The organism is Pseudomonas rhodesiae (assembly GCF_007858255.1).
GTDB classification, from domain to species: domain Bacteria; phylum Pseudomonadota; class Gammaproteobacteria; order Pseudomonadales; family Pseudomonadaceae; genus Aquipseudomonas; species Aquipseudomonas rhodesiae.
In genome coordinates this window covers 1-55,549 of the sequence record NZ_VFEU01000027.1, presented here as the reverse complement: position 1 = coordinate 55,549, position 55,549 = coordinate 1, and the positions used below count along the sequence as shown (strand labels likewise).

Genomic DNA, 55,549 nt, shown 5'->3' with positions numbered 1-55,549 from the left:
AAACCAAGCCTATGGTGTTCATGATTTTAGGTCTGACAGGAACTATATGGCTGGGGCTCTCGGTTCATCACGCGCTGATCAAATGCAGCACAACAGCCACCGAGGGTACTTAGGAAACCCGAGGCGACTTGTGATTAGGTTTCGTAGCCCAGTGCATTGTGTTGCCACCGGCAGCTATTGGCCCAGAGTGTGTAAAAACGCTTCGCCAAAATTGAAGTGTGCACGTCTACGTTAAATCTGAAATTTATCAGCACGTCTGCAGGCGTGAATTTCGCATAGAAACGCGATTTCCAGTCTGGTTTGGAGTACCTGGCACGCTCAAAAACGATTTTTTACACAGCCTCGGCCGATTGCTGCCTGTCGTGGTCGGCTGAAAACGACAAACAAGTGAAATGCAGGAGCTCTCTTGGAGGTTTTGTCGCTAGGTTTGCAGCTTGATTGTGAATTAGACCGGCCGGTATCTCGATCTCGGTTTGACGTAAATTTCAGATATTTACTTATTTCCAAAACCTCACTGGATGATTACAGCGTGACAGTTTTTGTCCGCATTAGTGATCGCGAGGTTTAAAGTATCTCGAGCGGGCTCAGCCGTCTGCTTCGAATGGCGCTGACATACGCTGCGTTTATCATGTTCAAAACCAAATGCTGCTGTACTGGACATCGAGGGCGTCCGGGCGGAAGGGCTCTCAACACTGGCACCTGGAGATTCTGGATCAGATGCCATTCCTGCACGCCGAAATGCTAATATCGTGACCATTTAAGGTTGCTAGAGCACCACAAGGAGGAAGGCATGTCATGGATAATTAAACTGGAGGGAGCACCGGATGGTTTTGATAAGCATATCAATATATCGTCTTCGAAACATGGCTGGAACGATTTCGGGTATAACTATCATGCGTCAATTTATTTTACCTATAAAAGTAAACAGATCTTTCTCAGTGGTTATGTAATCCCCCTAGATTTAAAAGATCAAAAACCTTTTGCCTTTCTTTCCAGCGCGCCCAATGGCGAGATGTCATATTTTATAAGTTTATTGGCTAGCCCCAATGATTATAAACGACTAGCCGATCAGCTGTCCGTTGATGCTGTGGCCTTCCTGCTGAAAGCTCTACACGAAGTCTCTTATGATCGCTGCGTGGGTGCTAATAATTATGAACATATTATACAGACAGAACCATTCAGGCTCGGCGTTCTCCGTTATCAGGATGCTTATTTGGCATTGATCAACGGTGCTGCTGGTGCATATATACAAGCGCCGATGGGTGACGCCAAGGTGCCATTTAAATTCACCACTATGCTTCCGGGCACAGAAAACTTTGTGGCTCTTGATGTCGCTTTCCGTGATCACAAGTTCTTTGATGATAGAATTCATTGTCTAATAGGTGTGAATGGCACAGGTAAAACAAACCTGCTAGCCCGCCTTGCTATTGAGGCTGCTTCAGTTTCAAATAATGCGCAAGATGGACCGCCTACGATTTTACTGTCGGGTCAAGGAGTGGTCGAGAGGTTTGAAGACTCCACACTGAGTACTCCCGAAGGTTTTAGATTCAATCGGGTGGTATCCTACTACTCAGATCCTTCCTCCTCCTTGCCTCGATTCAGCAAGCTTGGGTGTTTTGAATATCATGCATTTAATACCACCGCTAAGAAAGAAAGCAGCGAGTTTCATCAGAATCTTTCCTATTTATTAGTAACCTTGTTGAGGTTAACGGATGATGCTTTTGCTCGGGAGAAGAGCAAAATATTCAACGATGTACTCTCTGGCTTCATGCCAATGCATTTGCTTGCCATACCGGTTACAGCGGACTGCCCTAGTGGCTCCTGCGTGAAAGATAAAGCTGGCAATAACTGGAGCTTTGTTAATCAGATGATGGGGGAGCAGCGCTCTTTGGATATTTTAGGAACTATCGATACCACACGAGAGCCCAGCTTTTTAACTACTGATTTAAGTCGAGTTATTGACATGAGCAGTGGTCAGCGCAGCATGTTTCACTTTGCCTTGCATTTTCTCAATTTGGCAGGGGATGGTACATTGCTGATCATTGATGAACCCGAAACTTACCTGCATCCTAATCTGGTAAGTGATTATATGATGCTCCTCTATAATATCTTGGAGCGTACATCGTCAATAGCCATAATCGCCACGCATTCTGCATACGTGGTGCGCGAAGTCCCAACCCATTGTGTGCACATTTTGGAACGGAAGGGGAAAAAAGCGTCCATAAGCAGGCCGTATCTTCAGACGTTGGGCGCAAACGTAGCGGAGATTTCGTTAGCAGTTTTTGGTGATAGTACTGTGGATGCTTATCATAGAAAGGTTAGTGAATCTATTGCTAAGGCGAATATACCTTTTGAGCAAATTGTTGAAGTTTATCGAGATATTTTCAATATCGACATGCTCATGGAAATCAAGGATCGTATATCTAATCCGGGGGAGTATGATTAAAAATGCGACCTTTTGATCATGTCCATGGTATTGATGATCTTAAAAGCTTGAGTGCCTTAACCACGGGCTACAGCTTTTTACATGGAACCTATAATGCAATAGAAAAGGCTTACGACGGCTATCTCAAAAAATTTGGGACTCCTCAGTTGGTAGCTGTTGGTCTAACTGGTGACCAACGTAACTGTATGCATAAGGCGTATGAGGGTGGCGCTAAAAAGTATGGCCTAAACTGGATACCGAAACTTAGAGAGTTAATGTTGGGGTCGTGCCCTATGTGCGGTAATTCAGCCATAGGAACGGTCGAGCACTATCTTCCCAAAACGTACTTTCCAGAATTTACGGTATTTAGTTGGAATCTGGTTCCCTCTTGTAATACCTGTAACCAGAAGCGGGGAAGTAAACACGTCAACGGAGTTGCGCACCATCTTCTGCACCCTATATTTGATAAGTCGATACTGGGGAGGTTAAAGCTAGTAACTCGTTTTAAAAGTTCGAGTACGGTTACGCAGTACGAGCTTGGTTTTAATGATGTTGCTTTCAGTGCTGATGACCGGGGGCGTATCATGGCGCACATAGAGATGTGCGTTGACCGACGTGCATTCAACCTGAGTACGAATGTTCAAATTAGCAAAATCACAGCCCGTCTTGCCAAGAAAGATATTTCCCTATGGAAGTCAGTCATTCAAGATGAGTTAATTATTATGGATGATGCTAATGTGGGCTATGGCTGGGAGGCTTCATGTCTCCGAGGGCTTCTCGATGTCGATGTAATGCAGCTACGTTGTATCTTAGTATCCAAATTGTTGCAGTGATTTAACTTGGTTGATAGATATTAAATACAAGAGTTGTACCGCAGCTGGCCTAGGCAGATCCGCCCCGCAGCATTTTACGGTCAGTTGCGTTTTGTAGATGACAGTCCTTACACACGGCTTGTAGCGTCGCGCTTTGATGTGCCTGTAGCGTGTAGGCGAGAGCGGAGTTGTCTAAAGGTAATGTGAAAGGTTGGTCGCTCCACCAATCGAAACCACGAAATGCGTTGCGAAACTCAGAAGTCGTCATAAGCTGCGTCGCCTGACGGGCTATCGATTGGAATTCGGGGCTCACGTGATCCACTTCGGTAGAAGGAAGAACTCCACAACGCTCACAGATCGGAAATGCAAGCCTTCGAGCGGATAAAAAGGGCGCTGATGCCAGGCGCAGTGCAGATTGAATCCAGTCGTTTTGATCCCTTGGATCTAAGCACTGAGACCAAGACACCTTATGCCATCTACTTGCATTGAACAGGCCATAAAAATCATAGCCGCCACCAGGTCGATACACCATGCGGAATTGACTCGGCCGCAGATCGTGGACGGAGCAGTAGTAGTGTTTTTCGGCGATAAGGTCTGAGATCAAGTCGTCTTGAAAGACCTCGTCAAACTCCCGTTCTTTCAGTCGCAACCGGATACAGGCTCGCAACTGAGCCTTGTTCATCCCTGCAAAAAAAGCTGCGCCTCGCGGCATGCTCTAGTCTCCCTAAATGGCCTACTGTAGCCGTCAAGCCACTCTGACGTACTTGTGCCAGCTTAGTAAAGACTGTTTCCGATTACGATCTCGATATGTCGGGCGGTAAGCGTGCGGTCAGCAATGTGTCGAAGTGATCGGGGTAGTTACGCAGTTAGTCGCGGAGGTATACATTCCTAGCTGGTGAACTTGTCACATTTGTTTCGGTTCGCCAAGTCGGCGGGTACTTCGCTCCCGCCCCCAATCCCAACCCATTGCGGCAGGTCAACATGGACGATCATTTTACCTTCGCTCGATTTTGGCGCTGTGCTTTGCAAGTCAACCCCTTCAGTTACCAAGGCGCCTTCCGTGGCTCTGATCACGGCTTTGACGAGGCGCAATACAACGAGGCTTTGCTTGAAAAGTGCTTGGCACATGACGTTAAGGTGGTCGGGATCGCTGACCATGGCAGTGTCGCCAGTGTGGATAGCTTGAGAAAGGTGCTTGAGCCAAAAGGGATCGTTGTGTTTCCGGGGTTCGAGATTGCTGCAAATGACAAAACCCACTACGTATGCCTGTTCTCTGAAGATACGGGTACACAACAGCTCGAACGTTACCTCGGCAATCTCGACCTCCTGGATCCTGCGAATGGTGTTCGACCGTCTCGCTTAAGCTCGGAACATTTGATCGACAAGGTAGATCAGCTCGGGGGCTTTATTTACGCGGCGCATTGCACTCAGGACAGCGGTTTGCTGAAAAACCGTCTCAACCACGTGTGGACGCTCCCAAAGCTGCGGGCGGCACAGATACCGGGGGCTTTGGAGGATCTTGCAGGGATCGAAAGCGATTTCTACCGTCGAGTACTTAAAAATAACGATAATGCCTACAAGCGCGAACGGCAGGTCGCCTTGATCAATGCCAAGGACGTCGCCAAGCCAGCAGATCTGGAACAGTCAGGGGCGACATGCCTGATTAAGATGACGCGTCCCACCTTCGCCGCCTTCAAAGTGGCCTTTCTCGACCCCGCCTCCAGGATTCGGCTGAATTCTAAAGTTGCTAAGAATCCAATCGGCAGGGTCCTTAGTATGGCGGTCACAGGTGGCTATCTGGACGGCTTAAAGGTGAATTTTTCCGACCATCTAAACACTGTTATTGGTGGAAGGGGCACCGGGAAATCCACCCTCTTGGAATGCCTTCGCTTCGCTTTTAACCTACCGCCGAAAGGCAAGCAGGCTCAAAAACTGCATCAAGAAATCATCAAAGAGAATATAGGGCGGGCGGCAGGCAGAGTGGAGTTGGTTGTGGTGTCATCGGCCCAGAATGGCAAGCAATATACCGTGTCTCGCCGGCACGGAGAGCTGCCAGTGGTTCGTGACGTTAACGGTGACGTATCGACTATGATGCCCCGAGAGCTTTTGCCTGGCTTAGATATATATGGGCAAAATGAAATCTATGAACTGGCCCAGGATGAAGCTAGTCGATTGCAATTGCTAGACCGATTTCTTCCCCAAGACCGCAATTATGAGCAAAACAGACTCGACGCGCAGAAACGCTTGAAGGAGAACCAGCTGAAGTTTGTGGAATCCCTGTCTGAACTGGACGACGTCTCGTCCGAACTCAACCGGCTCCCGAATCTAGAGGAGCAGTTACACGATTATGAGACATTGGGCGTTGCTGAAAAGTTGGCCACAACGTCTTTGCTTGCCAGGGAGCGAGTGCTGGTCGGTACTGCAAAGGATAGTTTGCAAAGCTTCGAAAACGCGCTTGCTGACCTTCGACGAGCTATTCCGGATCTCTGCTTTATAAATGATGAGGCGATTGAGGGCGTTCCCGATCGGGATGCGCTGGTCGCAATGCGAGGAGTTTTGGAGTCCCTCAAGGTGGATTTCGAAACCAATGTAACCGAAATGGAAGTGTTTATTGCTGGCAGCCAAGCGCAGTTTACGATTGAACACGATGCTTGGCTGCTCGCGGTACAGGAACATGATAGGGACCTGGAGAAAGAGCTTCGTAAGCTCCCAGACACGGCGGGTAAGTCGGGGCAGGAAATTGGTGCCGCGTATCAAATACTGCAGGGGGATATCGAGCGCATAAGGCCACTAGGGGCAAAGCTTCCTGGGCATCAAAAACAACGCGAGAGACTGGAACAGGAACGACGGAACATCCTGGCGGAGCTTTCAGATCTGAGAAGTCTCCGGGTTGATGCTTTACAAAAGGCAGCCAAGAGACTGACGCGAAAGCTTGATGGGAAGCTGAGAATTGAGGTTGTGCCTGAAGCTGACCGTTCACCGCTGGTGGCATACCTGTTGGGTTGCAAGTTGGAAGGGATTGCTGAAAAGCGATTGGCGTGGATCGAAGAGCAAGAGACGATCAGTCCATCCTTGCTGGTTGCATCGATCCGGGAAGGTAGCGTGATGCTGCAATTGGAATGGGGTTTGACGCCTTTGGTCGCTGATGCATTGGCCAAGCTCCAGCCGTCTCAAATAATGGAGCTTGAGGCGTTGGAGTTGGAGCATCGCGTGGACATCTCGCTAAACGTAGCCCATGGAAATGCGGAGCCATTGTTCCGTCCTTTGAATAAACTTTCGACTGGTCAACAGTGCACGGCTATCCTGCACATGCTGCTTCTGGACAACATCGATCCGCTATTTATGGATCAGCCGGAAGACAACCTTGATAACGCGTTCATTGCCGAAAGAATTGTGACTGAGTTAAGGGACGCCAAAACTAACCGGCAATTTCTCTTTGCGACGCACAACGCGAACATCCCGGTGTTCGGCGACGCAGAGTGGATCGGAGTGTTCAGCACAGAGGAGAACCGTGGGTGTCTTGAGTTTGAGGCACAGGGCTCCATCGACGTAGCCCTGATTCGAGACCAGGTGGCGAGGATCTTGGAAGGAGGCCGGGAAGCCTTCATCCAGCGCATGGAGAAATATGAGTTTTGAATGCTCGCTTACAGCAGGGCACCAAGAAGTTCTCCGAATACCGTGTGCATGGAGATTCGGCTGGTCGCTAAACAACTGCCGTGAAGGGCCGCTTCTGGCTGGGTTCGGCCTGGCACAAAGTGGCGGCTTTGGGCATCCTAGAGCCGTTTACTTTTCGGCATTTTGTTAAAATTTGAGTGCCCTGAATGGCAAAAAATTTACGTAATTTATTACATTATTTGACTGGTGGGTGGAGCGTGCATGTAACCCAATGAAAGCAATTCATTTTTTTGGCTTTTTCTTTTGGGATCCAAGATCAAGGTGTTTGGAACCGTTCTAATGGAGAATCCGCCCGTAAGGGCGGATTTGCGATGGTATGAGTCAACTGCCTCGTCCTGAAAATCGGGGCTTGTGAAAACAAGCTAGGTTGACCAGGGATAGCCGTAACCAACCGGCTACGTTTGCACCAGGTCGAACCGACCCACCCCGGAATGCTTCCTCAGTTCCGGGCACTGGAAGGTCGGGACCATGCTGGCGAAAGGTAAAGCGCCGAAGGTTCCGACCGCCGCGACAGCGGGAGCCGGGTGCAGACATTCCCGAGGGGAGCGAGCCGCAAGGCTCCGTCACCAGGCCCGTAAGGGCACAGTTCAAAGGAGGATCGCCGTGGCGGTCTATGTGTTGGATAAGACAGGCACGCCGTTGATGCCATGCAGCGAGAAGCGAGCGCGATTGTTGCTGGAGCGCGGTCGCGCCCGCATACACCGGCAGGTGCCGTTCGTGATCCGTCTGGTGGATCGGCGGCAGGCCGATAGCGCGCTGCAATCGCTGACGCTCAAGTTCGATCCGGGCAGCAAATTCACTGGCATTGCCTTGGTACGCCAGAAGGGCCAGCGGGTGTCTGTTCTCTCACTGATGGAATTGGCCCATCGGGGCGCAGCGATTCGCCAGGCCATGCAGCAGCGGGCGGCGTTTCGCCGTCGCCGCCGTGGTCAGAACCTGCGCCACCGCGCCCCGCGCTTCGACAACCGCACCCGGCCGGAAGGCTGGCTGCCGCCAAGCTTGCGCCACCGGTTGGACACCACGCTGGGCTGGGTCGGGAGGATGCGTAACTGGGCTCCGATCAGCGATCTGGCAGTCGAGCGGGTCAAGTTCGACATGCAGGCCATACAGAACCCGGAGATCAGCGGCGTCCAATACCAGCAGGGCGAGTTGGCCGGCTACGAGGTGCGTGAATACCTGCTGGAGAAGTGGGGCCGCTGCTGCGCCTACTGCGACGCTGAAAATACGCCGCTGGAGATCGAGCACATCGTTCCGCGCAGTGCCGGCGGCAGCGACCGGGTGCCCAACCTGACCCTGGCCTGCCGGCCCTGTAATCAGCGCAAGGGCAACCAGCCAGTCGAGGTGTTCCTGAAGGCCAGGCCAGAGCTGCTGGCCCGAATCAAGGCGAAAGCCAAAGCTCCACTTCGGGATGCCGCCGCCGTCAACGCCACCCGCAATGCCCTGTTCCGTGGCCTGCTGGATACCGGCCTGTCGGTCACCACGGGCACCGGGGCGCAAACCAAGTACAACCGCCGACGCCTTGATCTTCCGAAAACACATGCCCTTGATGCCGCCTGTGTCGGCGAGATCAGGGCCATCGAGCACTGGCACCGCCCCACGCTGGCGATTAAGGCCACCGGGCGGGGCGACTACCAGCGCACTCGGCTGACCACACATGGCTTTCCGAGGGGTTACCTGACTCGGCAGAAACGCCACTTCGGCTTCCAGACCGGCGATCAGGTGCGCGCCGAGGTGCCGACCGGCAAAAAGGCCGGCACTCACCTGGGGCGAGTCGCCGTGCGCAAGACCGGCAGCTTCAACATCCAGACGTCTGATGGCGTGGTTCAGGGCGTCCACCATCGCCATTTCACCCTGATTCAGCGGGCCGATGGCTACGCCTATTCCCACATCCAAACCGATAGCCCTCAATCCCAAAAGGAGGCAGCGAGAGCAGAGGTACGCTGAGCGTGCCGCGCTATCCCTTGGTCTGAGGGCCGGGATATCTCGTGCAAAATTGATGAATGACTTTCTAATGCTGTACCTGCCCCCGGTTTTGATTCTGGGGGTTCTCGCGGGCATCGCCCACGTTCGTCTACTTGAATTCCCTGCCTACCGAGGGTGGTGGGGGGAGTACAAGGTGAACTTCATGCTCCGCCTATGCCTCAGTGGCGAATACAAGGTGTTCGCCAACGCGATCTATCGTGGCAAGACAAGGGGAGAGTCAACACAGGTTGACCACATCATCGTGTCGCGCTACGGGATCTTTGTCCTGGAAACGAAGTGTTTCAAGGGGAAGATCATTACCTACCCAGAAGCCCCCGAGAGCTGGTTGCAGATCGTCGGCCGAAGGAAATATCGCGTGCAAAACCCGCTGATGCAGAACTACGCGCACGTGAAGGCAGTTCAGAAGGTCACCGGAGTCCACTCTCAGAAAATCCACAGCTACGCAGTGATGGCAGGGCAGGCCAGTTTCACCTATGGAATGCCTGAGCGGGTCTACAGCATTTGGGGCGCGATTCGTAAAATCCAGTCCTACAAAGCCCCGGTTTTTACTCGGGGCCATGTGGTGTCAATTTGTCGGGCGCTGAGCGAGCGCAGAATCAAGGGGGGGTATTGGGCTGCAAGGCGGCATGTCGAAAAGCTGAAGCGCCGAGGCGATGATGGATCTACAACGTGCCATGAAGATAGACCCCGAGAGGAACACCTATCGCCACCCCAACAAGAACAGCAGCAGTGACAGAGATGATCGCGACCGTATCCCAAAATACTGCCTCTGGCGGCGCTTCAAGTGACTCGTCGGTGGCCAGCTCTTCTGTCCACAGTGGGGTGGCTTCGCGTGGAGGAGGCTGATCCGTCGCTTGTCTGCGTCTTCTACTGGTTCTTGCCGGTGTTGACGTAAGATCATCAAGCATAATGACTCTCCTAAGCAAAACGCCCCGCAATGCGGGGCGTTTTCATTACTGGCGCTATCAAGCAACCGCTTCTTCGGGAAGCGAATCGAGAGGGTCTGCATTGCCCTCAGGCTCAATGTGACCCGCAGCCTCGCGCTCCTCCTTCTCGGCGCTCACTTTGGCTTCTGCCTTTTCGATATCTTCTTGGAGCTCTGCAACTTTGCTGGCGTATGCCTTTGCTCGCGCGCTCTGACCGAGGCCAACGAGTGAGCGGATCAGCCGGGCCATTTGGTTGCTCTTGTTTGCACGAAATTCCTCAGCTTCCGAGCTATCGATTTTCTCATGCAGCCAGGCGGTATCGACCTGGATAATCAGGTGGTCAAATGCCTGAAGCAGGCTGCTCATCCGCTTGATTTCTGGGCTGGTGATTTCGAATTCGCGAGTCAGTGGTGAGCTGTACCCTGCAAGCTCTTTGATTCCCAGACTCTTCAAAAGCGTGTCCATCCGCTCAGACTCGTCACGCACGGCTACTTCCATGCGCTCGATTTTCTTCGAGACCGCATCAACCACCGCTTTGTGATCAAAGGTCTTGAGGTTTTTGGCCAGCTTGCGGGACGTAACGTCGATGATAAAAAGAGCCGTCATGAGGCTATCGAAACGGTTGCCGGCGAAGAACTTCGCCTGCTCAGTGTTCAGTACCATCTTTCCTTTGAGGGATGGCTTGGAGTATTGGTATTTCGTCGGTTGTGGTTGAGTGGTCGCCATTAGCGGTTTCTCCGGATGTTGGTGGCCGGACTATTGCACCAGCTTGCGGAGCCTCTGGATTTCGATTTCACGCACGAATAGCGTCGGAATTTGAGGTGCGTTTTTCTGGTTGACGACAGAGTGAAATGGCGGCGAGAATTGCGGCACTCATCGGCCAAGGTCGATTAAGAATTTGCCTCCTGGAGGCCATTGACCCTAAGTGACAGCATGCTGCTGCCACTGGTACCCAAGACGTGTATGCGTCTGGGAGCAAGCCAAGCTGAGCTTATCAGCTTAAAAACCAAGCCTACGTTCGCGTAGCGCCGATCAAAAAAGGAAGCCATTTGGCTTCCTTTTTTTGTGTCAAAAAAACCCTGACGGGGAACTCCCGTTAGGGCGTTCTCCGTTCTAAAAAAATGGAGAACTGAAAATGGCATCTACAACCCTCAAAGTTAAAGTGCTGACCGCGTTTGGCTTCCTCGTTGCTATGTTGGGAGCTGTATACGCACCGCAGTTTGCAAAGCATGTTTTGCCTTTGACACTCTGCGTGTTCCTCGCTGTGGTGATCCTGAATGCTGAGCAGATCCTGCGTGGTGTTCTGAGCTACCTACGCGGTTGTCTGAAGGCTTCGGCTCCTCAAGCAACCAAGACCTTACCCAACGCCCGTTGGTGTAGCAGCGTCGATTATGACAACTACTACATTCCCTCCTACCTGCGTCGCCAGGGAGAAGAGAAATGATCCGTGTTGACTTCGATGTTCCAAGCTATCTCCGACTGCCACAAGGGCTATGCATTGTTTCAGAGCGCCTGGCCCATAAGCTTCCCGAGCCAGAAACCAATGAAACGATGCACCAGGCGCTTGAACCGGTGGTGATCAACAAACTGTACCGGCCGGAAGGCCGCAACCAGGTTGCATCGATCGAGAACCAAGAGCAGGGCGAGATCAAAGGGGAGTTCATCCCTCGCGAATCCCAGCCCGCGCATCAAGAAACAGCTCAAGAGATCCAAGTCGCCCAAAGCGATGAAGATCAAGATGAGCGCGCACCTGAACTCAATTTCCAAGGCGTTGCTGGCAGGTCTGTTACCGGCGAATACCGCGGTTCAGGTTTCGCCCACTATCGGTTTCTCAAGAAGAACGGAAAGTCGTTCTTCTTGCGTATCGGTGAACACCTGGTTTGGGGAATCGAGCTCAACGCTCAGCTACGCAAATCTGGAGCGCAACAAGGTGACAATATCTCGCTGACATTCCTTGGCAAAACCGCCGTGAGTGTGCTCAAAGAGGTCGTTGTCGACGGTAAGAAAGAACAGGAGTGGGTTGATACCTACCGCAACTCCTGGGAAATCAAGATCGTGAAATAGCCAGCAATGCGCCCTTCGGGGCGCATCTCAACCAAACGGAGGTACCCATGTCCAAAGACTCAGAAGGCAATTACGCCCCAGAGAAACAAGATGTGCTGGTAGCCGCTGATGGCCGCTGGCATGACATTTACGCAAGCCTCGCATCTTCATTGGTGCCGGCACACAAAAAAGCAGGACGTGGGGTTCCATGTCCGGTGCATGGTGGGGAAGACGGGTTTAAGATTTTCCGCAAGACGGCTGGATCGTCGAGCGGTGGTATCTGCCGTACCTGCGGAGTCAAGGCTGATGGCATAGCCTTGCTGATGTGGGTCAACCGCTGGAGCTTTCACCATGCTTTACAGGAGGTTGGAGCATTGCTCCGGGTCAAAGACCCGTATGGACGCACCGCTGATGGATTTATCCCAAGCGTTGTAATCCGAAAGGAGCGAGCCCCAGCAAAACCAGAGGCTTCAGACGATTGGCTGCGTGAAGCTATGCGCAACCTGTGGAAGGGAACCGTTCCTCTCACAGACCCATCAGCGGAACCAGCAAGGCTCTATCTTCGCTCCCGAGGCATTCTTGCTTGGGATCGACCAGAGCTGAGCCGCTACGTTCGCTTTCACCCGGAATTGACCTACAAGGACAAAGCCGGCAAGCGTTCTAAGCATCCAGGGATAGTGTGTACGCTCATCGATCCTGAAGGCCAGGCTGTGACCATCAACCGTCACTACCTGACGATGAAGGGTGAGAAAGCCGATCTCGCGGAGCCGAAAAAAATGTTTCCAATTCCCAGCAACCGCAAGCTTCCCGGTTGTGCGGTGCCAACATCGCATCCAGGAGAAGTCTTGGATGTATCCGAAGGATTGGAAACAGCTCTGTCGGTAGAAACAGCCATGGGTATACCAGTATGGCCCTTGGTGAATTCCTACTTGTTGGAGAACTTCGTACCACCAGCCTGCACCAAAGCAGTCCGAATCTGGGCTGACAAGGACCGCAAGGAGGGTGGCCAGAAAGCGGCATTGACCTTGAAAAAACGTCTGTGGGAAATGGGGATCAAGGCACAGATAATGTTGCCCGACATGCCCATCCCTGACGGCTCCAAAGGTGTCGACTGGAATGACGTTCTTCGTGAACGTGGTTCCCTCGGCTTCCTAGGCCACGAGGTCTATCGCGCACAGCGATAGGCCTCTGGCCTTCTCAACTTCCCCCTCTTTTTCCGACCGTAAAAGCGCCTGAAAACGCGCCCCCTCCTGTTGGCCAACGCTCACAATTCGAGCATCCCCATCTTGGCCAGACGGACTCATGACGCCCCTAAAATTTCCCATCTTGTTGCTTGCTGCCGCTATAAGCAGCACTTCCCTTGCGGGAGAGACCAAGCCCGCCGAGTCAAAAACGCCCCAGGTTGCTGGTTCTTCGTTCTACCAGGACAAAGAGCGCGGCTGGTTCTGGTACGAAGATCCGCCTCCTGAACAGGAACCCGAAAAACTCGAGCCCGCGCCGGTTCCAGCGGCCCCACCTCAAGCCGAAAGGGAAGCCTCCGAACCAGCCGCGCCCGAGCTGCCCCCGACCGGCAGCGTGGCGTGGATTCGGGAGATGCTTCCGAAACTGCGTGACGCAGCAATGGATAACCCTACCAAAGAGAACGTGAGTGCATATTTTTGGGCCAACCGAATCATGATGGACAAGGCCGAGCGATTCTCACGCCGCTCAGCTGACGTAATCCGAAATGATCCACTGCTCGATGAGGACATGCGTTATCCGGCTTCCAACGCCGCCTCAGATGCTTTGGCAACTGCGGCCGGCAAGCAGAAAGAAACCCTGTTGAAGCTCATCGCTGGTAGCTCTGCGCTGATGTTCTTCTACAACGGTAACGACTGCATTCTGTGCGAACAGGCCCAGGCAGCGGTCTCTGCTCTCGAGTTCAGGTACGGGTTTACTGTCATGCCCGTCTCGATGGATGGGGCCCCCCTTCCTGGCGGCAAATACCCAAACACACAGTACGACACTGGGCTCGCAGAGCAGCTGGGCATCATCACCTCGCCTGCGCTGGCCCTAGTCATCCCTCCGAATGACGTGAAGATCGTCAGCTTCAGCACCGTCTCAATGGAGACGGCAACCACTCGGATTTTAATGGCAGCGAATGAAGCAGGGCTGATTTCCGATCAGGAATACAACGCTACATCCCGCCTTAACACCATGGGTTTGATCGACGCCACGAAACTGGCTGACGCACCGCCCGACGCAACAAAAAACCCTAACGAATTCGTGAATCGGATGCGCGATGAAGCTCGTCGCGCCTTTCAAAAAGACAACGGAGGTGCCCAGTGAAAATCAAACCGATCGCCCTTGCTGTAGCGCTGATGGTGCCCTTCGGGGCTCACGCGAACATTCAACAGCAGGTCAATGAAATGTTCAGCGGCATGATCAACGTCACCAGTCCAGGGGCATATAAAACAGCCACACGCGGCGTTATTACCGGCGGGTCCGTTGTCCTTCGGAATCGGATATCCACCGCCAACCTCATCAGCATTACCCCGCCAAGCGCAAAGGGTGGATGCGGGGGGATCAACCTTTACAGCGGCTCGTTCTCCTTTATCAACGGCGAAGAGTTTGTAGCGCTCATGAGGAATGTGGCGTCGAACGCGGCTGGCATTGTTTCGGGCTTTGCCTTTGAGTTGGCCCTCGATGCGATGGACGCTCAGACAGGTGGTGTGATCCGCAACCTGGCCAACAAGATCCAGGCGCTCAATCAAATGTTTTCCAACAGCTGCCAGCTGGCGAGTGGGTTGGTTACGAATGCCAAAAAGGCATACGAAGAAAGCACCGACTTCAAATCCGCGATGACGGCCTTCGGGTCGAACGTCTCATCTGACTTCTTTACCGCGAAATCCACCAAAGAAGACTCACCAGCCAACCGGATTGCTGCCTCTGGTAAGGCCGTTCAATGTGAGAACACAGGGAATGTTCTGTGGTGCGCCATGATGAAGTCTGGCCTCCAGTCGCAGATCCTATTCGGCAGCGACGAAAACGCGGAATTCATCATGTCGATGGTCGGCAGCTACAACGTGTCGCTCACCAACGACGCCAGCGGGGGGAAAAACTTCGCTGCGCATCCCATGCCGAAGCTGATCACCGGCGAAGGTCTGAAGATTCTTGTTGAGGGCTCGGCCAACCTTGATGTCAAGGTCTACCAGTGCGACCAGGATGACCCGGACTGCTCAGACCCGAACATCCGAACTCTCACCAGCTTCAAGGGCCTCGAGACTCGAATCCTAGAGGATCTTCAAAACAACGGAATCCTTGAGCGTTTTGCGAACGGCACTGCAACCGCTGCTGACGGAAACCGGATTGCATACCTCGCATCAAGCCGAGTAGGGGTGAATTTGATGAAGATCACCCAGAAGGCAGGGGCTCAATCCGGTTATGACTATCTGAACCAGTTCGCCAAGAAAATTGCTGCTGATGCTTCGATGAGCCTGATTTATCAGCTGCTTGGGCATACAGAGAAAGGCCTGACCAGCCTGAATATGGCGGATGCAGGGAAGGTGATTGAGGACCTGCGGGCTACCAAGGGTGAGCTCATGGATGAATACCGCTCGTACATCGAGGAAGCAATGCAAGGCAAAGATGCCGATGGCCAAGCCGAGAAAATGCTCCAGATGGCCCCTGTGTTTGATAATGGAACCCTGCCACAGGGAACCATCAACGATAACGCAGGCGCGTAACGGAGATATCCATGGACTTCACTATCTACACGACAGGCAGCGCCGAGTTCCTTGAGATCATGCTCAATGCCTGCGCAATGATCACAGGCAGCGGTGACGCAGAAGACCTTGCCCGTATTGGCGCGCTGATAGGCTTATTTCTGTTGGCGTTCCAAGCTGTTTTCAATAACCAGGCCATTACCTTCGGAAAGGCGGGCCTTGTGCTCGTCCTTTACATGATGTTCTACGGCCCTACAGCCACCACTGTTATCGAGGATACGGTGTCGTCGCAGGTGCGGGTGGTGGACAACGTGCCTCTTGGCCCTGCCTTTGTCGGCTCAGTCATCTCAACGGTGGCCTACGGCATTACAAAAACCGCGGAGCAGGCATTTTCTACTCCAAGCATGACCGACTACGGGCTGTTCTCGAGTCTGAGCACATTGTCGAAAGTGCGCGACGCTCTTCGGAACCCGATGGCACTGGACGGCTTCCAAAACTACCGAAAAGCGGACGGGTGGGATCTGCCCCGATCGGTGAACGAGTACATGACATTCTGTTCACTGAACCCCGTGGCGCTGAGAACGGATAAGACCTTGACCGACCTGTACCGATCGCCTGGCTGGGCGGAGGTGCTGTCAAACCAGAACTCATCGATGTTCATCTACGTCTATGACGGTACCGCCGGCACCATGAAAAGCTGTGCAGAGGCGCGGTCGTTTCTCAACGCCCATTTGCAGAACGTCTATACAGACGTGCTAGAGGACATTCTCCAGAAAGGGTTCAGCGAAGAGGCCAAGACCAACCGCATGACCAGCGGTATCCAGGTTCAAGCCGCTACTGACCAAGCTATTCAGAGCCTCGCACTGAGTAGCAAGTCGGCTCAGGACTACGTTTTGACTTCGCTAATTGCGCCGATTTTCAACGATTCCCGTGTCGATGCCATGAACCATTGGCAAGAGCAAAGAGCCGCAATGGCTCTTCGCGAATCGCTCAACCAGCAAGAAATTCAATGGGCGGGGAAGGGCGACAGCTTCAAACACTACATGAGACCGATGATCGCCTTCTTCGAGGGCATGCTCTATGCGATGACGCCGTTCATGGCCTTTGCTTTGCTCCTGGGTGGGCCTGGCCTTTCTATCCTCGGCAAGTATCTCGTGTTGCCGCTGGCGGTGGGTTTGTGGATGCCGCTGTTGAGTATCGTGAATGCTTTTACCCTCTGGTATGCAGGCTCCCAGATGGAAGCCGTATTCAACGGCTACGACCCCACAGGTTCTGGTTTCGCAATGCTCCAACTCATGGACATAGACAAAGCCATCGGCAAGGCACTGGGTATTGGCGGTCTGCTTGCGGCGTCCGTGCCTCCATTGGCACTGTTCATCGTTTCCGGCTCTGCCATGGTTGCCAACAGCGTCATGAGCCAAATGACGGCAGGCGACAAATTCAAGTCCGAAGACGTGAATCCTCGGGCCCAGGATAGCGCACCTGTTCTCAGTCAAAATGCCTCGTTTACTTCCGACCAGGTAAGCTCCGGGGTGAGCAGAACGGGATCGCCGCAGCTTGCTGAGACGATAACCGGCGACCAAGCTGCGAGTGCAGTCCTTCAGAGCGCCCAAACCGCCTCGCAAACGGCCACGAGCCAGTACCAGAGCAACCTCTCAGCGGCAGGCCAGCAACTAGCCTCGACGAGTACGGGGCGCGAAGCGATGACGCAAATGGGCGAAAGCATCAAAGCTAGCGATGCTCTCAAGCAAAGCTCTTCCTATAACCAGGCAGTTGAGAATCTTCGAAGCAGTGGTTTCTCTGAGTCGTCGATAAACATGGCAACCGCAGCCTCAGCGCTTGGTGGGCAAGCCGGCCTGAAAGGCATCATGGCCAACCTCAAAACCAGTGATGGCAAGTCGCTTTCCGAAATGAGCGGCACAGAGCGTCGAACTGCCGAAAAATCTCTCTCGCAGTTAAGTTCTTCCGTGGAGAGCGCTAACACCCGTGACCTGACATTTGCCACCGGTGATGCCTTCCGTGACTCGTCGATGGCCCAAAGTAGTGTTAGCAACACTGATCAGATAAATCAAAGCCGCACTGAAGCTCTACAGGCACAGAATACGTACAGCCAAGCGGCTTCTCAGCAAGACACCATCAGGGCAAGTCAAGGCCTCAATCTTCGCGATGCAGCGATCAAGTCGCTATCGAGAGGCGGGGTATCTCGAGCAGAGTCTGGCTTAGAACTTCAGCGCATGGCTGGTGCAACTGATGAAGGGAAAAAGCTCTTCGCTGAAGCATTTAATAGCCAAAGCATCAAAGATATGTCGTCGAATACGGACGAGCAGAGGGCGATGGCGGCAATCCGGGCGATTAACCAGCAAGGCAGGCTCGGCGAATTGGTCATGAGCCAATTCAATCCATTCGACTTCAACGTAGCTCAGGGTAATGCGGGAGAGTTTGCAAACATAGCAGACAAAGCCGGCGCAGCAACGGCCGGGAACTCAGGTTTGCAAGGCGAGTTCAATTCAAGATGGCAGGGTAACAGTGACGCATATGCAGGTGCTCAGGACATGAACATTTCTGCTAAGGAAGCGGCTGAAGACCAAGGTGCTGAGCTTGTCGGAAACCGTCATGCGGAGAACAGCCTAGCCCCACAACTCGCGCATGCTCGCAACAGTGAGGATGTTAGAGGGGCGGCAGATTCAGAGGCCGCGCAGCAACTATCGACCTTCGGTAAGAACTACGATGATAAGGGCTTGATGATCAAGGCCGCATCGGCGGTTCAGAGCATCCAGTCGGGCGGCAAAACGCTTACGAACTTCCTGGCTGGCAACGAGAACACACAATTCAGCAATGACGTTTCTGAAGGGCAGCAACTGGGGCTGACAGATAGCCAAGCCGCACTTCGAGCAGCTAGCCGGGCAGGCATGCCAACGGACTCTGATATTTATCAGTGGTCCTCCTACCACACCTACTCGGAAGCCATGATCGCGTCTGGCGGGGATGAAGACTATGCGAAGGGCGTCCATGCTTCATTGACGTACCAGGCAGCAGGAAGTGATGGAACATCTGCTGACCGGCCGGTTGTGGAAACTGTCGCTGCGGGCAATCGTCACAATCCCCTGCCCAAAAACTTTAGACCTGCGGCAATTGAAAATGCTGAACAACCCAAACAGGCCAGCGGACCGAGGAGACCGTCAATCGAATGAGTAAAAAAGGGGCTTTATAGCCCCTTTTTAGTTGAAGCCGACAAAGACAAATCGGTAGATCGCCATGACAGCGAAAAAGAGGGCGATTCCACCAATGATAGTCAGCTCCAAAGAAATCGCTCGAAGCCCAAGAATGGCATCACGACGCAAGCGAGCAAGCCCGCTTTTCCGAGGCATCCCATTCCACTCCTCGCTCAAACAGAAGGGGCAGATGCTTTTGAGAGGCTTCTCACCCCCGACCTGCACACCATCGACATAAATCGATCGCTCCATAACCACACGTGGAACCATCATTTTCTTGCAGCATTGGCACTCAGCCTTGTCGTTTCGCATCTCGTTCACCCCTCGAAAGTTCTTACCCTAAGAATCTCACAGCGCGCTGTAAACCCAAGCGAATCTACGTAATGGCAGGAACTGGCTAGGGCAGGCCTCTCCCTGGATGGGTAGACACCTCACCTTCGCGACTGCGGGCGAGCCTGGCGCACAACGAAACCTTTCTCTCTATCGACTGCCCAATTCATCCCTTGAAGAGTTCGGCCAGCCAACCCTTCACCGCGATGGCAATTCGCTCCCGCAACAGGAACATCAAAACAGATAGGCCAAGGCTCACGCCCAACGCCTCGGCACCCAAGCGGGCGAACACGACGATGTTGATCAGAAGCAACACCATGATGCCAAAAAACTCAGCATTCGCTTTTGCTCCAGTGAGAACCTGCTGCTCAGTCAGCATCCACTTGGGCGACAGGCAAAACGGACAAACCGAAGACTCCGGGTCCCGGCCACCAACGGGGACGCCGCTGATGTAGAAGGGGGCGCTAGTGACCACCTTCGGGACCATCATTTTCTTGCAGCACTGGCACTCAACTTTGTCGTTTCGCATCTCGTTCACCAATGAACTCTTCCGCCACTAAACCGCATGTGCGGTTGTCGTCGGAATTTCGCGGGTCGTTGACTTGGGCTTGACCGCTTGCGCGGACAGCGGCTTGAGTCTCGCCGTCACGCCCGTCCCAGGCGTGTCTTGCAGTATCCAGGCGTCGAGCAGTACGACCCTGGCGCTGTTCTGATCCCTCGGCAGCACGCAGCCACAGGCACAGCGGTGCATGCGCTCACTGAGCAGTTTGGGCACGATGGCCCAGCAGGCTGAACAGCGCTGCGAGGGTTTTAATCGGCGCGTATCGGACAGATGCAAAACGGAACCAGCTTCGTGCGCTTTGTAGGTGAGCATCTGATGCGCCATGCTGAAGCCGGCCGAGAGAATTTCCCGGTTCAGTCCAGCCTTTTGCCGCACGCGACGGCCCGGTTTCTCAACCGTGCCCTTAGCGCTGCGGCTCATGTTCTGGGGTTGCAGTTCTTCCGTGGCGATCAGGGCGCAGCGCTGCACCAGGGAAGTCGTTTGTTTATGCAGGAAGTCGCGCCGTCCATCTGCAATGCGCTGGTGCAGACGGATGATTTCCTGGCTTAGCAGCCGATAGCGGTGCGAACCCCGCTTCCTTCTGGCGCGTTGTCGTTGCAGGTTGGCCAACTGGGGCAGCGCCTCGCGCAGCCAGCGGGGGTTTTCGATCTGGCTGCCATCATCAAAGTTGGCCCAGTGACTGACGCCCAGGTCGATACCAATTGCATCGTCGCCTGTTCGCTCACGCCGACAGGCGGACTCGGGCACCCGTAGGGTGATCGAGGCATACCACTGATCTTGGCCGGTGGCGTGATTGCGGCGGCGGCTGAGGGTCAGGTCATTCGGCGTGAAATCGGCGAAACGGTGGCGGCCCCGCAGACGAATCATCATCGCGCCCTTGCCGCTGCCCAGCCGCAACGTGCCGCCGCGCTGGCCGAGCTGCTGGAGCTTCCAGCCGGCTGGATCGGGGTAGGAGAAGCCCGAGTAGCGGGCGCTGGATTTGAAGCGGGGAAATCCCGGTGACTGGCCAGCTTTGACCCGGCGAAAGAACGCCTGAAAGGCTCGATCCAGTCGGCGCAGGGTCTCTTGCAGGGCATGACTACCCAGCTCGACCAGCTCCGGCCGAAACTGTTTTATGACGGGTAACGTGTTCTGTTGGTCGTAGTAGCTGATACTGATACCAGCTTTGCGGTACGCCTCGATGCGCTCCTGAAGCGCAGCGTTGTACAGTTCGGCGTGCAGGCGCACCCAGCCGTCCAGCCGTTCTTGCTGGCTGACATTGGGGTAAAGCCTAAAGGTCACTTTTCGCCTTTGCATGCTTCCGACCCTACAGCATCTCACCCATAACCCAAGTCGTCCGCTTGGCATGCCGCCTGGCTACGGGCCTGGCAGAGGATGTTCAGTGGTTGCACCAGATGCATCGGCCGGGCTTGAGCGCGTAACGAGCATTGATCTCCTTGCACTTGCTGCATGGGGTGAGAGTGATGTCTCCGGTCTTCATTGCGTTGCTGAGCTGGTAGCCATTGGAAGGGGAGATCATATCGCTGGCCTCGACGCCAACCGCTTTACACAGCTCCACATACTCACGATGAGCCGCAACCACCGCGCGAGCATTCGTCCGCCGAAGAGGATTGTCGGCGAGCAGCCTGTACACAGTGAGGTAGAGCAGGCTGTGAAGAGGGCTTTCAGCCAGTGTCTTATTCGGTGCCTGTATGCGCCCGCTTTGGGACTGGACAAGGGGGGTATCCCGTAGCAAGGAGCGCTTCATCCGAACTACCTCGTCTGCATTCAATCCTGTCCATTGCGCGACCAGCTTCGGCTGTAGCTTCTGCTGAAGCAACTCGGTCGCAACCACATCGAGGGGCATCGTAGACGGATAGTCTTTAACCCGGCCTATGCCACTTACGCCAGGCTTCAGGAAGTACCGAAGGTCGCCAAGCAATACGGTGGTCACGTCTCTCAGTTGATCATCTGGCGATGATAAGTTCATCCTCAGCTTCCTGAGGTTGCACCTGGTGCCAATCGAGAACCCGCCGCGGCTCACCAGCATCATGCGAGAGTCGAAAGATCCTGCCTCGAACACCCGATACCCAACATCGTCGAGGCCTACAGCCAGAATAGGGCTTGTTTCGTTGACGCGGGAGAAATGACAAAACTCCATGAACATGACCATCTTGTTGCCAATCTCCCTGAACTCCTCATCGTCCAGGTAGCCCCTGCCGACTTTCAGGGTGTTGTAGTGAACACGGTAGAGAGAAACGGGAAGGGCATCTACAGCGTTCAACTGACGCTGGTTCGCGCTCAAAGACGAAAGCCAAACCATATCGCTTTGAGTCAAGCGCTGCTCGGCGAGAATGACATTGAAATCCCGCAAGCCAGATGTCAGCCAGCGCAGGCCCATTTGTATCATCGATGCGTTGATCTTAACTCGCATGTCCCTGCCCTTACTTTAAACGCTGTAGTGAACGCCAAATGCTGAGCACATTACTCGCATACTCGCGTGCGTCAAGTTCACGCTTTGGGTTTCGTGTATGGTACCCACCAATAGCAAGTTGCATATCGACAGGATATTGAGCAATCGACTCGCAAAGTATCTGAGCACCAACGCGGATGTTCACCTCGGGGTCAAGAAGAAACTCCGGGCGCGCTACTCTATTGCCGTTCCAACGATAGTTTATTTGCATAATCCCTATGTCGGTGAGGATGTCTTCGGCAATATATTTGCCGAGTACAGCCTTGGCATCCATGTAGGTATTAGGGTACAGAGCGCCACTAGGTTCATTGCGAAGCGCAAACGGGTGTGGTGCAATCATCCCTTTTCCGGCAGATGTTTTAGATTCCTTTAGAGCTAGTGAATATAGAAGCAGAGGGTCCGGCTTGCATGCGGAGGCCATTGACGCTCGCTCCCACATCGTTCCTTTTAATGAAAAGCCATTAGCTTTAGCGCTCACTGAAGTACCTATGGCAATGCATGCAGATACTGCAATAAAAGAACTGATACGGATATTAAACATTTGCCCCCCTTATCCAGCTGGCAACTGGACGAGAGGCTGGCTCATTACTGACCTGTTCCTTTTTGTCATCAGCAACAATATTATCTTGCTGAGTATCTGCTTGCTTGCTTTTAGCATCTTCGGTCGCACTAATCATGCTTAGATATAGCGCTGCCATTGCAACAAGTCTTTTACCCCGATAATCGGGGTCAATAGTTTCAAGATGCGCGTGCAATTCTTGTGTCGCTGGCGTGACTCGACATTGTAGTCTCATCGTTTTATCCACATTCCCTCCTTAGCGCGTCCTTGCGCACCCGTTAAATTAAGAGCGTGCGATATGCCAGAAACCTTCGGCATTGCTTTTTACGCTGTTCACGGGCTTGACTACCAATGCATCGGGAAATTCTTTTCTGGCAAATGGCTCATACAATGAGGCTCCCCCGCCGCCGAGGATCACACAGTCGATAGCACGGCCCTTCAGGAATCGAAGTCCTTGCTTAATCTCAGTGAAAACGGATGGGATAACACGTTCGGCAGCACGCTCTAGATATTCTGCAAGTTCAACCTTGCGGCCATAAATCAGGATGTATGACTTACCCGACTGGAGCGCATGTTCAATCTTTTCTACGCCAGGAATACCGCCATGATCCTTCGCAATCTCTTCATTGCACGCTTCAAGTACAACAGACATAGCCTTGAGGCTGCTGCTGCTGGAGTTGACTACCAGCTCGCGATGGTCAAATACGACCCAATCAACACTGAAAAATCCCGGATCGATAATGATCGAAACTGACTCCTCAATAACTTCCGATGCATCTGAGTTGCAGTAGATCTCTGTCAGAGTCCCGATCGGCTGAGCAACAACCTCTACTCGCTTAACGGTAACCTCTCGCTTTGGCGTAATGCGATGCGTCCCAGTCATACGCTTTACTAGGGCTTCCACATAGGCCTTATCGCGAGCCTGCGAGACAGGAAGGCCAGTTACTAAGCAGTCAATCACGTCTTTATCACCCGCAGCATGCAGCAGAGCTCCCTTAAACAGGGCCTCATAGGCGTGCGAAGACGTGTAATCCTCGTGCAGTTCTCGTCCATCCTGAACACGGCCGGGCGCGGCAAATGCCACCCAGGGCGCTCCATCAACCTCCACGATTACTTCACCAGCGCGTAACCCAGAATCCCCAGGCAGAACGCTCAAGGGAGCGGCCTGCGAGGGGCGAATAATCGACTCCGGATGCCCATCCCCACTGCCAAAAACGCCAATCACGTTGCTGTAACCAATATCCAGACCTAAGGCGTTACCCATTCGAATGCCGCTCCCAGCAAAAAATGACAAAAGAAGTGCGTCAGATGACGACGCGAATGACCCCGCAGCACATGAAACCCCACATCCAAAGAATCCCAAGCGCTATATCTGCATCACCCGGTCACCAGATGACGACGCACCGTAATAATCAGCCTTCCTGAAAGCTTTGGGCTTCGTTTTCAGGACGTTTTAGCGTCTGAAAACGATCCACGCCTTCTCTGTCGACCCGCAAAATGCTCCCATCCACAAAGGAGCAACATATGAACTCACCCTCTGAAGCCCCCAAGCACCCAGCAGTAGCGGAGCTTGATCGCGTCTATTCCAGCCTTGTCGGCCGAGCGGAGGAGCTGCGCGACTCTTTCTTCCAGACAGCCCTTTCACTGCACGCAGGTAAGCCAGGGCACATACCGATCGTGATCCGTATCCGGCAATCCAGCCCGAATGCCGTCACCATCGAATGGGCGAAAGTCATTTTGCCGAGGCTCAAGGAAGGCGAAGCCAAGAAACCGCGGGTCATCCGGACAATCAATAAGGGTCAGGGAAGCAAGTACCCGGTCTCGTCGTTCTCATTCGTCAAGGAGCCCTTGAAGAACATCGTTCGGGCCTACGAAATCCAGCTCGCCGAGATCCGGGAAACGTGCTCGGTCATTCAGCGAGTCCGCCGTCAGCTTGTCCCTGCGGTGAAGAAAGCTGGCGTGGTTGACGGCTCGATTTCTGCGTTCATCACTCATGATTACCCCGCAACGTCCGACTAAGCGAGTCGCCTGGGAACTGTGCCGAAAAATGGTGGAGCCCAACAAAATCAAGGGCTCCGACCTACAACACCTCTTCACGACACCCCTTCACGACACCCTTCGACGATGACGACACCTCTTCACGGTACCGTTTGCTGCAAACTGACCCGGCTGAATAGCCGCGACGCCTTAGCGGGCGGGCGTTTCAGTCCAGCAACACCCCTTCACAACACCCCTTCACGACACCCCTTTGGCGATGACGACACCCCTTCACGGCAACCATCTGACGTGGATATCGCTACACGCCCCGTTGCGCGGGCCTTTCAGAGCGGCGCGCATGAAACTAGCCCCAATGCGATTTTCTCTCTATGTGAGGTGAACCGTCAGACTCCCATAAGCAAGCGAGGTGGTGTGAGGGTGGTTTTCCTGAACCTGTGTCGCGAAGCGGGTGAAGGGGGTGTAACGGAAGTGAGCAAGCACCTGCGGGCAGGTAGAGGGCGGGCAGCGGATTCGGAGCGCACTAAATCCTTGGGATTGATTGCGATGGTGGGAGCATTGGCACAGCGCAAATTTGCGGGCTGGAGTAAGCAGCCAGGATTGAGAGGGAGTAAATCTCATGCTCGGGAGCGAACAACTGGAACTACTGCTTGGATCAATCGGCGCGTTGAGTGCCGGGTTAGCAACCGCCTGGCTGACCTACTACGGATCGAGGTATGTACTCAGCGATGCGAAAACCGACTGCGCGAAACTGCGGGCGGCGATGAAAGCCTTGGCTGGCAAATCTGCGAGCGTAAGGGGAGGGCCTAGCGAATGATCTTCGCGAACCTGCCATACCTCGGAGCATGGACATCAGCAATCCACGGGATGGTTTTCACTGGCATGTGCATTACCGGCATCGCTTGCTGCGTAAGCTTGTCGATCAAGTCAGCATTGGTTGTCACCAGCGTGATATCGAACATAAAGAGCCGGCGAAACACGGCAATGAACAGGCGGTGACATTTGGAGTTTAGAAAAAGAGATGACGGCAGGTTATTCCCGCCGGTGCTACCAAACGGCGATTTCATAGGCGTTGCCCATGGGAGCCAACTCCGGCAGGTTCTTTTTTCAGTGCGGGATGACGGCCTGTACGGGGAGGGTGTATTTCTCCTATGGCACGAAATATCCGGCGTATCCATCACTGACGCCAAAGGATTCCAGATTCGGAGCGGAAAATATGCCAGCGGCGGAATTGGATTTTACGCAGGGGCATCTGCTCTGCTCGATTTGACTGGGGAAATCGTTACCCGGATAGATGGATACACTGTCGACTACTGCCTGATGAACCGAATCAGTTACGAATCAAACAGGAAGATCTAGTTCGATGCTGCGTTCGTGCGCTTTTAAACGTGTCGCGAAGCGGATGGATGCATGTTGTTAAGGTGAACCACAAATTTAGGGACAAGGGGATTTTATGTACGGCGTTAATGAGTTGATCGGGGCCAGCGGTAGTTTTTCTCTTGAAGGATACAACCTCCCTGCGGATAAGGAGTGGTCTGAGGAAATATTGGAGGTGCTGCATGCAGACATTCCGGGCAGTCATGATCTCCTAATTGCAATCGTACTCACTCAGGAGTGCGCAGGGTTGCGTGAGCGTAGTTCTATGGCGATGGCGGTAGTGCTTAGTGAATACGAGTCAACGCTCGGGCAAGCGGATGCGTTGCGAGCAAGAACGTTTTTTGCCGCCGCTATCACAGAGCTGAAGATGGTTCTCGATGAACTTAAAGACCAGCCGCAAGCAGAACAGGAAAAAGTGTTGTCGCGTTTGGGGGAGTATTTCGGGGCTGGCGTCCAAAAGTTGGACACCTCCTTTGAGGGGATGGAGCAAGTATACTTGCTGAGCAACCCCAATACGGGGAGATATTGGTTGTCGCTGAAGCGTCATGCTTAATAACGTGTCGCGAAGCGGAGGATTGAGCGGTGAGTGAGTGCGCGACTGGAGACAAGAATAAGCGCGCTCGCGCACTGGACAGAATCAAGAAATGTTTTGCGCTCGCCAAATCCAGCAACCCGCATGAGGCCGAAGCAGCAATGCGGCAAGCCCGCAAACTTATGGATAAGTTCAAGCTGGAGATAGGCGATGTGCATGCCACCCAGACGGAAGAATTTTCCCTGCGGATCGGTAAAGCCAAAAGCGTTCCGCCACAATGGATTCGCATGTTGTCGATGACGGTTTCTAAAGCGTTTGGCTGTGTGAGTTTCTACAGCTATGGCCCTGACGGGCAATCGCTGATTTTTATTGGAGAAATCGGTAGCGCTGAAATGTCGGCCTATGCGTATGAGGTGCTTATCCGGCAACTGAAAGACTCCAAGAGAAAATACCTCTCAGGAGTCAGTATTCAGGGCACAGTTCAAAGGCGCAAAGCGGGGGTGCTGTATGCGGAAGCATGGATCATCGGCGTACACAAACGAGTAGAGGAATTTTCCGGCGTTACGGAAGAAGTGGAAAGGGCAATCCACGCTTATACGCAGAGAAATTATCCAGGTGTTCCGGTCACAAAGATGAAACGCCGAAAACTGGATATGGATGCGTACCGAGCCTACATTCAGGGCAAAAGGGACGGTGAAAGCGTTTCTCTGCACAAACCCATGGGGCGTGACGAGCACAGGCAGTTGGAGTTGGAATGACGCAGGGCCCAGGAATAAGTCCCGCTCGAGCGGGATTTTTTTCGCCCGAGGTTTGTCCCCTGAAAGTGGGGGTAAGCCTGTGGATAAAGTCCTGGCGTGGCGGTCTGGGAACGCTCCCCCGGCGATGCTCAAATTTCAACCAGCCGGGCGAAATTCGACATTACACTTGACGTTCGCAATCGAGACAGAGATATTCCTCTCGGCACACGGGTAGGTGCCTGCCGTCCACATTGGCAAAGCGAAAGCACTACCGACAAACCAACGGAACCCTTATGGGTGCTCCGAAGTGGACACAGAGCATCAGCCTTTGGAGGCTGCCGTATGCAAAACCCAATCACACTCCGCGATATCGAAAACCTCAAAAAGCTCGCCAAACAGGCAAAGGCCCTTCACCCAGGACTGAGCCATGCGCAGCGCCTCAACCTGATGGCGCAGCATCATCTTCAAGCACGCAGCTATCACGAAGTTCGTAAGTGGGTCGCTCGCTCGTTAGAGCAGCACTACGAGCGGAAGGACGGTGGCGTGGTCTACTGCAAGCTCTGCCGCTTTTCGTTCGTCCCCGATGTAGCCGAGGACTCGACTACTCACGAGAAGCGTCACCTCAATTTTGAGGACGCTCTTTTCTCCCTTGGAGCGTTACCAGCTGCACATGCCACCCGAGAGCAAAGGAAACGCGAGGCGCATAACCTGATCCATTCCGCACCGTCCGCCGGCGAGGAACTGGCTGGAGTCGAGCAGCTGGTCAACGCCTGGTATGACCGTTCGCTGGAATCCGCGATCGGCAATGGAGACTGGAAGAAACACCCGAGCCTTGCCGAGTATGCCGCGATGATCGTTCCAACCGTTGAGGCCTGGTTGCGGCAGAGCAGGGTGTTGTACCTGTCCAAATACGGCTGCAATCGAGGCGTGATCCCAGAGGGTCAGACAACGTGGGTTCAGCCTGAAGGCTGATAGGGTTGGGTCTTTTGGGGAAGCTGCGACAATCGGCACGTTGATTGATCCCATCTTCCCCAGGACTTCCCACATGAGCCGAGATACCTACGAAGCCAACATCGCCTTCATCGACCAGACGGTAAAGCGCCTGGAGCGCAATGAAGTGAGCATCGACGAGTTGGAGACCCTTGCTCGCGAATTTGCGGATGCCCGTAAGTTCTGCGCCGACCGGCTTACCCGCATCGAGGGCGTTGTTCAAGCAACCTTGGGCGCTGAAGAGGGACAGGCCGGTGAGCGCACCTGATCCGATTGAGCAGCACCTCACTCTCAGCGCATACCTTACCCAGATCCAGAAGGCCATCCGTGCTGCGGTGCCAGACAGCTGCTGGGTTGTTGCAGAACTCAGTGACTTCAAGCGCCGCCCGAACGGCCACTGCTACATGGACATCTTGGAGTCGCGTGAGGGAGCCGAGGTCGCGAAGGCACGGTGCACCATGTTTGCGAACGTCGCCGGCAAGGTACTTGGTGAGTGGCAGCAGGCAACCGGAGGCCTGCCCCAAGCAGGAATGAACGTCCTGCTGAAAGTGAGGGCGGATTTTTCCCCTCAGTTTGGCTTCTCCCTGATGGTCACCGGCATCGACCCGAGCTACACGCTGGGTGACATGCAGGCCAAGATGCAGAAGATCATTGCCTCCCTGAAGGAGCGGCAGTGGTTCGACCTACAGCGGGGACTTCCCTCTCCAGGGGGGTTCTGGCGCGTTGCGGTTGTGGCTCCGCACGAGGCTGCTGGGCTGGCCGATTTTCGGCGTGATGCAGAGCAGTTGGCTGCGGCCGAGGTGTGCGGCTTCGAGTATTTCTCAGCGACGTTCCAGGGGCGTGATGCATCAGACAGCATCCGCTCTGCGTTGCGGACGGTTCATGAGCAACATCAACAGCAGCCATTCGACGCCGTATGCATCATCCGCGGGGGTGGGGCGAAAAGCGATCTGGCCTGGCTCAACGACGCGAACCTTGCGGCTTGGGTGTGCCGGTTGCCTGTTCCGGTATTCACCGGCATTGGGCACGAGATCGACGAATGCGTGCTTGACCTCGTGGCACACCGCCGGTTCGACACACCATCGAAGGTCATCGGGTTCATCAAAACAGCGCTCATGTCTGAGGCCTCAACTGCTCGGGCTCAGGTCGAGCGGGCCAACGGCATGATCTTGCGCCTGGTGTCTGGGCAAGCCCCGCATCTGGATCGCGCTTGGAGCACCTTCAGCCGGCGGGTGACGGAAACGCTCCATGGGGAGCATCGGCAACTGTTGCAACAGCAAAGCAGCCTCGACAAAGGCCGGGACCGCCTCCTCAGCCAACAGCGCATGGCCCTCCAGCTCGCGCAGGATCGATTTTCAAGGCTCGGGGCTGGTCTGTGTGTAGCTGAGCGCCAAAGGGGGCTGTTTGCCGCCTCGAGGGTGGCCTCTCTGAGTAGGGCGCTGATCGCCAAGGAAATTTCGCGCCTGGAGCTTGCATGCACGGTCTACGACAAGACAAATCCGCTTGCACTGCTCGGGAGAGGCTTTGCCTTAGTCCGTGGCCCTGGTGGGGAGATAATCAGCAGTGCCCAGCAGGCTCGCGATGCAGGCAAGCTGGATCTGGCCTTCGCCGATGGCCATGTCATCGCCGCAGTTGAGGATCGCTGAATATGGCTAGTCGCGGCCAACCTTACACCCCATGCAAGCTGTACATCGATGGCGCTGGCGACCTGAGCGCTGGCGACTACATCCTCACTTCCGGTGGCTCGGCCTACCTGGTGCAGGCTACTCGGCCCAGCCCAAGCAAACCTGAGCGCCTGTATCTGGATTGCCTGCGCTGGCCACCCGATCAGATTCCCGAGGACGCCAGGTGCTACCAGCTCAACTGGTACCGGCGTTGAGAAAGTGTGACCTTCGGCTGGCCTGGCATACACTGGATAGCTGGGCCCGCCGCCGGCGATAGTGCTGGTGGCGGTCGACGATGTTCATTTCACCGAGATAAAAGTGTGAGCGACCCGGTTCTTTACATCCCACTGCTGGCTTCACAGGCCGACATCTTGGTTGATCCGAGTAGTTCTGCTCGTGTCCTACTGGGGCAGTGGGACGTGCCCCAAGTGGCTTCGGTGGCTGTCATCCAGAATTTACCGGCCCTGGACGGAAAGCCGAAAAGCGAAATGCTCGTTGAGAAGGCCCTGGCCGAGTTGATCTCAGTTGGAACGGAACTGAGCCAAACGCATCCACCTGGTACGTTTTCTAGCCTGATTGCCGGCCGATTTAAGCGAGAGTTGTTTGAGCGAGGGCTGGCGCTTATGCCTCGGCTGCGGCTGCGCTTCCTGGATGAGGAGACGCTGGACGCGACGCAATTCCTGAATGGTGGCCACTGGGACTTCAACTTCTGTGCAGCGCACACCCAAAAGCTCAACCCGCTCAAGCATTCGTTCGAGACCCCATCGGGGAAAACAATTTCTCTGTCGAATCAGCAGAGCCGGACGTTTCGCGTTATTCACGCCGAACCCGATGAGAGCATCCATATCCAGGGCCTGGCTGGTACCGGCAAGACCCACATGATCGAACGCTTGGTGGACTCGCTTTCATCATGTCGACCACTCGTGCTGGCGTTCACCGCGGTGCAGCTCCAGGCCTTGATGCAGCGAATCGGAGCCGCGAACGTGAGAGGAATGACGTTCGGAGATCTCGCCAACTACGTGCTTGAACGAAGTGTCGGTTATTACAGGCCGGGCAAGCGGGCATCCGCTCGGCACCAGGTTACCCCGGAAGACATCGCTTCCCGGTTAGGCTTCGGGTCGATAAGTAGGCTCAGTCCAGCCCAAGTAGCCACGGCCTGCGCGAGGATGGTTGCCTCCTTTTGCAACAGCACTGACCTTGCCTTATCAGAGCAGCACATCCCCAAAGGGCTTACCCTCGATGCCGTAGATCGCTTGGTACTGGTAGGGTATGCGCAAAGGCTGTGGGACCAGACCATAGAACCAACCGATCAGCGCCTTCAGCTCCCGCTTCGCGGCTATCACCGAATCAAGCACATGACCCTTCTTCATGAGGCGGTCATAGGTCTGGAGTTCACCCACATCATTGTCGATGAAGCTCACGACCTGAGCTGGCCACTCTCGGTATTTCTCGACCGCTGTACCCAGCCCGTGATTACCCTGGGTGACGCATGCCAGCGCCTGGATGGGAGCTACTACCAACGGGCTAGCACACTCCGCAAGCACGAGATCACCCACTCCATTCGCGCCGGCCGGCAGATCGAGGGAGTCATAAACCCCCTCATCGACAAACACCCGATACTGAAATTGGCTTCGCTCGAGGGCAACAACGGCATCGAGACAAAGGTTGTCTACTACGACAAGCCAGAGGTTCCCACCGGGGCCGTGACGATACTGGTTGATTCCGAGTGGGGATTATTCGAGTGGTTTCAGCGCCTGGGGAGCGCTGGCGCGACCTTCAGCTTGCTACCTGGAGCAATCAACACTTTCCGCCGGTTCATTCTCGATTGCATTGGCCTGTTCCATGATCAGGTACGGCCAACCCACAGCGCGCTCTTCAGGTACACCAACTGGGATGATCTCCGGGCGGACATGGGCAGCAAAAATAGTAGCTTTCAGCGCATCGACCGGATGCTCAGTAAGGGCTATAGCTCATCAGAGTTCGAGGCATCGTTACTCAACCTCGATGCGTCAGGGACAGCCCCGCTACAGCTCGGCCGGGTCATGGACGCACGCAATTCAGAGATCGACGCTGTGATGCTCGCGCCAGACTTGCTCAGTCAAGTAGGGCCTGGTGACCGCATTGCGGCGAGCAGGGCTTTTGCAGCCCTTTACACGGGTGGATCGAGAGCTCGTCACAAGCTCATCGTTCCTGGTTATCTCCGGGACTGGGCGTCTGATATGTCCACGGCAGCGAAAGCTCAGATAACCCCATCTTCATGATGGTGGGCTCCATGAAAACAGTGCTGTCTCGAAGGCAGCGGCCAACAGCAATTGAATGGCGTGGCTGCAACGTCCTCCTTCGCTAGAGAGAAAAGATCACCCTGGTCATCGGCATAGCACAGCGCGGCATGGAGCGCAGGCAGCGTGTCGGCGAAGCGTGTCACGCTGGTACCGTCGAAGGAATTAGCACTGGCGGCAGCGCACATTCCGATCCGTCGAGCGCTGTTGACCCGGCCAACGTGGTAGTAGCAGTTGCGGCGACGAGAAAGGACACCCCAGGCAGCCATGGTTTGCAGCTTCCAAGGGGTGCTCCCTCCGAGAAATATCCCTACGGATGGGCTCAAGAACTCACGCACATCGTCTGGTTCCATTCCATCCTGCACAGCAATGAGCAACCTTTGAGGGAATCCCTTTAGCCGATCCAGCCAGCGCAGGCTGAAATCCAGCGACTCCATTCCACCTGCCACGATGTCAGGTAGGACAACCCAGTCAGCGTCTTCGCCAAGAAGATCCACGGCACGGCCGAAAGCACGCTCATCGAACGGCGTGCCCTGCTGGAAAGCGCTCCACGCTCCGTTGTCCAAGGCGTAATGCTCGAACCCCTCAGTGCGCAGAACCCCGGCCGCAGAAACGAGTAAACGCCAACCCGCCCCGCGCATTGCTGCGAGGTTGCGGCGTGTGCCCGTTCGGCTTGCATACGAGACCATCGGCGGAGGGATGTAGCCAAGCCGCTCCTCAATATCCAGCTCCATGTCGGCTGACCCGTCCATGCAGTAGTAATCGGCATAGGCTGCTAGCGCTTGGGCATTGCCTTGACGATGGCCATCGCGGTAAGCCTGAAGCCAAGCGGGGAGGCGGTTGATTTCCATGCTGGTGGTTCCTGGTAGGAGGTGGCCACCGTCTCATTTCCTACCGAAATCCCAACGGCCGCTGGCGCAATGCCTGATAGGGCCAGATACAAGCACTCCAGATAGAAATTATCCCCCTGAGTAGGGAGAACGTTTTCTGACCGCTTTACGACCTGATTACGGCCTTGCTGGCGCTGACGGCGTGGAATAATCGGCCGACATCAGCGATCCAACGGTTTCCCTTATGAAAGATATTGACCTGATCAAACTACTGCCGGAACTCCAACCAGCGGTACTGCACCTCGACGACCATCCTGGTGGGGAGCCTATGAGCAGAGCAGTGATGGTTACTTACCGCCTCTCAACACCACCGCAAAGGGCGCGGATTTTCGACGAATCAGATCGCCCACAAGGTGATCTTCTATCGCCTACAAATTTCCCGGCCGAAGGGTGCCACGAGATCTGGGTTGGCAACAATTTGGCTGGGCTGTGTTCCCTTGAGTTGACAGCACTCCAGAGCAAAGGCGAGACCAGCTTTCATCTGATGCTCAAGGCCATTTATCTTGCGCCGGTTCACCGTAAGACTGGTCTGTGTCGCCGACTCTGTGAGGTGGCGTTTGAGCATGTCATGCAGCAGGTACTGCTGCTGATCATGACAACGCCGGATCGTACGACACGCCTGTTCGAGCTAGAAGCAGACGCACACCTGTACAGCTTGGGAGGTCAGGCAGCGATCAAGATCATCGCCGAGTTATTGGAAAGTAAGGTGCAACTGATTACTGCAAGCCGCGGTTATGCAGTTGAAGCGCACACGACGACGTGCAATTTTTAGCGAGGACGCATAATGAATGATCTGTCGAAAGCCCTACTGGGGATGGCGATACTGCCCCTCCCGTTACTGGGCTCGCTTGCTGCGTTACCTGACGTAGAAGCACCCAGCCAAGGAACCTGGGTAGTAGCCGGCATCGTCGCTGCTGCTGGCGCTCTCGGGGCTTGGTTTCTTGAGTGGACGGAGCGGAAAGTGGTGGCGAATCGCGTCGTCATCGACCTGAAGCCGAATCAAGTGATCGTCGACGGAGTGCCGATCGACTGCCCGTTTTCCTCCATGACTCATTTCTTCAGGAGCCGCGATGCGCTTGTCGAGGCTGTTGGTATCGCCGTCAACGAGGCCATGCTCAAACAGGAGAAATTCCTTGTCGCACGAAAATCGGCACTCATCAGGATCTGGCCAGGGAGCTTTCAGGTGACCGACTTCGAGCTGGAGGCGCTTTCCGAGGCCATGACAGCCGAGTTCATTTCGCCGGCGTTTGAGCTGATGGGGCAACCGATGGCTCCGCAGGAAAACCGCAACCTCCCCAGTGCTCCGGCAGTGAATCGCTGAGCACACAACGCCTTCCGGACAGAGGAATCGAACAGTGGCCATCAACGAAGAAATTCAAGCGGTACTCAGCAACCCTGAAACCAGCTACTGGCTGAAGAGCAGTTTGGAGAATGCGCTCCACCGCGATTGTGTGGATGCGGCCAATGATGCCGATCTGCTGCACGACCTGCTGACTCGGCGGTGCGATGAAGCTTTGAATGCAGATCCAGCGTTGCCCCAACTGGAACAGACCATGATTCAGTCAGCCACTAACCGCTTTGAGGCAGTGATGTCCTACTTTGAAAAGATCAAGGACGGAACTGCTGATCAAGATGACGGGGAGCAGTTCAACAGTGATTACGCGGCCCTGAGCGCGGTTCTCGAGCTTGGCAGCCTCCGTGACGGCGGAATGAGTCTGGCCGGGCGCGCCATCCTAAGGAAGCTGGAGGAAGATTCCAGCGCTGCGTATCGCGCATGTGTTAGCGCTGTCCAAATAACTTTCGAGCGTATTCAATCCTGATGGCGCACTGCTGGCGCTGTAGAACGAAGCAGCCAGCCATTAGGGCAAGCGCATCCGTTCGTGATACATGACCTGTTTCAAGAGGTGCAGGGCCACCAGATCACCGCCCACCTGGTCGCGCCAAGACTGGTGGACGGTCTTATAGAGCTTGTCGACCTCTGCCAGCACACGCCGATATCGAGCTACTTCGAGCGCCAGGCGGCGTATGTCAGGATCGTCATGTGCTGACCAAATGCGACGCAACTCGTCGAGCGTCACCGGCTCAAATGGCGGCAGTTCCGAAGATGGCATAGCACGCCTCACTGTATGTAAAAACAGTATAGTCGCACAGGATTATGGTCGTTGCTTACACGGCCCGAATCAGAACAGATCGATCTGACCCAGTGAGCTACCACCCAGGCGGGCAATCAGCGCAGCGCGGTCATGCAGGATGGGCTGAAGATCGCTTCTGAAAATCTGGTTGGACATCCGCATCATCCGATCCCAGTCGCCATGGTCGCCCTTGTAGATCGCGATGGTTCCCAACCCCATCAGGTAATGCAGCCCCGCAGTCGGAGACTGGTCGAAGGTCACGCGGGACAGGGCGTTATCCAGCTCGAAGTTCACGAACAGCTCTGCACCTTCGCGATCGATCTCGAATCCGCTGCTGGTCACCACGTCCATGACCACCATGCCACTGCGTGTTGTGGTCAGGAACTCAGCATCGGCAGCAGCATGGGAAATACTGCGCAGGCCGTTGAACATTCCCTGGTACTGATCATCACAGAACGGCACCTCGACCTCGGGGTAGCGCAGGTCTGCCTCGGTGTACTTTGGCAGCGCCGCGATGTCTGGGATCTCATAGCGAACACCTTGCTCGTAGACCTCCAGGAACACCCTCATTGCGGTAAACGGCTTCTGGTATCCATACCGGCCCCAAAGCGCCTCGACCGCCAGCAGTTGCTGGATATCCAGGAGCGTGAAGCGCGGTTTGATACCGGCTTGCTGGGCGGCGTCAAACTCGTCGAGCTGGATCGTGAGCATGATTCCCAACAGCTCTTTGGTGAATGCCGGCGAGTAGGAATTCGGAGCGATTTTTATCGTCCCCGTTTCCTTATCAATCGTGCGCGCCAGCCAGCATCGAGCGCTCGGATCGAAGTGGCGGGCCTTGATGTAGTTCCGCAAGTCGTTCAGGGGCTTGAGCCAGTCGTACTCGCCGCCTTCCTTGGCAATCATGCTCTCGGCCGACGAGTCTCGAGAGACGCGCGTACATGACCAGCAGCCACTGTCCGATGGCCACACGCGGGGCGTTCGGATTGTTTCCCTGCCAGGTAGACGTTCACCATGCAGTCCCCGCCATTCATGTCGCGGTAGATCTCAACCAGCTGATTAAAGCGGTCGTAGCACTCAATCCGACCGGCTATCACCTGGCCGATGTAGCTGAACACGTCCATGGTGGTCATTTCAGCGATTGGGCTGAGTACCCAGTCGTGCCCGCCAGCGCCGGCGGCGAGGTTCACAGCTTCAAAGGCGCTCTCGCCGCGCTCAGACATTTTCCGCTCGCGCTGCACAGACTCATCGAACCGGGTACCGATCAGCGAAACGATATCGTCATCAGCACACTTGCGGCCGAGGCGAGCCGCGACATCCCTGAGGATTGCCTTCTTCACTCGCTTCAGTGGATCTGCTTTGGTCATTTGCTGGCATTTGGCGTTGGAGCCAACGCTGGCGATGATGCGCCCACCGACCAAGCTAACCAGGTAGTCATTGCTCAGGCCCGGCTTCGCTACCCACACCTTCAACTCGATGCCGGCAGCCTTCGCGTAGGCCTGCATTTGCTGCATCTGGCTCTGGTTGTAGCAGTGGATCACCGATGAGGGTGTCGGAGTGCATGACGTTCAAGGTCGGCACCGCGAAACCTTCGGTGGCCAGCTCGCGAATTGCAGTGAACGCGATGTTCAGCGTAACGCTTGAGTCCTTGCCGCCACTCCACGCCACAACAGGCTGCTTGCCGGCCCGCACGACGCGCTTCACAGCGTCGACCGCCCCGGCAATCTTCTCGGCCAGGGTCTTCTCAGGCCCACGAACAACATTGGCAGGCATCTCCTGGACGCCAGCGGAAGAGAACAGATCGACATCGAACAGCTGCATGACAAGCTCCGTGCTTGAATCCGGCTCCTCACTGGAGCTGATGGATTCAAGGTACGGCAGGCATCGGAAATCCCAAGGAACTGAGGTCGGCTTCGGTTCAGGAGAAATCCGCGGAGGAGTTTTTTAAACCGATCCGCAGCCTTCGGTTACGAATGCTCCAGCTGGCAACTGCCAGGCTTTGCCCTCTGGCGTGAATATCGGCAGTACGTACTCGCGCTGGCGCGCCTGGGCAAGTGCGTCCAGATCGGTGATATCGAACGCTTCCGCTGTGGCCGACAGATCCACCACGTTGATTTTCTGCCGGCTGATAGTGCACCCAAACTCGTCCTCGTAACCGGCTATCGGGGTAACCCGCTCAGGGAAGTATTTTTTGATGGTGGCCCATACCTTCGGGGAGTTGTAGATGCACGTCATGCAGCTGAAGCGACCCCAGCCCAAGCGATAGGGGACAGGTGCCTCCACTCGGTGACGAGAAAGCAGCTCCCACACCTGTTCTTCGCTGTAGTGCAGCACCGGTCGCCAAGCATCTACGTGCCGGCCGAGGCGACCCTTGCGCCGGTCGACGGCGTGAGGTTCCAGCTGATTGTATTTGCTGCGGTTGCTCGACTCAGCACGGCGCTCACCTGTGACGAACAAGGTCTTGGTACCGAGAAAGCGTTCCTGATTGGTGATGGCCCTACGGCCTACATCGATCTTGGCTGCGGAGCTACACCAGCGTGTTGTCAGGCTGGCGCTTTGCTGAGGAAACCGGCGGCGGGTCGCCGGTGATGTCCGACTGGTATCCCGATCCAAGCAGATAATTCCGCCTGGAGTTTCGACCATGTGAGGCTTGGAGTAGGCGTCCATCTTGAGCATTTCGCCCTCGATGCCACCCTGCAACCAGGAGAAATAGAGCGGCAGATTGAATGCAGCTGCGAACTTCTCGATGAAACTGTCATTGAAAGCCCAGTCCATGAGGGTGCTCCCCTCTGCACCATCCACCCGATGGTGCCAGAGCTCAACACGACGCAGATCCACACCCTGTTCGATCAGTGCCAGCAGGCAAGCGATGCTGTCCTTGCCAGACACACAGACTACAACGTGGTCATAGCTGTCCAGATCCACTGTCGGCGCATCGAAATAGGTTCCCTCTGCCAGCACAGCAGGCTCAGGCTCGAACCCAAGCAGGGTGAGCTGCTGGCCCAGTGCCGGGATAACTACCTGGTCGTCGAACTGGTGTGCGCGGGAGATTGACGGGTGCATTGGCTGTCCTCTGAGCACCTACCTGGTGCCTACAGACTCAGCCTACGGCGGCAACGGGAAATCCCAACTGATGGGCGGTGGAGGCGGCTCCTCCCTGCGACAGGAGGAAGCCGAGGAGAAATCATCTACAGGAAACAGAGCACGATCGGCTGCTACTTGGCTGCGCTTCTCCTGGATGGGATGGCTCTTGCGTGGCCGGGCTCACCAATCCGACCGATTCAGACGGTACGTGCCTGGAAGGCAGTTCTCGGCATGGCTCAACTTCGCTTCGGCTTCGGCCTGATCGTCCGCGCGGTCGATGGCGATCCAGTCGCCGTTCAGCTGGCGCTCCTCCACGAACCACACAGGGTCATCTTGTTGCTGCATCAACTCGCTGGGTGCGTTTGCCATCGTGGTCTCCATTCAGTTTTATTCGTCGATCCAGCCCTTCGCTTTCATGCGTTCAGTTTGCCGGTTCAGCCAATCCAACTGGTCGAAATAATCTCGCTCCGAGCCGTCCGGGTACTCTTTCGGGTTGATCGCACGGTGCTCGGCTAGCTCGGCCAAGTGCTTTCGCCCGCGATCACGACGATCCGCCCAGATGGCCGCGCCGACCTCGAGCAAGTGTGGATCATTCTCGCGGTGCTGGTGGTAGTAGGTGGCCATCTCGACAAAAATTGCGAAGTGCTGTTGGTCGAAGTTGGCCAGGGCGTCACCCCGGAACTGCCCTAGCTGGCCGTTGTAGCAGCTCAGGGCAAAATCTTGGAGCGCGCCAGCGGCGCTGTAGGATTGGTGGAGCAAGATCTCTCGGTGCTTCAGAAACGGAGATTCAGTTGCCATGATGTGTCCTTCTTCATTGTGAGGCCCGAAAGTGGCCCTCTCCTATGACCCCAGCCCCGCTAAGCGGGGCGTGGGCATTAACGGGGTTCGCCCTGCAAAACTCCACTGAAGAATGGGAGTTAGCAATAGGGCTTCTGACCACGAGCGACACGCTCTTTGACAGATTCAGTGGCGGTACGGGTTACTTTTCGACATTGGTACCAGCTATACAGCCAACGTGCCGCAGTCAAAACCACAACTAAGCCACCGAGAGCTATTACCAGTTTTAGGATGCCCAGGAACGGTTCCATCGGTTCGCCTTGACCTGCCGCCTTGACAGAAAATGACACTGCCAGAATTAACAACCCCATAGGTACGTTCATCATTTTTGTTCCCTCTCCGTTGCCCTAGGCGGACTCCCACTCGATCACGTCCCAGTCATAACTCACTTCGCAAAGGTCGCCGGCAGTTCGCCAGGTACAATCGTCCTCGACCACGCGGACTAGGCGATGCTGCTGGACAGTCCCACTGCTGCAATGCCTGAGTTTGCACTGCACGGGCACCCCTGGAGCAGGCATGAGGTCTTTTGTCTTGATCCAGACCAATGTTTTCGCCTCCGCTTTTCGTCAAACAGATCAGTCGTCAGCCTGGCTGCCGGCAATGATCGCGTTCAGAACGGTTTCGTCATCGTCAAACCAGCCGTCTTCAGCCAGGCCCAAGTTCCCGTCGAGAATGACGCAGACCGCCAGAGCGGCTTCCGCAGGATCTGCACCGTATTCACGAATCACGCCCTCGATCTGTTTGCGCAGCAGGTGTGCAGGCTCGACTTGGCCTACGCCATGCTCAGCAGCAGGATCTGCAAGCTCCAGGGGTGTCGGCCCCTCAGCCATAGGATCGGCGGTGACGATGGCACCGGACTGGGTGCGAAATTTCATTTCCATGGATGGGTTCCTAGAAATTGATGCTTGTGGGCGCATAGCAGTCGTCACACAGAAACAGCCGCTCGGCATGGCTGCGTGGGTCGTTCTTGTGAGGGCCGCAATTCATGTTGCAGACCTTCGACGCCGGGTCGAACTTGGCCAGCTCGGCCGGGTCGGCGCGCGGCCACTCAATAGGCATTACATCCGGTGGTTGAGCTGGCTGTGGCTTGCGGGCTTTCGTACTCATAGCGGGGCGGGCTCCTCTGAAAAGTCATCCGCCACTTTCGCTTCGCTTTTGATTTTCAGGATGACATCTGCGAGCTGCTGGCTTGAGCCGTTATCGTTGTGTGGCCATGGGCCGAAAGGCTGCGATGAAAGCCGGTTGAAAACGATCAAACCAGGGCAGCGGTATTCAAATGGGCCAGTGGATTGGAACCGGACAAAGGCAACCGGGCTGGTGCATCCCGGCATATCGGTTATTTCTCCGATTTCCTTCATGAGAGCAACATCTGCCCAGCCAGCTTGATCGTTGTTGAAGAACGTCAGGTGGTCATATGCGGACTTACCACCTACGAAGCATGCCAAAGCAACGAGTGTCAGCTGGCCCATCGGCCAAAAGCCTTTGGAGTCAGCAGCTCTTTTCCACAGCGAGGGGATGTAGAGGAGTAGGGCCACTGAGGCAGCCAAAAGCAGATAGACGGTTAGCCGCGCAGTATCGACGCCAAGAGTTTCCCCCGGAGCGCCATCTGGGCCAAAGAAGAGGTAAAGCAGTGGTGCGCAGTAGGCCATGCCTACAGCATAGGAAGCCAGCACGAGAACCATTTGACGTAGCCGCTGCCCAGGGCCGGGGGAAACCAAGGCCAACGTAGCGCGAGCGACGGTACCAATGACCACGATCAGCAGAACAACGGAGCATAGGAGGATGTAGAGCATTATGATTGACGCCTTTAGCGCTTTTCGGTGGATTTACCGCCGAGTTGGTAGAGATCGAGATTTATGCGAGGGGTGCGTACTCGGTTATCAACTGCCTTCCTTCTTGCTGCCGTTACCCGAGAAAAGCAGCACGAATGGGGTTACAAGTAGCCCGACCCCCATGAAGAACATGAAGAAGATGCCCAGGCCATCGCCCGGCTGTAGCCCGGTTCCAGCAGCGGTCGCCATCGCCCGATAGTGGTCGGCCTGTGCCCCAACGACACGCACAAGAACTATCGTCACGGCGCACACCACCAGAGCTTGCCAACCCTTGCGGATGTCCAGGTGATCGACGAACGTCCACAACCAAGTGAGGGCTGCGCCAATTGCCAGTAGGATCAACAGCCAGTAGAAGAGACCAGCTATATCGGCGATAAATGCAGCTCCCAACATGTTCAGCACTCCTTCAGCGCGTCATACCTTTGATGACCAAGACATCGTTGCGTAACCGAAAATTGGCACCATCTCACGGACTTAGCCCCAATTAAGGGGCTGTGGTCTGCTGCGGGATTTTCTTGTATCAGCTGTACAGCGCGTCGTTATACGGCACAACCTCGTCAATGGCATCCCAAGCGTCCGAACAGCAACTTTTTCCTCGAATGTGCTGGAGAACATCTACAAGCTCGGATTCGCGTGCTTCTGCGTTGGCTTTTGTTGCAGCCAACTCATCAAGCAGATCGTTCACACCTGAACCGCCAAACGGCCCAAGCACACTGGTAGCATCGCACCAGGTATCAGGCTCATGGCCAACGCCTTCGCTCAGGTACTGCCAGCCTTCCTCTGTCTTGCGCAGCTCCAGGGGGCCGAACTGCATCGTTACTTGCTCGCTCATGGGCACTTTCCTACTTCACTTCTTCGTAATGCCACTGGACAAGCTCAAACGCCGCCTGTTTTGCCTCGGCTTCGATCTGTTCAGCAGTAGCGTTGTCATCGACCTCGAATTCAAATTCCACCTCAGATCCTTGTACATCAGTCTTAATTGTGCCGGTGAAAGTGCGCATCGCGGTCTCCTCTATTTGCCTGCGACTAGGATAAAGGCCGGCGCAGATATCCCAAGTCGGGGCAGGCATCTTCCCACACCGATTGAAGAGGAATTTATCTGGGCAAGAGGTACAGGGCGGGCGGAAGCTTTGGAGTGGCCTGCGCCAAGCCCCGAGGTGCATCAGTGGCTGGCGCGGTATTCGTGCGGGGTTTTAGGGGAGCGAGCGTCGGTGCAGGGCCAGCAATTGAGCCAGAACCCACTGCCAGTATCCAAACTGGGTCTGGTTGTTGCGCACTGCTTGAAGCCACTGGTAATTGGTCAAGAAAGGGTGATCGTTGCCACGCTGTGCATATTTCCCCTCCAGTTGCGCCGGGGTGAGATCGAGATCGGGAAAGTATGCTTCCGGTAGGTGATTGGGCACCAAAGCGAAGTCTGTGATGGCTCTTCCAATCGAGATGGATATTTCCTGGCCGGTTTCGTCACACCGGAGCGTCCTGATCTCGCCCTCACGGCCAGTCACTCGCCACGCATACCCGGTCGGGGTAGCAGACGCCGGATCATCCAAGGGCACCGTCTCTTCTTCGCTGTAAACAACGAACTCCAGTGGGAAAAATATCTCCGCAATCATGCGATCAAGCTGATCCAGTGTCCGCCGATGGATGCCGGAACCCTCGGCCTCAATCAATGCCAGCAGGGTCGCTCTCGATGCGTTTAGCTCCTGGTAAAGCTCTGCCAAGTGCTGAGGTACGGAGGGGTCAACGTGAGTCATGTTTGCTAGTCCTAACCAGGGGAGTGTGCACATAAAACCGCTCCGCTGGCCCTCTGGGCATAGCGTAAATAGCGAAACGGGTATTCTTAAACGTGGTTTTAATTGTTCCTGCCGATAACGCTTCTGTCTATGGAGAAGCGACCACCTACACGCGGGCGACCGGCAGGAACATCAAGCTTTGACCCTCAGGTGGCAGGAGCTTTTGGCAATGTCGTACGCGAAGAACGCCTAAAATCGGGCCTAGCTCAAGAGAAACTTGCTCTCCTGGCTGGGGTTGAGCGGGCGCACCTGGGGAAAATCGAGCGGGGCGAGAGTCTGCCCACACTTCCCTTGATTATGAGATTGTCCAAAGCCCTCGAAGTTAAAGCCGCTGACCTGATATCGCAGATGGAGCAGCGGCTGGATCAATGCGAAGACGGAAGCGGTTGAGTTAGGCGGATTGCGGAACAGCAGGGAACGGAAAAGCGTTTTGAGAGCCGGACGCCAGATCCACTGTGATCCAGTGCTTATCGGTTTCCCCCGTCCGCAGCAACTCCCACACAATGCTCATTCCGGCAGTTGTAACTGCCCGGTTGACCAAGCAGTCCTGCGAACGAATGGCTTCCGCAACCGAGCAGGATTTTTTGGTGTCATCTTCGAGCGTTTCGATTTCAGGGTAAGCGTCCATCACGTTGGGGTAGATGCCCCTCTTGTCTACATGCGCAGCGCCGAACACAACCTGTCCATGGCGGGCCTCGTTGCCGAGGTCAAGCCACATGCAGTGTCGGGATAGCAGCGCGCTGCTGGCGATTGCGCGGCGGGCCGAAGAAAGGTCAACAGCGGAAATGATCAAGTCGGCGGCGCGCATCGCCTCTATGGTCTCTTGGCTTGGGAATCGGAAGGGCAGGGCCTCCCAGGACGTACCCAGCATGAGATTGTAACGATTCACCAAACTGATTGCTTTGAATTGGCCCAAGTCACACGGCCAGAAACGCTGACGTACAAGGTTCGGCTCGCGCACAATGGCATCGTCAATGACCGTGACCTCCAGCCCCTCTGGATGGCCGAGGGAGCGAAGCGCATGGTGGAAGCTGGCCAGCGCATCAACCACCTCACTGCCATTGCCACCGGCCCCGACAACCACAATGCGTGGTGCGCGTTCAACCCACGAGGCTGGCGTCTTGTAGATCGGCGATTGGTGAGCTGTGATCGGATGAACGCTCATCGCGCACCCCCTTTGATAGCTTGCGCTAGCGTTAGCGGGCCACTGTATGACCCTGCTGAAACCAGTTTCGAGGCTGGGAACCGCTTCGATCCTTTCTCGCTCAGTGCTCGATAGAACTCCTTCAAGGCCTCAAACGAGCGGCAACCCGCCACCGGCTCAACCGTACCGCTGTGGGTGTTGTCGCTCTCCAGCACGAAGCTCTCCCAGGCCGGGATGTTCTCACGTCGAACATCGCGGGGAACATTGCCGCTGCCAGTACAGAAGGTTCCGCCTTGGTACACGTTCCCCAACGGGGCATAGAAGAGTTCTGTCTCCGGCGTCGGGCGCTGATTGCCCTTGAATGCAAAGCAACGGAAGGATTGGTTGGCCGCAGCGATGAAGATCAAGCCTGGCAGCGGGGCGCGTATGCGCTCGCCAAGGATCGGAATATCGTGCACACCAGGGCGGCGGTACCACGCCAAGACGGTGCGTGAGCTGAACAGATAACTCTCAGGGAGAAATTCTGCTCCGGCATCCTCATTCAACAGCAGAGCAGCCAGTTCGGATTTGTCGTAGGGACTGAATGCCCTCCCAGCGCCCAGCGTGAAGCCGGCCTTACCATCTTCCAGCGCGATGACGCTGTGACTGGTGACGGTGACCACGCCGGTCTGGCTGTGGTGATGTATCAGCATGGCCTTGCTCGAAACTTTTTCACTCAGCATTACCGCATTCCTCTAAAGCGTCGGCGATTCGCTGCAACAGACCTAGCGTCAGCGATAGCGCATCTAGAACTGGCAGGGTGACGGTGCGCAGTTGATCAGGACTCAGCGGTAACCCAATTGCAGGGAAGCCAGAGCCGCTGACAATGCCGTCAAAACCGTCATAGCTACTCTGCTCTAGATTTGGAAAATCCCTAGTCAGGCACACCAGAATGCTCTCGAAAAGAGAAACCCCATCACCGGCTGTGCCTGGGAAATCATGGGGGTTGAACTCTTTGAGCGATCCACTGGCCTCATGCTCCAGGCAGTGCTGCAAGGCTTCCGCCAGCACTTGAACCAACGGGGCGTGTGCATCATCACGCTCACAGATTTGCCGCGCCTGATCGGACAGCTCCTCGATCTCGCACCGATCTCCCTGGCCAAGGGTGGCTCCAGCTATCTGTTTCAGTTCATCCATCTCATAGATGGCGTCAAGCAAGCTGTTTACAGAATCCTCGTCTTGGCCGTGGCAGTAGAGATATTCGGCGATGTAATCATCATGCTCGACCGAATCGTCCAGCAGGAAGGCGCACAGTTCCTCTCTAGAGTGTGTTGCCAAGCGCGGAGACAGCTCCTCGAAAGCCTCCGAAAGCCCGTGATTCAAGTAGCTGTACGGCCCCAGGAACGTCATTGGCGTATGAAACGGCAGCAGATGGCGTGTCATCGCGTCGAGTGTCTTGAAAAGAAGCACTCGCAGTTCCAGGCTCGCTGGCGCTTGAACTGTGAAAGTAGCGAAGCAGCTCGACTCCAGAATGAAATGACCGTCCTGGATTCCGAAGGAGTAGGCGTCCTCAACGGATTTTGGCAGCTTGACCCGGCCAATCAACGAGCGCTCCAGCTCCGCCATTATCCGGCCTGCCCCATCAGGGCCTGCCTCGATGTGGGGGGCGAGCGCATCAAGTCCGACCAGCCCAGCCTCTACAGCGGCTATTGCATAGGATGCCGTCTCAACTGGATCGACGTATGGGGTATTCAGCCGATTCAGCAGGCTGGTGCGCTGTGGAAAAAGGCCTTCATCGCTGATGGCAAAGGACGCACCAAGGCGCTGTACTACCTCGCCCGTAAGGCGATGCAGCCCGTAGCTATTTGGGTACTGCCGAAGCCATTCGATGGCGCTATCGGCAACCAGACCAGCTTGCAGCGCCTCCCGGCACAGCATGCTATGAGCTTGGTGGTCGACCACCCCTGCATAGTCCCGGCTGAACAGTTGGGCCTGTGCTTCACGCATCACAGACCCAACATTCGGCAAGCTAAGAGGTGTCAGCGCGGCAGTTGGAAGTCGATAGTGCCGGGATTGGCGGGGGAGGAGAGCAACTTCCATAGCCTTTGTCTCTGCTGGTGGTCTAAACAATCAGGTTCGGTACCGGACGGGAGGTGGCGATCCAGTTCGCCACGTTCCCACGCTTTCAGGACTTCAAGCGGATCAACCTTTTGCGCCGAATCCGCCGTCTCGGAACTCGTAGACATAGCTGTCATTCTCCACAATGGGGTCGATAATTTTCGCTCCGTTGAGCTTTGGGAACTGACGGGCATAGTGTTTCAGCACGTCAGTCACGGACATTTCGGGCTGCGGGTCGGGGAGATCACGACCGGCGTAACGAAAAACGCGGGCAAGAGAGATTTCAACGAGTGCCATGAGTGCAATTCCTAGAAAGAGGCCGCGAGGTTCAGATTGGGTTCGCCTGAGCCGCTGTCCACGCCCGAGCCGCCACCTACCTGCGCAGCGTCGCCATCCTCGGCATCTGCATCGAGGTCGGGCGTATCAGGCGGCTCGGTAGGTGCCGTGGCGGCTTTCGCCTGCACAGTCGCTCCAATCGAGCGGATTTCATCCAGCAGGCTCACCCCCTCATTCAGCGCCTGGACGTGCTGTGTCAGGCGCTTCATCAGCGCCTCCTCGATCTCAACAGCACTCCCTACCAGGATCAGCGGACGACACATGGCGGCGCGAAGCTGCACTTCGTGCTCGGATGCCTTCTCAGGTGTAGGGCCGAGGTCAGCGGTAATCATCACTTTCAGCGCGTCGGCGGAGGCGGTTTCGATTGCCACATTGACGCGGTGTTGAGTGCCAGCAAGTGCAGTGGCCATTACGGAAAAAAACGTGGATTGCATGATGATGTTCCCTGTCAGGCTTGGGTCGATTCGGATTGCTGGGGAGCGGGGTTCTTCCCGCCCTGTGCCGATAGTTGTAACGCAGGCGGCAAATAACCCAACCAGCTGAACTCTTTGAAAGCCAAGATGGCGTCGATAAGAGCGCTTGCCTTGCCGGTGGTCAGCCCTTCAAAAGCCTTTTCGCCCTTCGCCTCGTTGTAGGCGGCGGCAAAGCCTGAACGCTTGCAATCTTCGATGATGCCCGCCTTAACCTGGGCCTTGAGGTAGCCGTCGTTCATCACGAATCCTTTGGCCGGATCGACGTTCGCGTACTCCATGAACTTGAGCGACTGAGCACCCGACACGGATTTCTCGAATGCGTCAGCGCTATCCGTGCGGAATAGCGAGGCAGCAGCCATGCTGCCCATGAACGTGAGGAGCTTTTCCTCCCCGAGTTGCGCAAGCCGAATCTCGGCATCGGCGCGAGCCGTGGTCATCAGGGCGCTTGTGACACCCATTGCCTTTTCCATCTGTGCCCGCAGCTCGCTCTTGAGGTCGCTGCGCATCTCGAAATACATGCTGACGATGGCCACAGCCAGCGCTAGCGAGCGGTCATTGAGCACGACTTGCTTGCTCATGCGGGCGTAAAGGTCGAAGGCTTCACGGCGTAGCGACTTCTTCACCTGGGTGGGCTTTGCGCTTGCGGCCTTCGGCTTGGCCGGGGCTGCTCCAACAGCGCCCCCGGCAACGGTGGCTGGTGCTGTGTTCGTTACGGTGGCCAGGGCTGTTTTGTAGGCGGCGGTTTTCTCCTTGTGGCAAGGCTTGTTGAAGCACATACCGCCGATCACGTCGCCTTCGCGCCCCCTCGACACCATGACCACTGCGCCGAAGCTTGCACAGGTAGCGCACGCCGCTGCCTGTTGCTCTCCCACACCATCCTCGCCCCGTGCGACGAGCTTCACGTATGAGTCCTTCGCGAGATTCAGCTCGCTATGAACCACCGCGTGCTCCTCCTGCGCCTCGATCAACCGAACAGAAATTAGCTGCTCGGTTTTCCGGTTCCAGCAGACAGAGTTCTGGCAGCGAGACGCCCCAAGGCTTGCCTCGAACAAATCGGCATTCGCGCCCGAGTTGTGGATGCAGCTCCGGCATTCGGTGGTGTCAAAGCGTGCAGTCGAAACGTCCCGAGTCAACTCCAGCAGGCGCGCCCTGGTCTGCTCGACGGAATAATTCTTCTCGATGATCTTCGACAGAATGCCCGCCTGATCGGGGGCAGGGAGACGACACAGCAATTCAGCGTGGCCAATCTTGATTTGCTCCTCCAGCAGGGCATCGGCCACCGCATCACAGGCATGGGCGAGCAGCAGGCGGCTGTCGAGCTTGGTTCTAGACCAATCCAAGGCCTTCATCACCGCCAAGTGGTCGTTGGCCATGTCCTCCAGCAAAATTACGGCATGCTGGGCTTCTTCGATTGGCGTCAGGTCAGCCCGCACCTGGTTCTCCAGCGCAGCAATCAACCGCGCTTCCTGATCGCTCATAGCGCGGATCAGGGCGGGAACCTCGATCAAGCCCGCATCGTGGGCCGCAGTCCAGCGCCGGTTGCCAGCGACCACCTCATGGTCGTAGTTCGGGTCATCGCTTACAGGCCTGACCAGAATCGGCTGGATGATGCCTTTAGCGCTGATCGAACGTACCAGTTGCTCATAAGCGGACTTCTTCCGGCCTTTACGCGGGTCGATTTGCGGGTTGCGGCGGATACGGCCGAGGGGGAGGACTTGGGCTACTTGCTGATTCACTTGGCTAAACTCCGTGTTTGCTATGAGTTCAGCTTCCCCCACTTTCTGGAAAACCCAAGTAGTAGCGGCCCATTAAATCCGACGAAAACGTTGCGTGAAAACAGCAAAATGAGCGCACGCTCCGAGCGAAAATTGGCCCCACATTCAGAGACAGGTGGACGCTCAAGCCAATGAAATTTTTCTCTGCCGTTTTGCTGATACTGGCTGCACCGGCGTCAGCGCTGGCTCAATCTTCGCTCCCACCCTATGTGGCCGCAGCAATAGCCGAATTCCACGCGAAAATCTTCATGTTCGTTGGGTGCTCGCTCGCTGGCGCATTGTTCGGAGCATTGCTGGCGCGAAGGATCGACAAGAAACGCAGGGCAATGCGGGATTTGACCTTTTCTGTATCGACGTTGGCTGGCTCCGTGGTTGGGTTGCTTTCGTTTCTCGGAAAACTGTAGGAGACGTATGTGGGACTGGACGATAGGGAGTACATGCAGGAGCGAGCGAGGCAACGCGCCCGCGAAGGGAATCAGACAGACCGCTCAGAGAACGATCCGGTAAAGGATGCCTACTACAACCCAAAAGATTTCCGTCGCGAGCGGCTTCGCATCAAAGTTCCGAACTGGGGAGGGGAAAGAGAGGGGGGCGAATCCAGTAGCCCAGGAGTTGGAACTTTGTACTCGGTCTTCCTGGTAGGGATCGTGGTGGGATTCTTTATCACCTGCCTGCTGGGCTTGCTTCGATTCGAGCTTTTCGCCTGGGGACTTCAGATGATGCAGCCGCTTGCGATGCTGTTCTTGGAAATCTAGCCAATCGCTCAACTAGAAGCCGCCTGTTCGGCGGCAATAGGTGCATCTAACTGACCTCTCTATCAACCGCCTACACGGCGGCACACAGCAACAGATCGGTTGGGTGGCTCAGCACCCTGCAAGCCGCCTATGCGGCGGCAAAGACATCAACGGACGCGGTTATACCATGACAGCACTTCATATTCTCCTGAGCGTGGTTTTAGCGGGAGTCGGCACAGCGCCAGCAAAGCATCTTTGAGCGCTGGCGCTTTGGCGAAAGCCTTTTGCAGTGTCTTGTTATCCGACTCGACCTTGGCGGCGTTACCCGCAACGTTGGCCTGCTGGCGCGACTGAAAGGTATGCAGCGCTGGCGCTACGTCTTTCTTCCAGTCCAAATCGCCCATGATCGTCACGGCCTGCCGCACAATGCTCAGGTCAAACTCAAACGTCGCACCGGCTGCGCAAAATCGGCAGAGCGCCGGGGGCTGAGAGCGTTTCATGCTGGCGTTCGGGTTTGCGTTGCCGATGACCCCGATCATCCACGCCGCATCCAGCGGCGCATCATTGACCAGCCATTGCGCAATGTACTTCTCGCCGCTGCCGTCTTCGCTCGGCACGAAAGACAGGCCGGGCATATTCGGCATTTCGACCTTGCCGATGAGAACGCTCTTGTCCGGGCTGGCGATATAGAACGCATCAATACCTGCGCCGAGCGTGTTGCTCGCAATGCCCTTTTTCATGCGGGTCTGGACGCCGATCTTGGTGGACGCCGCAGGCTCAACATCGGGTGCCAGGTAGCGGCCAATGCAGTTGTACCAGAAATCTAATTCTTGCATTTAACTTACCTCGGGTTTAATTTCTCGCCGAGATTACTTCCAGCCATCCGCGCTGTCTACTTGGAGACGATTCAATGGCAACTCACTATGTACTCGAAGGCGAAATCAAAGCAGAGCAGCCGCTGGCTACGTGCAGCGCGGCGCTGAAAGAAGCGGAAGGCGGCAAGGGTAAGCCAATCCCAGTGCCCCACATGCAGACCCCGGAAGGCAACCGTCTGTATTTCCCGGCTACCGGGATTCGCGGCAAGCTGCGCCGCGCTTTGCGTGATGTGCTGCGTGAGAACGAAATCAAACGCACTGGCAACGACAAGCCGCTGTCGCTCGACCAGCACTATCTGCTCACCCTCGGCGGCATCAAGGGTTCCGAGGAAACCGACAAGGCATCGGTGGATCAAGAATCGCAGTGGCGTGAGCGCAACGTCCTGCTGAGTCTGTTTGGTGCTGGCGATGCAGGCTACATGGGCATGGTTCATGGCCGGCTGGCCGTTGGCAACGCGATCTGTGAATCGGTCAGCGTGCCGCATGTGTTCAGCGGCGTGCGCAGTGACGACCTGTACCGCGACCGCAGCCAAATTGAGTTCTTGTCGCAGGCAGATATTAGCGCCCTGGTAGCACAGTCGCAGGGCAACCGCGATGCCTCGGGCATCAAGAAGGAAATAGCCGTACTCGACAAAGCCCGCAAAGCTGCACGCGCCGCGAAAGAGGGTGATCGTGTCGATGAACTGAGTGCCAAAATCGAACAGCTCGAAACTGACATGAAGAACGTCAAGGCTGAAACCGGGGCGAAAATGTCTATCGGTATGCCGCTCGACGGCTGGCAAGCCATTCCGGCTGGTGCGGTGATGCGCCATCGTTTCATGCTGAACAACGCCAAACCGACCGAGCTGGGTGCACTGCTTGCGGCGCTGGATCATTTCAGCGCACTGCCTACCCTCGGCGCTCACCTCGCCGCAGGATGCGGCCTCGTATCTGCCCGCTGGGAGCTGTTTAAAGTCGTTCCGGGCGAAGGCAAGACCTCGTTGGGCGTACTGGTTCTTGAGCCGTTCGCTGGCGCTGTGACCATCGAAGCGCCAGCCGACAGCGAAGTATTCGCCGCCCGCAAAGCGTTCCAAGACTACTTGGCTGGGGATCAATTCAACTTGTCGATTCCGAGTGCTGCCGCATGCAAAGCCTGACGCACTACATCGACCTCGCGCCCCACAATGGCAACGCATTCTTTGAGCTTCATGGGCGCATTGTGACGGGAGCACACCTGAGCGCCCAAGATGGGAAGCCGGTCGCGATTGATTGGCCGGGCTGGAAAAACGTACCGGGCGGGTTTGGCCCTGTGGTGCGCCTGCTTGGTGAGCCTTCGGCCATCGAACACTGCCTGTCGGTTATTTCGCCGCTGGTTGAGGCTGAGTTGGTAGATGTGTGGGGTGAAGTGAAAACGGTGCCAGATAATGCTGCCTGGTCGCACGGCTATCGCCGTCACCGCAAACCCGACAAGTGCTCACCCACTCACCAGCGCCGGCTGGAGCGTCGTGCGCTGGCGCGGGGTGAAGTGTATGAGCAGCCGGCTTATGGCGAATGGCTGAAAGCCAGTCATCGGCTGCCCATGCAGAGCCGATCCACGGGGCAGCACTTTTACATCTTCATCAAGCGTGTAAGCGCTGCTGATCTGCGTTCGGCGGAGCCCCGCGGCTATGGCTTCGGCGCGGTCGTCCCTCAATTTTAAGCCGGAGTGCTCCATGAGCGATTTAGAAAAAAAGCTGCTCCAAGTCGTGGATAACGTGCTCGGGCCGAACGGCAAAATGGTGCGTGGGAAGTGCGAGCAAGGTAAGCGCACGTTCCGCTACAACAACAAGCAGCACGAATACGCAAAAGCCGTTGCTCGCGGCTTTTGCCGGTATTCACCTGCCGAGCGAGCGGCGGCGGTCAACATGCTGCAAGCCGCCACGGGGACGGGCAAAACACTCGGCTACCTGGTGCCGGCATTCGCTTACTCTGCTATTACGGGTGAGCGTGTGATTGTTTCGACGTACACGAAGGCATTGCAGCAGCAGATTTTGAAAAACGACGCGCCTCGGGCGCAAGCTTGGGTGCAAGATGAACTGGGCGTCAGCGTGAGTTTTGCGCGCCGGGTCGGGCGCGCCAACTACCTTTCCATGCAAGCATGCCAGTATCAGAAAGCGCTTCTTGCCGATGCTGGCGCAGCCGAAGCCGCCGATTTTGTGGCTGGTGTTATCGCGTGGCTGCAAGGTGATGCGCAACAGTTGCCGACGCTCGATGACTACTTGGCCGAACTGGGGGAGGGTGCAAGCCTGCCTGACGGCTTGGATAGCAAGCTGCTGTGCCTGTCGAGTGAATCACCGGAAGTCGAAAACGAGGCTTACACGATCGCGATGCAAGAGACGCATGCCGTCGACGTGGCGATCGTCAACCACGCGCTAGTGATGATGGACGCCATGCTTTGGACTGCACTGCTCAATCCTGGGCGCCAAGCTAGCGTACTGATCTGCGACGAGGCTGACCGCTTGACTGACGCTGCCGAGTCCGTGCTGGGCGCTGACGTGTCCATGCACCAGTTCAGCCGATTGACGCAGGAAGTGGCCGAGGCATTCAGCCTGCCGGGCATCACTGATCATGTCGGCAACCTGTACAGCGCGGTGATGGCTGTCGATCCCGGCCACGCGAAAATGGCGACATTGCCACAAGAGATTGGGCAACGCATCGCTGGCGTTCTGAGCACGCTCAAACCTCATGTCGAGAAATTCTCCACGATCCTCACCTCGCCGCAAAGCGAGCTGGGTGATTCTGCGCACAAGAAGGCACTGATCGCCAACTTCTGCGACAGCTACAACAGCCTGGATGCCGTTCTGAAGGCTTCACGCTCACAAGGCAACACGAGCATCATCAGTTGGTCTCCCGTGCGCCACTACCCATCGTTGCGCGTGGGACAGCCTGAACCTGCTCGCATCTTGACCCGCTTGCTTGCAAAGGCTGACTGGTGGGATGAAGACGATGGCCGCGTACTGCCTGAACGCAGCTACCTGAAAGCAGCTCTTTTTACGTCTGCAACCTTGGCTACACCGGGGCGCACATTGCCGGCAGCTTTCGATGCCTTCGCCAACACTGTAGGTGTCATCCGCCACTGCAAAGCAGGCATGAACACGCCGATTCACAACGTCACCGCTGATCTGTATCGCGTATTCGATGCGCCAGCCGACTTCGGTGAAATGTTCTTTGTCTTGCCTGCGCCAGATGCGCCGTTACCGACCGGCGAAGTCAGCGAAGATCAGGATTATGTTTCCGCCTCCAACCCCGAATGGCTGGCGTACACCGGGGCAATGATTCGTGAGGCAGCTAGCGCGGGCGGCAAAACGCTGGTGCTGACGCTCAGTCATGCGGATACGAAAAGCCTGGGCCTGATTCTCGCCGACGTGCCGGGCCTGATCGTCGCCAAGCAGGGCGACTCTATGAGCACGCTGAAACAGCGTTATGTCGAAACCGAAAACGCCGTGATGATATCGCCGGGCGCTTGGGAAGGGCTTGACCTGCCGGGTGACGTGCAGAACCTCGTTATCACGCGCCTGCCCTTCGGCTCCCTTAATGGCTTCCGCCTGAGCCTGAAAGAAGCGGTGCTGCGTCACCGTGGCTACAGCGAAGACAAGATCACCGCCATCAAGTTTGCCGACCTCGGTGCCGAGGCGCGCCGCCGCCTCGTACAGGGCTTGGGCCGTGGGATTCGTCAGCGCGATGACCGCGTAGAGGTCTGGATTGCTGACTCGCGCTTTCCGTACCCAGAGTCTTTTTCTTCGTCACTTGACGATGCTTTGATGGTTCGGCGGCAGCGGGTGCTGGCCACGTTTGCCGGCTGCATCCCGCAACGCTTTGAAGACAGCTTCAACGCGGCTCGCTTGTTCTTGACCAGCGGCAAAGTCCACACACCGGAGCTTGTCTGATGGCAATTGATTTCAAGCTAGTAATCAAGCTCGCAACGCCATTCGTGATGAGCCGACCGCGCACCACGCTCGACGGACTGCTGTCGGCTGCCGTGTTTCGTGAAACGGGGCTCATGGGGGGCGACACAATACCCCACATCCCGCTTGAGCGTGAGGACGGCATCTTTAAAGGGAGTTGCGCGTTTGTGTCGGGTGGGTACACCCACGCCACGGTACAGCGCATTATGAACCTGCGCGGCCTTGCAGATATGACCGATGAGCACTTTGCGCCTAACTCCAAGGGCAAGGTTAAACGTTACCTTGGCGTGGACATTAAGCGCGGCCCGTACAAAGCCAACATGAGCAGTTACGCCGGCATTGACGCCAAGACCGTGATTTTCTTTGGAAAAGGTGATCCTGATCGCGTGGTTGAGCTGATCAAGAACAATATTCCTGGCCTCGGTCGCCGGGCCAATGCTGGCGCTGGCGAAATCATCGACGTGAGCTGGGTGAAGGTATCGGCTGACCGTGATTGCTCCTGGATCATGCCCAGCGGCTCGCCGGCCAGGCCGTTACCGCTCGACGTGTGGAACCGCATTAGCGGCCACCGCAAAATGCCGGTCGCTGATCTGACTGTGCGGGTGCCGTATTGGTCGGGTGAGGCTGTCCAGGCGGTCTACCCGATGGACACGGCGGCGTAACGCGGTGCTGGCGAGTCACAAAGAGGGAATCGTCTACTTGGAGCATTGCCGCATCCAGGTGGACGATGAAAGGCTCTGCTTGGTGCGCTCGAAAGACGCACTGGAGAAGTTCTGGAGCATTCCGCACGCGGCGACTCTTTCCATCTTGCTCGGCCCTGGTACTTCGTTAACTCAGGCAGCGGCGAAGTTTCTGGGGAGCGAGGGTGTACTTGTCGCATTTGTAGGTGGCGAGGGGACGCCGATCTATTACGCATCCCAAAACGAATACAGGCCAACCGAGTACCTGCAAGCATGGGTTCGGAGTTGGAGTGAGCCAAATACTCGCTTGGCGATGGCGAAAGTTTTCCAGTCAGCGAGAGTCAAAATGCTCAGGAAAACAGCCAGCGTTTTTGCCGAACTGAACCCGTGCGAACAGGCGATATTCAGGTTTGAGCAAGAGACAAGGGCGGCTACGTCAGAAGCTCAGATACTGGCAGAAGAAGGCGTGTTATCGAAGGTGCTTTATCGCGCATGTGCTGGCGCAGCGGCCATGGATGGTTTTACCCGAGATCATCAAGGCGATGATTCGGCGAACAAGCTGCTATGGAAACTCTGAAAAAGACTTTCTGATTTGGCAAAATACCGCGACCCCACCCACCGAGTTTCCCGATGAAGCAGATGACCTTCGCCGACGCCGAGTACGCTGGCAAGCGCAAGCAAACCCGCAAGGAG

General features: G+C 55.7%; 64 protein-coding genes (1 of these 64 cut by a window edge). 31 read left to right on the top strand and 33 right to left on the bottom strand.

The features are described from left to right. The 3 genes from FIV35_RS25000 to FIV35_RS24990 form a co-directional block, all read left to right on the top strand. On the top strand, positions 1-113 hold the 3' end of the coding sequence (locus tag FIV35_RS25000) for a Mov34/MPN/PAD-1 family protein (RefSeq protein WP_083377773.1). 370 nt of this gene lie to the left of the window's left edge; only the last 113 of its 483 coding nucleotides appear in the window; its start codon lies beyond the left edge, outside the window; the stop codon is at positions 111-113. A gap of 677 nt (positions 114-790) precedes the next feature. Beyond that, positions 791-2,446 carry an AAA family ATPase gene (locus FIV35_RS24995; RefSeq protein ID WP_083377774.1) on the top strand — a complete coding sequence of 552 codons (1,656 nt, stop codon included), beginning with the start codon at positions 791-793 and terminating at the stop codon, positions 2,444-2,446. Between the two features lie 2 nt (positions 2,447-2,448). Beyond that, on the top strand, positions 2,449-3,258 hold the full coding sequence (locus FIV35_RS24990) for an HNH endonuclease (RefSeq protein WP_083377775.1): 810 nt from the start codon (positions 2,449-2,451) through the stop codon (positions 3,256-3,258). 49 nt (positions 3,259-3,307) lie between these two features. Here the strand turns inward: FIV35_RS24990 and FIV35_RS24985 are convergent, their stop codons facing one another. Continuing rightward, on the bottom strand, positions 3,308-3,949 hold the full coding sequence (locus FIV35_RS24985; protein WP_146375086.1) for a hypothetical protein: 642 nt from the start codon (positions 3,947-3,949) through the stop codon (positions 3,308-3,310). 269 nt (positions 3,950-4,218) lie between these two features. Between FIV35_RS24985 and FIV35_RS24980 the strand changes: the two genes are divergently transcribed. The 3 genes from FIV35_RS24980 (at position 4,219) to FIV35_RS24970 (ending at position 9,628) form a co-directional block, all read left to right on the top strand. Further along, the gene (locus FIV35_RS24980) at positions 4,219-6,873 is read left to right on the top strand and encodes a TrlF family AAA-like ATPase (protein ID WP_083377776.1); all 2,655 of its coding nucleotides are present in this window, start codon (positions 4,219-4,221) and stop codon (positions 6,871-6,873) included. Between the two features lie 642 nt (positions 6,874-7,515). After that, positions 7,516-8,856, top strand: coding sequence for an RNA-guided endonuclease IscB (iscB, locus tag FIV35_RS24975; protein ID WP_083377953.1), 1,341 nt, complete (start codon positions 7,516-7,518; stop codon positions 8,854-8,856). Positions 8,857-8,908: 52 nt separating this feature from the next. Then, complete coding sequence (locus FIV35_RS24970; RefSeq protein ID WP_231980890.1) at positions 8,909-9,628, top strand: nuclease-related domain-containing protein; 720 nt, start codon at positions 8,909-8,911, stop codon at positions 9,626-9,628. Positions 9,629-9,860: 232 nt separating this feature from the next. Here the strand turns inward: FIV35_RS24970 and FIV35_RS24960 are convergent, their stop codons facing one another. Then, a complete protein-coding gene (locus FIV35_RS24960) occupies positions 9,861-10,547 on the bottom strand; it encodes a hypothetical protein (RefSeq protein WP_013100915.1) in 687 nt (228 codons plus the stop codon). Between the two features lie 409 nt (positions 10,548-10,956). Between FIV35_RS24960 and FIV35_RS24955 the strand changes: the two genes are divergently transcribed. The 6 genes from FIV35_RS24955 to FIV35_RS24930 all read left to right on the top strand — a co-directional run bounded on the left by FIV35_RS24955 (position 10,957) and on the right by FIV35_RS24930 (position 18,759). After that, a complete protein-coding gene (locus FIV35_RS24955; protein ID WP_033050417.1) occupies positions 10,957-11,265 on the top strand; it encodes a hypothetical protein in 309 nt (102 codons plus the stop codon). Further along, positions 11,262-11,885, top strand: a complete 624-nt coding sequence (locus FIV35_RS24950) for a hypothetical protein (RefSeq protein ID WP_028621620.1) — start codon at positions 11,262-11,264, stop codon at positions 11,883-11,885. The genes FIV35_RS24955 and FIV35_RS24950 overlap by 4 nt, the downstream gene beginning before the upstream one ends. 47 nt (positions 11,886-11,932) lie before the next feature. Further along, entirely contained in the window at positions 11,933-13,048 is a 1,116-nt protein-coding gene (locus FIV35_RS24945; RefSeq protein ID WP_047297007.1) for a DUF7146 domain-containing protein, read from the top strand. Between the two features lie 118 nt (positions 13,049-13,166). Then, the gene (gene traF, locus FIV35_RS24940; protein ID WP_047297005.1) at positions 13,167-14,192 is read left to right on the top strand and encodes a conjugal transfer protein TraF; all 1,026 of its coding nucleotides are present in this window, start codon (positions 13,167-13,169) and stop codon (positions 14,190-14,192) included. Then, a complete protein-coding gene (locus tag FIV35_RS24935; protein WP_047297003.1) occupies positions 14,189-15,589 on the top strand; it encodes a conjugal transfer protein TraH in 1,401 nt (466 codons plus the stop codon). The genes traF and FIV35_RS24935 overlap by 4 nt, the downstream gene beginning before the upstream one ends. An 11-nt stretch (positions 15,590-15,600) precedes the next feature. Then, positions 15,601-18,759, top strand: a complete 3,159-nt coding sequence (locus FIV35_RS24930) for a conjugal transfer protein TraG N-terminal domain-containing protein (RefSeq protein ID WP_047297001.1) — start codon at positions 15,601-15,603, stop codon at positions 18,757-18,759. Positions 18,760-18,786: 27 nt separating this feature from the next. Here FIV35_RS24930 and FIV35_RS24925 read toward each other — a convergent pair whose 3' ends face one another. The 7 genes from FIV35_RS24925 to FIV35_RS24895 form a co-directional block, all read right to left on the bottom strand. Then, complete coding sequence (locus FIV35_RS24925) at positions 18,787-19,092, bottom strand: hypothetical protein (protein ID WP_043859881.1); 306 nt, start codon at positions 19,090-19,092, stop codon at positions 18,787-18,789. Positions 19,093-19,276: 184 nt separating this feature from the next. Further along, the gene (locus FIV35_RS24920; protein ID WP_169715582.1) at positions 19,277-19,648 is read right to left on the bottom strand and encodes a hypothetical protein; all 372 of its coding nucleotides are present in this window, start codon (positions 19,646-19,648) and stop codon (positions 19,277-19,279) included. An 18-nt stretch (positions 19,649-19,666) separates the two neighbouring features. After that, complete coding sequence (locus tag FIV35_RS24915) at positions 19,667-20,968, bottom strand: RNA-guided endonuclease InsQ/TnpB family protein (RefSeq protein ID WP_028621615.1); 1,302 nt, start codon at positions 20,966-20,968, stop codon at positions 19,667-19,669. An 82-nt stretch (positions 20,969-21,050) separates the two neighbouring features. Then, positions 21,051-22,085 (bottom strand): hypothetical protein, encoded by a 1,035-nt coding sequence (locus FIV35_RS24910; protein WP_013100922.1) that lies wholly within the window; start codon positions 22,083-22,085, stop codon positions 21,051-21,053. A 10-nt stretch (positions 22,086-22,095) separates the two neighbouring features. Beyond that, complete coding sequence (locus FIV35_RS24905) at positions 22,096-22,665, bottom strand: transglycosylase SLT domain-containing protein (RefSeq protein WP_013100924.1); 570 nt, start codon at positions 22,663-22,665, stop codon at positions 22,096-22,098. Beyond that, a complete protein-coding gene (locus FIV35_RS24900; RefSeq protein ID WP_080922816.1) occupies positions 22,658-22,930 on the bottom strand; it encodes a hypothetical protein in 273 nt (90 codons plus the stop codon). The genes FIV35_RS24905 and FIV35_RS24900 overlap by 8 nt, the downstream gene beginning before the upstream one ends. Positions 22,931-22,966: 36 nt before the next feature. Beyond that, positions 22,967-23,947 (bottom strand): ParM/StbA family protein, encoded by a 981-nt coding sequence (locus tag FIV35_RS24895; protein ID WP_028621613.1) that lies wholly within the window; start codon positions 23,945-23,947, stop codon positions 22,967-22,969. A 260-nt stretch (positions 23,948-24,207) separates the two neighbouring features. Between FIV35_RS24895 and mobI the strand changes: the two genes are divergently transcribed. After that, a complete protein-coding gene (gene mobI / locus FIV35_RS24890; RefSeq protein ID WP_013100926.1) occupies positions 24,208-24,702 on the top strand; it encodes a conjugative transfer protein MobI(A/C) in 495 nt (164 codons plus the stop codon). 782 nt (positions 24,703-25,484) lie between these two features. Here the strand turns inward: mobI and FIV35_RS29695 are convergent. Next, a complete protein-coding gene (locus tag FIV35_RS29695) occupies positions 25,485-25,745 on the bottom strand; it encodes a hypothetical protein (RefSeq protein ID WP_156796376.1) in 261 nt (86 codons plus the stop codon). Positions 25,746-26,131: 386 nt separating this feature from the next. On the opposite strand from FIV35_RS29695, the gene FIV35_RS24875 reads away from it, so the two are divergent. The 7 genes from FIV35_RS24875 (at position 26,132) to FIV35_RS24845 (ending at position 32,239) form a co-directional block, all read left to right on the top strand. Then, positions 26,132-26,608 (top strand): hypothetical protein, encoded by a 477-nt coding sequence (locus FIV35_RS24875; protein ID WP_011154398.1) that lies wholly within the window; start codon positions 26,132-26,134, stop codon positions 26,606-26,608. Between the two features lie 29 nt (positions 26,609-26,637). Then, positions 26,638-27,345, top strand: a complete 708-nt coding sequence (locus FIV35_RS24870) for a DUF2786 domain-containing protein (protein WP_060765412.1) — start codon at positions 26,638-26,640, stop codon at positions 27,343-27,345. 321 nt (positions 27,346-27,666) lie between these two features. Next, positions 27,667-28,296 (top strand): hypothetical protein, encoded by a 630-nt coding sequence (locus tag FIV35_RS24865; RefSeq protein ID WP_013100930.1) that lies wholly within the window; start codon positions 27,667-27,669, stop codon positions 28,294-28,296. A gap of 73 nt (positions 28,297-28,369) precedes the next feature. After that, positions 28,370-28,582, top strand: coding sequence for an exodeoxyribonuclease VII small subunit (locus FIV35_RS24860; RefSeq protein ID WP_013100931.1), 213 nt, complete (start codon positions 28,370-28,372; stop codon positions 28,580-28,582). Then, complete coding sequence (gene xseA / locus FIV35_RS24855) at positions 28,569-29,960, top strand: exodeoxyribonuclease VII large subunit (protein WP_060765411.1); 1,392 nt, start codon at positions 28,569-28,571, stop codon at positions 29,958-29,960. Before FIV35_RS24860 ends, xseA begins: the two co-directional genes overlap by 14 nt. Before the next feature lie 2 nt (positions 29,961-29,962). Further along, complete coding sequence (locus tag FIV35_RS24850; protein WP_060765410.1) at positions 29,963-30,193, top strand: hypothetical protein; 231 nt, start codon at positions 29,963-29,965, stop codon at positions 30,191-30,193. A 105-nt stretch (positions 30,194-30,298) separates the two neighbouring features. Next, on the top strand, positions 30,299-32,239 hold the full coding sequence (locus FIV35_RS24845) for a DEAD/DEAH box helicase family protein (protein WP_083377955.1): 1,941 nt from the start codon (positions 30,299-30,301) through the stop codon (positions 32,237-32,239). On the opposite strand, the gene FIV35_RS24840 is transcribed toward FIV35_RS24845, so the two are convergent. Next, positions 32,218-33,108 carry a hypothetical protein gene (locus FIV35_RS24840; RefSeq protein ID WP_016969805.1) on the bottom strand — a complete coding sequence of 297 codons (891 nt, stop codon included), beginning with the start codon at positions 33,106-33,108 and terminating at the stop codon, positions 32,218-32,220. The genes FIV35_RS24845 and FIV35_RS24840 overlap by 22 nt on opposite strands. A 223-nt stretch (positions 33,109-33,331) precedes the next feature. Between FIV35_RS24840 and FIV35_RS24835 the strand changes: the two genes are divergently transcribed. Genes FIV35_RS24835 through FIV35_RS24825 form a run of 3 tightly spaced genes read left to right on the top strand, consistent with a single transcriptional unit; the run spans position 33,332 to position 34,967 of the window. Continuing rightward, positions 33,332-33,919, top strand: coding sequence for a hypothetical protein (locus FIV35_RS24835; protein WP_016969806.1), 588 nt, complete (start codon positions 33,332-33,334; stop codon positions 33,917-33,919). 12 nt (positions 33,920-33,931) lie between these two features. Beyond that, positions 33,932-34,468 carry a hypothetical protein gene (locus tag FIV35_RS24830; protein ID WP_016969807.1) on the top strand — a complete coding sequence of 179 codons (537 nt, stop codon included), beginning with the start codon at positions 33,932-33,934 and terminating at the stop codon, positions 34,466-34,468. Between the two features lie 34 nt (positions 34,469-34,502). Then, positions 34,503-34,967, top strand: coding sequence for a hypothetical protein (locus FIV35_RS24825; protein WP_016969808.1), 465 nt, complete (start codon positions 34,503-34,505; stop codon positions 34,965-34,967). Between the two features lie 39 nt (positions 34,968-35,006). Here FIV35_RS24825 and FIV35_RS24820 read toward each other — a convergent pair whose 3' ends face one another. The 15 genes from FIV35_RS24820 to FIV35_RS24755 all read right to left on the bottom strand — a co-directional run bounded on the left by FIV35_RS24820 (position 35,007) and on the right by FIV35_RS24755 (position 42,780). Then, positions 35,007-35,258 carry a hypothetical protein gene (locus FIV35_RS24820; RefSeq protein WP_016969809.1) on the bottom strand — a complete coding sequence of 84 codons (252 nt, stop codon included), beginning with the start codon at positions 35,256-35,258 and terminating at the stop codon, positions 35,007-35,009. Between the two features lie 69 nt (positions 35,259-35,327). Then, positions 35,328-36,182, bottom strand: a complete 855-nt coding sequence (locus FIV35_RS24815; protein ID WP_083377956.1) for a hypothetical protein — start codon at positions 36,180-36,182, stop codon at positions 35,328-35,330. Next, positions 36,179-36,781: a hypothetical protein gene (locus FIV35_RS24810; RefSeq protein ID WP_146375084.1), complete on the bottom strand. Its 603-nt coding sequence runs from the start codon at positions 36,779-36,781 to the stop codon at positions 36,179-36,181. The genes FIV35_RS24815 and FIV35_RS24810 overlap by 4 nt, the downstream gene beginning before the upstream one ends. After that, positions 36,711-37,097, bottom strand: a complete 387-nt coding sequence (locus tag FIV35_RS24805) for a hypothetical protein (protein WP_083377958.1) — start codon at positions 37,095-37,097, stop codon at positions 36,711-36,713. The genes FIV35_RS24810 and FIV35_RS24805 overlap by 71 nt, the downstream gene beginning before the upstream one ends. 123 nt (positions 37,098-37,220) lie before the next feature. Beyond that, complete coding sequence (locus tag FIV35_RS24800; protein WP_080725279.1) at positions 37,221-38,339, bottom strand: phosphoadenosine phosphosulfate reductase domain-containing protein; 1,119 nt, start codon at positions 38,337-38,339, stop codon at positions 37,221-37,223. Positions 38,340-38,540: 201 nt separating this feature from the next. Next, positions 38,541-38,729 (bottom strand): hypothetical protein, encoded by a 189-nt coding sequence (locus tag FIV35_RS24795; RefSeq protein WP_033039631.1) that lies wholly within the window; start codon positions 38,727-38,729, stop codon positions 38,541-38,543. Between the two features lie 18 nt (positions 38,730-38,747). After that, on the bottom strand, positions 38,748-39,158 hold the full coding sequence (locus tag FIV35_RS24790; protein ID WP_033039634.1) for a hypothetical protein: 411 nt from the start codon (positions 39,156-39,158) through the stop codon (positions 38,748-38,750). 119 nt (positions 39,159-39,277) lie between these two features. Next, positions 39,278-39,523, bottom strand: coding sequence for a hypothetical protein (locus FIV35_RS24785; protein WP_131657989.1), 246 nt, complete (start codon positions 39,521-39,523; stop codon positions 39,278-39,280). A 249-nt stretch (positions 39,524-39,772) separates the two neighbouring features. Next, positions 39,773-40,078 carry a hypothetical protein gene (locus tag FIV35_RS24780; protein ID WP_083377959.1) on the bottom strand — a complete coding sequence of 102 codons (306 nt, stop codon included), beginning with the start codon at positions 40,076-40,078 and terminating at the stop codon, positions 39,773-39,775. 10 nt (positions 40,079-40,088) lie between these two features. Beyond that, positions 40,089-40,304 (bottom strand): hypothetical protein, encoded by a 216-nt coding sequence (locus tag FIV35_RS24775; RefSeq protein ID WP_033039638.1) that lies wholly within the window; start codon positions 40,302-40,304, stop codon positions 40,089-40,091. Next, positions 40,301-40,990, bottom strand: coding sequence for a hypothetical protein (locus FIV35_RS24770; RefSeq protein WP_033039640.1), 690 nt, complete (start codon positions 40,988-40,990; stop codon positions 40,301-40,303). Before FIV35_RS24770 ends, FIV35_RS24775 begins: the two co-directional genes overlap by 4 nt. 87 nt (positions 40,991-41,077) lie before the next feature. Further along, entirely contained in the window at positions 41,078-41,422 is a 345-nt protein-coding gene (locus FIV35_RS24765) for a hypothetical protein (RefSeq protein ID WP_033039645.1), read from the bottom strand. A 127-nt stretch (positions 41,423-41,549) separates the two neighbouring features. Continuing rightward, positions 41,550-41,861: a hypothetical protein gene (locus FIV35_RS24760; protein ID WP_033039648.1), complete on the bottom strand. Its 312-nt coding sequence runs from the start codon at positions 41,859-41,861 to the stop codon at positions 41,550-41,552. Between the two features lie 10 nt (positions 41,862-41,871). Continuing rightward, positions 41,872-42,030: a hypothetical protein gene (locus FIV35_RS29690; protein ID WP_156796377.1), complete on the bottom strand. Its 159-nt coding sequence runs from the start codon at positions 42,028-42,030 to the stop codon at positions 41,872-41,874. A 192-nt stretch (positions 42,031-42,222) separates the two neighbouring features. Then, on the bottom strand, positions 42,223-42,780 hold the full coding sequence (locus FIV35_RS24755; RefSeq protein ID WP_033039651.1) for a hypothetical protein: 558 nt from the start codon (positions 42,778-42,780) through the stop codon (positions 42,223-42,225). Between the two features lie 129 nt (positions 42,781-42,909). Here FIV35_RS24755 and FIV35_RS24750 point away from each other — a divergent pair, with 129 nt between their 5' ends. Then, entirely contained in the window at positions 42,910-43,209 is a 300-nt protein-coding gene (locus FIV35_RS24750) for a helix-turn-helix domain-containing protein (RefSeq protein ID WP_011600738.1), read from the top strand. 1 nt (position 43,210) lies between these two features. Here the strand turns inward: FIV35_RS24750 and FIV35_RS24745 are convergent, their stop codons facing one another. From FIV35_RS24745 to FIV35_RS24720, 6 genes are all read right to left on the bottom strand, one after another. Beyond that, on the bottom strand, positions 43,211-43,984 hold the full coding sequence (locus FIV35_RS24745; protein WP_050511553.1) for a PRTRC system ThiF family protein: 774 nt from the start codon (positions 43,982-43,984) through the stop codon (positions 43,211-43,213). Then, positions 43,981-44,685, bottom strand: a complete 705-nt coding sequence (locus FIV35_RS24740) for a PRTRC system protein B (protein WP_011600740.1) — start codon at positions 44,683-44,685, stop codon at positions 43,981-43,983. Before FIV35_RS24740 ends, FIV35_RS24745 begins: the two co-directional genes overlap by 4 nt. Further along, positions 44,675-45,949, bottom strand: a complete 1,275-nt coding sequence (locus FIV35_RS24735) for a hypothetical protein (protein WP_170245418.1) — start codon at positions 45,947-45,949, stop codon at positions 44,675-44,677. Before FIV35_RS24735 ends, FIV35_RS24740 begins: the two co-directional genes overlap by 11 nt. A gap of 195 nt (positions 45,950-46,144) precedes the next feature. Next, positions 46,145-46,357 (bottom strand): PRTRC system protein C, encoded by a 213-nt coding sequence (locus FIV35_RS24730; protein ID WP_011600742.1) that lies wholly within the window; start codon positions 46,355-46,357, stop codon positions 46,145-46,147. A gap of 11 nt (positions 46,358-46,368) precedes the next feature. Beyond that, a complete protein-coding gene (locus tag FIV35_RS24725; RefSeq protein ID WP_083377961.1) occupies positions 46,369-46,830 on the bottom strand; it encodes a hypothetical protein in 462 nt (153 codons plus the stop codon). A 14-nt stretch (positions 46,831-46,844) separates the two neighbouring features. Next, on the bottom strand, positions 46,845-48,605 hold the full coding sequence (locus tag FIV35_RS24720) for a PRTRC system ParB family protein (RefSeq protein ID WP_083377962.1): 1,761 nt from the start codon (positions 48,603-48,605) through the stop codon (positions 46,845-46,847). A gap of 170 nt (positions 48,606-48,775) precedes the next feature. Between FIV35_RS24720 and FIV35_RS24715 the strand changes: the two genes are divergently transcribed. Both FIV35_RS24715 and FIV35_RS24710 read left to right on the top strand, forming a co-directional pair. Further along, entirely contained in the window at positions 48,776-49,048 is a 273-nt protein-coding gene (locus tag FIV35_RS24715) for a hypothetical protein (RefSeq protein WP_033039663.1), read from the top strand. 9 nt (positions 49,049-49,057) lie between these two features. Further along, positions 49,058-49,399 carry a hypothetical protein gene (locus FIV35_RS24710; RefSeq protein ID WP_011600745.1) on the top strand — a complete coding sequence of 114 codons (342 nt, stop codon included), beginning with the start codon at positions 49,058-49,060 and terminating at the stop codon, positions 49,397-49,399. A 146-nt stretch (positions 49,400-49,545) separates the two neighbouring features. Here FIV35_RS24710 and FIV35_RS24705 read toward each other — a convergent pair whose 3' ends face one another. Next, positions 49,546-50,214 (bottom strand): hypothetical protein, encoded by a 669-nt coding sequence (locus FIV35_RS24705; RefSeq protein ID WP_033039666.1) that lies wholly within the window; start codon positions 50,212-50,214, stop codon positions 49,546-49,548. Positions 50,215-50,405: 191 nt separating this feature from the next. Here FIV35_RS24705 and FIV35_RS24700 point away from each other — a divergent pair, with 191 nt between their 5' ends. From FIV35_RS24700 to cas1f, 5 genes are read left to right on the top strand one after another with little or no spacing between them, the layout of a single operon-like run. Continuing rightward, entirely contained in the window at positions 50,406-51,389 is a 984-nt protein-coding gene (locus tag FIV35_RS24700) for an RAMP superfamily CRISPR-associated protein (protein WP_031684008.1), read from the top strand. Next, positions 51,377-51,931, top strand: coding sequence for a type I-F CRISPR-associated endoribonuclease Cas6/Csy4 (locus FIV35_RS24695; protein WP_033039671.1), 555 nt, complete (start codon positions 51,377-51,379; stop codon positions 51,929-51,931). The genes FIV35_RS24700 and FIV35_RS24695 overlap by 13 nt, the downstream gene beginning before the upstream one ends. A gap of 13 nt (positions 51,932-51,944) precedes the next feature. Then, on the top strand, positions 51,945-54,158 hold the full coding sequence (locus FIV35_RS24690) for an ATP-dependent DNA helicase (RefSeq protein ID WP_033039674.1): 2,214 nt from the start codon (positions 51,945-51,947) through the stop codon (positions 54,156-54,158). Then, positions 54,158-54,838: a hypothetical protein gene (locus FIV35_RS24685; protein WP_023093826.1), complete on the top strand. Its 681-nt coding sequence runs from the start codon at positions 54,158-54,160 to the stop codon at positions 54,836-54,838. The genes FIV35_RS24690 and FIV35_RS24685 overlap by 1 nt, the downstream gene beginning before the upstream one ends. Before the next feature lie 4 nt (positions 54,839-54,842). Then, positions 54,843-55,433, top strand: coding sequence for a type I-F CRISPR-associated endonuclease Cas1f (gene cas1f, locus FIV35_RS24680; RefSeq protein ID WP_162276708.1), 591 nt, complete (start codon positions 54,843-54,845; stop codon positions 55,431-55,433). Positions 55,434-55,549: the final 116 nt, after the last annotated feature.

Coding starts and splice junctions, on each gene's coding strand:
- mobI (WP_013100926.1), top strand. CDS start 24,208: ATGAACTCACCCTCTGAAGCCCCCAAGCACCCAGCAGTAGCGGAGCTT.
- FIV35_RS24945 (WP_047297007.1), top strand. CDS start 11,933: ATGTCCAAAGACTCAGAAGGCAATTACGCCCCAGAGAAACAAGATGTG.
- FIV35_RS24860 (WP_013100931.1), top strand. CDS start 28,370: ATGAGCCGAGATACCTACGAAGCCAACATCGCCTTCATCGACCAGACG.
- FIV35_RS24895 (WP_028621613.1), bottom strand. CDS start 23,947: ATGGGTAACGCCTTAGGTCTGGATATTGGTTACAGCAACGTGATTGGC.
- FIV35_RS24865 (WP_013100930.1), top strand. CDS start 27,667: ATGCAAAACCCAATCACACTCCGCGATATCGAAAACCTCAAAAAGCTC.
- FIV35_RS24780 (WP_083377959.1), bottom strand. CDS start 40,078: ATGGAAATGAAATTTCGCACCCAGTCCGGTGCCATCGTCACCGCCGAT.
- FIV35_RS24800 (WP_080725279.1), bottom strand. CDS start 38,339: ATGCACCCGTCAATCTCCCGCGCACACCAGTTCGACGACCAGGTAGTT.
- FIV35_RS24875 (WP_011154398.1), top strand. CDS start 26,132: ATGTACGGCGTTAATGAGTTGATCGGGGCCAGCGGTAGTTTTTCTCTT.
- FIV35_RS24985 (WP_146375086.1), bottom strand. CDS start 3,949: ATGCCGCGAGGCGCAGCTTTTTTTGCAGGGATGAACAAGGCTCAGTTG.
- FIV35_RS24765 (WP_033039645.1), bottom strand. CDS start 41,422: ATGTTGGGAGCTGCATTTATCGCCGATATAGCTGGTCTCTTCTACTGG.
- FIV35_RS24915 (WP_028621615.1), bottom strand. CDS start 20,968: ATGCAAAGGCGAAAAGTGACCTTTAGGCTTTACCCCAATGTCAGCCAG.
- FIV35_RS24815 (WP_083377956.1), bottom strand. CDS start 36,182: ATGATTGCCAAGGAAGGCGGCGAGTACGACTGGCTCAAGCCCCTGAAC.
- FIV35_RS24685 (WP_023093826.1), top strand. CDS start 54,158: ATGGCAATTGATTTCAAGCTAGTAATCAAGCTCGCAACGCCATTCGTG.
- FIV35_RS24695 (WP_033039671.1), top strand. CDS start 51,377: ATGCAAAGCCTGACGCACTACATCGACCTCGCGCCCCACAATGGCAAC.
- FIV35_RS24910 (WP_013100922.1), bottom strand. CDS start 22,085: ATGCGAGTTAAGATCAACGCATCGATGATACAAATGGGCCTGCGCTGG.
- FIV35_RS24705 (WP_033039666.1), bottom strand. CDS start 50,214: ATGCAAGAATTAGATTTCTGGTACAACTGCATTGGCCGCTACCTGGCA.
- FIV35_RS24760 (WP_033039648.1), bottom strand. CDS start 41,861: ATGAGCGAGCAAGTAACGATGCAGTTCGGCCCCCTGGAGCTGCGCAAG.
- FIV35_RS29695 (WP_156796376.1), bottom strand. CDS start 25,745: ATGAAATCGCCGTTTGGTAGCACCGGCGGGAATAACCTGCCGTCATCT.
- FIV35_RS24785 (WP_131657989.1), bottom strand. CDS start 39,523: ATGATGAACGTACCTATGGGGTTGTTAATTCTGGCAGTGTCATTTTCT.
- FIV35_RS24995 (WP_083377774.1), top strand. CDS start 791: ATGTCATGGATAATTAAACTGGAGGGAGCACCGGATGGTTTTGATAAG.
- FIV35_RS24730 (WP_011600742.1), bottom strand. CDS start 46,357: ATGGCACTCGTTGAAATCTCTCTTGCCCGCGTTTTTCGTTACGCCGGT.
- FIV35_RS24950 (WP_028621620.1), top strand. CDS start 11,262: ATGATCCGTGTTGACTTCGATGTTCCAAGCTATCTCCGACTGCCACAA.
- FIV35_RS24830 (WP_016969807.1), top strand. CDS start 33,932: ATGAATGATCTGTCGAAAGCCCTACTGGGGATGGCGATACTGCCCCTC.
- FIV35_RS24790 (WP_033039634.1), bottom strand. CDS start 39,158: ATGGCAACTGAATCTCCGTTTCTGAAGCACCGAGAGATCTTGCTCCAC.
- FIV35_RS24795 (WP_033039631.1), bottom strand. CDS start 38,729: ATGGCAAACGCACCCAGCGAGTTGATGCAGCAACAAGATGACCCTGTG.
- FIV35_RS24690 (WP_033039674.1), top strand. CDS start 51,945: ATGAGCGATTTAGAAAAAAAGCTGCTCCAAGTCGTGGATAACGTGCTC.
- FIV35_RS24980 (WP_083377776.1), top strand. CDS start 4,219: ATGGACGATCATTTTACCTTCGCTCGATTTTGGCGCTGTGCTTTGCAA.
- FIV35_RS24735 (WP_170245418.1), bottom strand. CDS start 45,949: ATGCGTGAAGCACAGGCCCAACTGTTCAGCCGGGACTATGCAGGGGTG.
- FIV35_RS24805 (WP_083377958.1), bottom strand. CDS start 37,097: ATGCAGCTGTTCGATGTCGATCTGTTCTCTTCCGCTGGCGTCCAGGAG.
- FIV35_RS24955 (WP_033050417.1), top strand. CDS start 10,957: ATGGCATCTACAACCCTCAAAGTTAAAGTGCTGACCGCGTTTGGCTTC.
- FIV35_RS24990 (WP_083377775.1), top strand. CDS start 2,449: ATGCGACCTTTTGATCATGTCCATGGTATTGATGATCTTAAAAGCTTG.
- FIV35_RS24700 (WP_031684008.1), top strand. CDS start 50,406: ATGCAGACCCCGGAAGGCAACCGTCTGTATTTCCCGGCTACCGGGATT.
- FIV35_RS24775 (WP_033039638.1), bottom strand. CDS start 40,304: ATGAGTACGAAAGCCCGCAAGCCACAGCCAGCTCAACCACCGGATGTA.
- FIV35_RS29690 (WP_156796377.1), bottom strand. CDS start 42,030: ATGCGCACTTTCACCGGCACAATTAAGACTGATGTACAAGGATCTGAG.
- FIV35_RS24970 (WP_231980890.1), top strand. CDS start 8,909: ATGAATGACTTTCTAATGCTGTACCTGCCCCCGGTTTTGATTCTGGGG.
- FIV35_RS24755 (WP_033039651.1), bottom strand. CDS start 42,780: ATGACTCACGTTGACCCCTCCGTACCTCAGCACTTGGCAGAGCTTTAC.
- FIV35_RS24905 (WP_013100924.1), bottom strand. CDS start 22,665: ATGTTTAATATCCGTATCAGTTCTTTTATTGCAGTATCTGCATGCATT.
- FIV35_RS24740 (WP_011600740.1), bottom strand. CDS start 44,685: ATGCTGAGTGAAAAAGTTTCGAGCAAGGCCATGCTGATACATCACCAC.
- FIV35_RS24840 (WP_016969805.1), bottom strand. CDS start 33,108: ATGGAAATCAACCGCCTCCCCGCTTGGCTTCAGGCTTACCGCGATGGC.
- FIV35_RS24745 (WP_050511553.1), bottom strand. CDS start 43,984: ATGAGCGTTCATCCGATCACAGCTCACCAATCGCCGATCTACAAGACG.
- FIV35_RS24725 (WP_083377961.1), bottom strand. CDS start 46,830: ATGCAATCCACGTTTTTTTCCGTAATGGCCACTGCACTTGCTGGCACT.
- FIV35_RS24715 (WP_033039663.1), top strand. CDS start 48,776: ATGAAATTTTTCTCTGCCGTTTTGCTGATACTGGCTGCACCGGCGTCA.
- FIV35_RS24810 (WP_146375084.1), bottom strand. CDS start 36,781: ATGCAGGCCTACGCGAAGGCTGCCGGCATCGAGTTGAAGGTGTGGGTA.
- FIV35_RS24850 (WP_060765410.1), top strand. CDS start 29,963: ATGGCTAGTCGCGGCCAACCTTACACCCCATGCAAGCTGTACATCGAT.
- FIV35_RS24770 (WP_033039640.1), bottom strand. CDS start 40,990: ATGCTCTACATCCTCCTATGCTCCGTTGTTCTGCTGATCGTGGTCATT.
- FIV35_RS24960 (WP_013100915.1), bottom strand. CDS start 10,547: ATGGCGACCACTCAACCACAACCGACGAAATACCAATACTCCAAGCCA.
- FIV35_RS24930 (WP_047297001.1), top strand. CDS start 15,601: ATGGACTTCACTATCTACACGACAGGCAGCGCCGAGTTCCTTGAGATC.
- traF (WP_047297005.1), top strand. CDS start 13,167: ATGACGCCCCTAAAATTTCCCATCTTGTTGCTTGCTGCCGCTATAAGC.
- FIV35_RS24820 (WP_016969809.1), bottom strand. CDS start 35,258: ATGCCATCTTCGGAACTGCCGCCATTTGAGCCGGTGACGCTCGACGAG.
- FIV35_RS24925 (WP_043859881.1), bottom strand. CDS start 19,092: ATGCGAAACGACAAGGCTGAGTGCCAATGCTGCAAGAAAATGATGGTT.
- FIV35_RS24750 (WP_011600738.1), top strand. CDS start 42,910: ATGGAGAAGCGACCACCTACACGCGGGCGACCGGCAGGAACATCAAGC.
- FIV35_RS24835 (WP_016969806.1), top strand. CDS start 33,332: ATGAAAGATATTGACCTGATCAAACTACTGCCGGAACTCCAACCAGCG.